61 protein-coding genes and 3 tRNA genes (2 of these 64 cut by a window edge) are annotated in these 57,671 nt (G+C 37.1%); 25 read left to right on the top strand and 39 right to left on the bottom strand.

Features of this window, described 5'->3' with window-relative positions; all coding sequences use genetic code 11:
* The 8 genes from METBO_RS02535 to METBO_RS02500 form a co-directional block, all read right to left on the bottom strand.
* Positions 1-584, bottom strand: the 5' portion of a protein-coding gene (locus tag METBO_RS02535; RefSeq protein ID WP_013644101.1) for an NAD(P)-dependent oxidoreductase. Its footprint begins 244 nt before the window's first position; the window shows 584 of its 828 coding nt (coding positions 1-584); its start codon is at positions 582-584; its stop codon lies off the left edge, out of view.
* Between the two features lie 54 nt (positions 585-638).
* Complete coding sequence (locus tag METBO_RS02530; RefSeq protein ID WP_013644100.1) at positions 639-1,247, bottom strand: cytochrome c biogenesis CcdA family protein; 609 nt, start codon at positions 1,245-1,247, stop codon at positions 639-641.
* 7 nt (positions 1,248-1,254) lie between these two features.
* The gene (locus METBO_RS02525; RefSeq protein WP_013644099.1) at positions 1,255-1,704 is read right to left on the bottom strand and encodes a thioredoxin family protein; all 450 of its coding nucleotides are present in this window, start codon (positions 1,702-1,704) and stop codon (positions 1,255-1,257) included.
* Positions 1,705-1,836: 132 nt separating this feature from the next.
* Entirely contained in the window at positions 1,837-2,709 is an 873-nt protein-coding gene (locus METBO_RS02520; RefSeq protein ID WP_013644098.1) for a damage-control phosphatase ARMT1 family protein, read from the bottom strand.
* 74 nt (positions 2,710-2,783) lie between these two features.
* Entirely contained in the window at positions 2,784-3,797 is a 1,014-nt protein-coding gene (locus METBO_RS02515; RefSeq protein WP_013644097.1) for a site-2 protease family protein, read from the bottom strand.
* A gap of 50 nt (positions 3,798-3,847) precedes the next feature.
* Positions 3,848-4,048 (bottom strand): sulfur carrier protein ThiS, encoded by a 201-nt coding sequence (gene thiS, locus METBO_RS02510; protein WP_013644096.1) that lies wholly within the window; start codon positions 4,046-4,048, stop codon positions 3,848-3,850.
* Between the two features lie 69 nt (positions 4,049-4,117).
* The gene (locus METBO_RS02505) at positions 4,118-5,053 is read right to left on the bottom strand and encodes a TIGR00269 family protein (RefSeq protein WP_013644095.1); all 936 of its coding nucleotides are present in this window, start codon (positions 5,051-5,053) and stop codon (positions 4,118-4,120) included.
* Between the two features lie 33 nt (positions 5,054-5,086).
* Positions 5,087-6,694 carry a dihydropteroate synthase-like protein gene (locus tag METBO_RS02500; RefSeq protein WP_013644094.1) on the bottom strand — a complete coding sequence of 536 codons (1,608 nt, stop codon included), beginning with the start codon at positions 6,692-6,694 and terminating at the stop codon, positions 5,087-5,089.
* Positions 6,695-6,806: 112 nt separating this feature from the next.
* Between METBO_RS02500 and porC the strand changes: the two genes are divergently transcribed.
* From porC to METBO_RS02465, 7 genes are all read left to right on the top strand, one after another.
* A complete protein-coding gene (porC, locus tag METBO_RS02495) occupies positions 6,807-7,340 on the top strand; it encodes a pyruvate synthase subunit PorC (protein WP_013644093.1) in 534 nt (177 codons plus the stop codon).
* Between the two features lie 26 nt (positions 7,341-7,366).
* Positions 7,367-7,609 carry a pyruvate synthase subunit PorD gene (gene porD / locus METBO_RS02490; RefSeq protein WP_013644092.1) on the top strand — a complete coding sequence of 81 codons (243 nt, stop codon included), beginning with the start codon at positions 7,367-7,369 and terminating at the stop codon, positions 7,607-7,609.
* Positions 7,610-7,611: 2 nt separating this feature from the next.
* Positions 7,612-8,760 (top strand): pyruvate synthase subunit PorA, encoded by a 1,149-nt coding sequence (gene porA / locus METBO_RS02485; protein ID WP_013644091.1) that lies wholly within the window; start codon positions 7,612-7,614, stop codon positions 8,758-8,760.
* Between the two features lies 1 nt (position 8,761).
* A complete protein-coding gene (gene porB, locus METBO_RS02480) occupies positions 8,762-9,628 on the top strand; it encodes a pyruvate synthase subunit PorB (protein WP_013644090.1) in 867 nt (288 codons plus the stop codon).
* An 11-nt stretch (positions 9,629-9,639) separates the two neighbouring features.
* Positions 9,640-10,140 carry a 4Fe-4S dicluster domain-containing protein gene (locus tag METBO_RS02475; protein WP_013644089.1) on the top strand — a complete coding sequence of 167 codons (501 nt, stop codon included), beginning with the start codon at positions 9,640-9,642 and terminating at the stop codon, positions 10,138-10,140.
* A gap of 1 nt (position 10,141) precedes the next feature.
* Positions 10,142-10,573, top strand: coding sequence for a 4Fe-4S dicluster domain-containing protein (locus METBO_RS02470; protein ID WP_013644088.1), 432 nt, complete (start codon positions 10,142-10,144; stop codon positions 10,571-10,573).
* Positions 10,574-10,867: 294 nt separating this feature from the next.
* Entirely contained in the window at positions 10,868-11,716 is an 849-nt protein-coding gene (locus METBO_RS02465) for a fumarate hydratase (RefSeq protein ID WP_013644087.1), read from the top strand.
* A 122-nt stretch (positions 11,717-11,838) separates the two neighbouring features.
* Here METBO_RS02465 and phoU read toward each other — a convergent pair whose 3' ends face one another.
* The 7 genes from phoU to METBO_RS02430 all read right to left on the bottom strand — a co-directional run bounded on the left by phoU (position 11,839) and on the right by METBO_RS02430 (position 17,332).
* Positions 11,839-12,543 carry a phosphate signaling complex protein PhoU gene (gene phoU, locus METBO_RS02460; protein WP_013644086.1) on the bottom strand — a complete coding sequence of 235 codons (705 nt, stop codon included), beginning with the start codon at positions 12,541-12,543 and terminating at the stop codon, positions 11,839-11,841.
* 16 nt (positions 12,544-12,559) lie between these two features.
* Entirely contained in the window at positions 12,560-13,000 is a 441-nt protein-coding gene (locus METBO_RS02455) for a DUF2226 domain-containing protein (protein WP_013644085.1), read from the bottom strand.
* Positions 13,001-13,005: 5 nt separating this feature from the next.
* The gene (locus METBO_RS02450) at positions 13,006-13,674 is read right to left on the bottom strand and encodes a phosphate signaling complex PhoU family protein (RefSeq protein WP_013644084.1); all 669 of its coding nucleotides are present in this window, start codon (positions 13,672-13,674) and stop codon (positions 13,006-13,008) included.
* Between the two features lie 17 nt (positions 13,675-13,691).
* Positions 13,692-14,447, bottom strand: coding sequence for a phosphate ABC transporter ATP-binding protein PstB (gene pstB, locus METBO_RS02445; protein ID WP_013644083.1), 756 nt, complete (start codon positions 14,445-14,447; stop codon positions 13,692-13,694).
* Between the two features lie 2 nt (positions 14,448-14,449).
* Positions 14,450-15,298: a phosphate ABC transporter permease PstA gene (gene pstA / locus METBO_RS02440; RefSeq protein WP_013644082.1), complete on the bottom strand. Its 849-nt coding sequence runs from the start codon at positions 15,296-15,298 to the stop codon at positions 14,450-14,452.
* Between the two features lie 55 nt (positions 15,299-15,353).
* Positions 15,354-16,229 carry a phosphate ABC transporter permease subunit PstC gene (pstC, locus tag METBO_RS02435; protein ID WP_013644081.1) on the bottom strand — a complete coding sequence of 292 codons (876 nt, stop codon included), beginning with the start codon at positions 16,227-16,229 and terminating at the stop codon, positions 15,354-15,356.
* A gap of 257 nt (positions 16,230-16,486) precedes the next feature.
* The gene (locus METBO_RS02430; RefSeq protein WP_013644080.1) at positions 16,487-17,332 is read right to left on the bottom strand and encodes a phosphate ABC transporter substrate-binding protein; all 846 of its coding nucleotides are present in this window, start codon (positions 17,330-17,332) and stop codon (positions 16,487-16,489) included.
* 263 nt (positions 17,333-17,595) lie between these two features.
* On the opposite strand from METBO_RS02430, the gene METBO_RS02425 reads away from it, so the two are divergent.
* Positions 17,596-18,375: a citryl-CoA lyase gene (locus METBO_RS02425; RefSeq protein ID WP_013644079.1), complete on the top strand. Its 780-nt coding sequence runs from the start codon at positions 17,596-17,598 to the stop codon at positions 18,373-18,375.
* Positions 18,376-18,520: 145 nt separating this feature from the next.
* Here the strand turns inward: METBO_RS02425 and METBO_RS02420 are convergent, their stop codons facing one another.
* From METBO_RS02420 to METBO_RS02400, 5 genes are all read right to left on the bottom strand, one after another.
* The gene (locus METBO_RS02420; protein WP_013644078.1) at positions 18,521-19,420 is read right to left on the bottom strand and encodes a PhoU domain-containing protein; all 900 of its coding nucleotides are present in this window, start codon (positions 19,418-19,420) and stop codon (positions 18,521-18,523) included.
* Positions 19,421-20,125, bottom strand: coding sequence for a hypothetical protein (locus METBO_RS02415; RefSeq protein WP_048186321.1), 705 nt, complete (start codon positions 20,123-20,125; stop codon positions 19,421-19,423). It lies immediately after the preceding gene.
* Positions 20,126-20,327: 202 nt separating this feature from the next.
* Positions 20,328-21,134, bottom strand: a complete 807-nt coding sequence (locus METBO_RS02410) for a metallophosphoesterase family protein (RefSeq protein ID WP_048186320.1) — start codon at positions 21,132-21,134, stop codon at positions 20,328-20,330.
* Positions 21,135-21,214: 80 nt separating this feature from the next.
* Positions 21,215-21,286, bottom strand: a tRNA-Thr gene (locus METBO_RS02405).
* Between the two features lie 69 nt (positions 21,287-21,355).
* Positions 21,356-21,439, bottom strand: a tRNA-Leu gene (locus METBO_RS02400).
* A 219-nt stretch (positions 21,440-21,658) separates the two neighbouring features.
* Between METBO_RS02400 and METBO_RS02395 the strand changes: the two genes are divergently transcribed.
* From METBO_RS02395 to METBO_RS02380, 4 genes are all read left to right on the top strand, one after another.
* Positions 21,659-21,835: a 4Fe-4S dicluster domain-containing protein gene (locus METBO_RS02395; protein WP_013644075.1), complete on the top strand. Its 177-nt coding sequence runs from the start codon at positions 21,659-21,661 to the stop codon at positions 21,833-21,835.
* Positions 21,825-22,985 carry an NAD(P)/FAD-dependent oxidoreductase gene (locus METBO_RS02390; RefSeq protein WP_227717235.1) on the top strand — a complete coding sequence of 387 codons (1,161 nt, stop codon included), beginning with the start codon at positions 21,825-21,827 and terminating at the stop codon, positions 22,983-22,985. The genes METBO_RS02395 and METBO_RS02390 overlap by 11 nt, the downstream gene beginning before the upstream one ends.
* Before the next feature lie 147 nt (positions 22,986-23,132).
* Entirely contained in the window at positions 23,133-24,503 is a 1,371-nt protein-coding gene (locus tag METBO_RS02385) for a HEAT repeat domain-containing protein (RefSeq protein WP_013644073.1), read from the top strand.
* Positions 24,504-24,578: 75 nt separating this feature from the next.
* Entirely contained in the window at positions 24,579-25,154 is a 576-nt protein-coding gene (locus METBO_RS02380; protein ID WP_013644072.1) for a methylated-DNA--[protein]-cysteine S-methyltransferase, read from the top strand.
* 62 nt (positions 25,155-25,216) lie between these two features.
* Here the strand turns inward: METBO_RS02380 and METBO_RS02375 are convergent, their stop codons facing one another.
* The 9 genes from METBO_RS02375 to METBO_RS02335 all read right to left on the bottom strand — a co-directional run bounded on the left by METBO_RS02375 (position 25,217) and on the right by METBO_RS02335 (position 36,417).
* Positions 25,217-25,687 (bottom strand): 4Fe-4S dicluster domain-containing protein, encoded by a 471-nt coding sequence (locus tag METBO_RS02375; RefSeq protein WP_013644071.1) that lies wholly within the window; start codon positions 25,685-25,687, stop codon positions 25,217-25,219.
* A gap of 38 nt (positions 25,688-25,725) precedes the next feature.
* Positions 25,726-27,114, bottom strand: coding sequence for an acetyl-CoA decarbonylase/synthase complex subunit gamma (gene acsC / locus METBO_RS02370; protein WP_013644070.1), 1,389 nt, complete (start codon positions 27,112-27,114; stop codon positions 25,726-25,728).
* Positions 27,115-27,127: 13 nt separating this feature from the next.
* Positions 27,128-28,288 carry a CO dehydrogenase/acetyl-CoA synthase subunit delta gene (cdhD, locus tag METBO_RS02365; RefSeq protein WP_013644069.1) on the bottom strand — a complete coding sequence of 387 codons (1,161 nt, stop codon included), beginning with the start codon at positions 28,286-28,288 and terminating at the stop codon, positions 27,128-27,130.
* A gap of 17 nt (positions 28,289-28,305) precedes the next feature.
* Complete coding sequence (locus METBO_RS02360) at positions 28,306-29,058, bottom strand: ATP-binding protein (RefSeq protein WP_013644068.1); 753 nt, start codon at positions 29,056-29,058, stop codon at positions 28,306-28,308.
* Between the two features lie 29 nt (positions 29,059-29,087).
* A complete protein-coding gene (cdhC, locus tag METBO_RS02355) occupies positions 29,088-30,494 on the bottom strand; it encodes a CO dehydrogenase/CO-methylating acetyl-CoA synthase complex subunit beta (RefSeq protein WP_013644067.1) in 1,407 nt (468 codons plus the stop codon).
* Positions 30,495-30,546: 52 nt separating this feature from the next.
* Positions 30,547-31,059 carry a CO dehydrogenase/acetyl-CoA synthase complex subunit epsilon gene (gene cdhB, locus METBO_RS02350; RefSeq protein WP_013644066.1) on the bottom strand — a complete coding sequence of 171 codons (513 nt, stop codon included), beginning with the start codon at positions 31,057-31,059 and terminating at the stop codon, positions 30,547-30,549.
* A gap of 1 nt (position 31,060) precedes the next feature.
* Positions 31,061-33,406 carry a CO dehydrogenase/acetyl-CoA synthase complex subunit alpha gene (cdhA, locus tag METBO_RS02345; RefSeq protein WP_013644065.1) on the bottom strand — a complete coding sequence of 782 codons (2,346 nt, stop codon included), beginning with the start codon at positions 33,404-33,406 and terminating at the stop codon, positions 31,061-31,063.
* Between the two features lie 211 nt (positions 33,407-33,617).
* Positions 33,618-34,733: a type II secretion system F family protein gene (locus METBO_RS02340; RefSeq protein WP_013644064.1), complete on the bottom strand. Its 1,116-nt coding sequence runs from the start codon at positions 34,731-34,733 to the stop codon at positions 33,618-33,620.
* 58 nt (positions 34,734-34,791) lie between these two features.
* Positions 34,792-36,417: a CpaF family protein gene (locus tag METBO_RS02335; RefSeq protein ID WP_013644063.1), complete on the bottom strand. Its 1,626-nt coding sequence runs from the start codon at positions 36,415-36,417 to the stop codon at positions 34,792-34,794.
* Between the two features lie 65 nt (positions 36,418-36,482).
* Between METBO_RS02335 and METBO_RS02330 the strand changes: the two genes are divergently transcribed.
* The gene (locus METBO_RS02330) at positions 36,483-37,439 is read left to right on the top strand and encodes a 50S ribosomal protein L11 methyltransferase (RefSeq protein ID WP_227717234.1); all 957 of its coding nucleotides are present in this window, start codon (positions 36,483-36,485) and stop codon (positions 37,437-37,439) included.
* 5 nt (positions 37,440-37,444) lie between these two features.
* Here the strand turns inward: METBO_RS02330 and METBO_RS02325 are convergent, their stop codons facing one another.
* On the bottom strand, positions 37,445-38,725 hold the full coding sequence (locus METBO_RS02325; RefSeq protein ID WP_227717233.1) for a tripartite tricarboxylate transporter permease: 1,281 nt from the start codon (positions 38,723-38,725) through the stop codon (positions 37,445-37,447).
* Positions 38,726-38,983: 258 nt separating this feature from the next.
* Between METBO_RS02325 and METBO_RS13870 the strand changes: the two genes are divergently transcribed.
* Positions 38,984-40,762, top strand: a complete 1,779-nt coding sequence (locus METBO_RS13870; RefSeq protein WP_013644060.1) for a hypothetical protein — start codon at positions 38,984-38,986, stop codon at positions 40,760-40,762.
* Positions 40,763-40,900: 138 nt separating this feature from the next.
* The gene (locus METBO_RS02315) at positions 40,901-41,578 is read left to right on the top strand and encodes a DNA alkylation repair protein (RefSeq protein WP_013644059.1); all 678 of its coding nucleotides are present in this window, start codon (positions 40,901-40,903) and stop codon (positions 41,576-41,578) included.
* A 2-nt stretch (positions 41,579-41,580) separates the two neighbouring features.
* On the opposite strand, the gene METBO_RS02310 is transcribed toward METBO_RS02315, so the two are convergent.
* Together METBO_RS02310 and METBO_RS02305 are read right to left on the bottom strand one after the other, a co-directional pair.
* The gene (locus tag METBO_RS02310; protein ID WP_013644058.1) at positions 41,581-42,069 is read right to left on the bottom strand and encodes a TspO/MBR family protein; all 489 of its coding nucleotides are present in this window, start codon (positions 42,067-42,069) and stop codon (positions 41,581-41,583) included.
* A 231-nt stretch (positions 42,070-42,300) separates the two neighbouring features.
* The gene (locus METBO_RS02305) at positions 42,301-43,668 is read right to left on the bottom strand and encodes an MBL fold metallo-hydrolase (protein WP_013644057.1); all 1,368 of its coding nucleotides are present in this window, start codon (positions 43,666-43,668) and stop codon (positions 42,301-42,303) included.
* Positions 43,669-43,861: 193 nt separating this feature from the next.
* On the opposite strand from METBO_RS02305, the gene METBO_RS02300 reads away from it, so the two are divergent.
* The 3 genes from METBO_RS02300 (at position 43,862) to METBO_RS02290 (ending at position 47,083) form a co-directional block, all read left to right on the top strand.
* Positions 43,862-44,803 (top strand): ATP-binding cassette domain-containing protein, encoded by a 942-nt coding sequence (locus tag METBO_RS02300; protein ID WP_013644056.1) that lies wholly within the window; start codon positions 43,862-43,864, stop codon positions 44,801-44,803.
* Positions 44,804-44,805: 2 nt separating this feature from the next.
* Positions 44,806-45,570 (top strand): ABC transporter permease, encoded by a 765-nt coding sequence (locus tag METBO_RS02295; protein ID WP_013644055.1) that lies wholly within the window; start codon positions 44,806-44,808, stop codon positions 45,568-45,570.
* A gap of 139 nt (positions 45,571-45,709) precedes the next feature.
* Positions 45,710-47,083, top strand: a complete 1,374-nt coding sequence (locus tag METBO_RS02290) for a DASS family sodium-coupled anion symporter (protein WP_013644054.1) — start codon at positions 45,710-45,712, stop codon at positions 47,081-47,083.
* A 156-nt stretch (positions 47,084-47,239) separates the two neighbouring features.
* Here METBO_RS02290 and METBO_RS02285 read toward each other — a convergent pair whose 3' ends face one another.
* Positions 47,240-48,691 carry a PAS domain-containing protein gene (locus METBO_RS02285; protein ID WP_013644053.1) on the bottom strand — a complete coding sequence of 484 codons (1,452 nt, stop codon included), beginning with the start codon at positions 48,689-48,691 and terminating at the stop codon, positions 47,240-47,242.
* 130 nt (positions 48,692-48,821) lie between these two features.
* Between METBO_RS02285 and METBO_RS02280 the strand changes: the two genes are divergently transcribed.
* A complete protein-coding gene (locus tag METBO_RS02280; protein WP_013644052.1) occupies positions 48,822-49,541 on the top strand; it encodes a YkgJ family cysteine cluster protein in 720 nt (239 codons plus the stop codon).
* A 113-nt stretch (positions 49,542-49,654) separates the two neighbouring features.
* On the opposite strand, the gene METBO_RS12565 is transcribed toward METBO_RS02280, so the two are convergent.
* Complete coding sequence (locus tag METBO_RS12565; RefSeq protein WP_013644051.1) at positions 49,655-51,358, bottom strand: sensor histidine kinase; 1,704 nt, start codon at positions 51,356-51,358, stop codon at positions 49,655-49,657.
* Positions 51,359-51,565: 207 nt separating this feature from the next.
* Between METBO_RS12565 and METBO_RS02270 the strand changes: the two genes are divergently transcribed.
* From METBO_RS02270 to METBO_RS02250, 5 genes are all read left to right on the top strand, one after another.
* Positions 51,566-52,462, top strand: coding sequence for a UbiA family prenyltransferase (locus tag METBO_RS02270; protein ID WP_013644050.1), 897 nt, complete (start codon positions 51,566-51,568; stop codon positions 52,460-52,462).
* Between the two features lie 165 nt (positions 52,463-52,627).
* A complete protein-coding gene (locus METBO_RS02265) occupies positions 52,628-53,194 on the top strand; it encodes a hypothetical protein (protein WP_013644049.1) in 567 nt (188 codons plus the stop codon).
* A gap of 2 nt (positions 53,195-53,196) precedes the next feature.
* On the top strand, positions 53,197-53,862 hold the full coding sequence (locus METBO_RS02260; protein ID WP_013644048.1) for a CRISPR-associated protein Cas4: 666 nt from the start codon (positions 53,197-53,199) through the stop codon (positions 53,860-53,862).
* Between the two features lie 78 nt (positions 53,863-53,940).
* Positions 53,941-54,012 (top strand) — tRNA-Gln (locus METBO_RS02255).
* A 24-nt stretch (positions 54,013-54,036) separates the two neighbouring features.
* On the top strand, positions 54,037-55,203 hold the full coding sequence (locus METBO_RS02250) for an ATP-grasp domain-containing protein (RefSeq protein ID WP_013644047.1): 1,167 nt from the start codon (positions 54,037-54,039) through the stop codon (positions 55,201-55,203).
* A 26-nt stretch (positions 55,204-55,229) separates the two neighbouring features.
* Here METBO_RS02250 and METBO_RS13810 read toward each other — a convergent pair whose 3' ends face one another.
* On the bottom strand, positions 55,230-55,388 hold the full coding sequence (locus METBO_RS13810; protein WP_013644046.1) for a hypothetical protein: 159 nt from the start codon (positions 55,386-55,388) through the stop codon (positions 55,230-55,232).
* Between the two features lie 6 nt (positions 55,389-55,394).
* Positions 55,395-55,802, bottom strand: a complete 408-nt coding sequence (locus tag METBO_RS02245) for a DUF61 family protein (RefSeq protein ID WP_013644045.1) — start codon at positions 55,800-55,802, stop codon at positions 55,395-55,397.
* A gap of 352 nt (positions 55,803-56,154) precedes the next feature.
* Between METBO_RS02245 and METBO_RS02240 the strand changes: the two genes are divergently transcribed.
* Positions 56,155-56,568: a hypothetical protein gene (locus METBO_RS02240; RefSeq protein ID WP_013644044.1), complete on the top strand. Its 414-nt coding sequence runs from the start codon at positions 56,155-56,157 to the stop codon at positions 56,566-56,568.
* A gap of 38 nt (positions 56,569-56,606) precedes the next feature.
* On the opposite strand, the gene METBO_RS02235 is transcribed toward METBO_RS02240, so the two are convergent.
* The 3 genes in view from METBO_RS02235 to METBO_RS02225 are tightly spaced (at most 35 nt apart) and all read right to left on the bottom strand, a layout consistent with a single transcriptional unit that may run on beyond the window.
* A complete protein-coding gene (locus METBO_RS02235; RefSeq protein ID WP_013644043.1) occupies positions 56,607-56,987 on the bottom strand; it encodes a DUF22 domain-containing protein in 381 nt (126 codons plus the stop codon).
* A complete protein-coding gene (locus METBO_RS02230; RefSeq protein WP_013644042.1) occupies positions 56,988-57,629 on the bottom strand; it encodes a V-type ATP synthase subunit D in 642 nt (213 codons plus the stop codon).
* A gap of 35 nt (positions 57,630-57,664) precedes the next feature.
* Positions 57,665-57,671 carry the 3' portion of an ATP synthase subunit B gene (locus METBO_RS02225; protein ID WP_013644041.1) on the bottom strand. The gene runs 1,385 nt beyond the window's last position, so 7 of the gene's 1,392 nt are visible here — the last part of the coding sequence; the start codon falls outside the window, past its right edge — the gene reads right to left on this strand; the stop codon is at positions 57,665-57,667.

Here is a 57,671-nt window from a genome sequence, read left to right as displayed (position 1 = left end):
ATGCATTCTAAAACCTCTTCATTTATTCCTAACTTGTATGCATGGTACAAAGATTCATACAGGAGTGCTGAAACTCCCTTGGTATAAGCACTTCTTAGGAGTTTGATTGTTGAAGCATCACCAGCTTCTTGACCTACCGAAGTAATATTCATGCCATGCTGATTTAAATTTAGAATTTCCTCTGCTGATGTACCCGATGCAATAATTTTAACTTTCAATCCATTCCTTTTAACAGATCCGATTATTGCTGCATCAACTGTTCTTCCATTTTTTATTTTACTAAGAGCTGTTTTAACAGTGCTGGGAGATATATTGTTAATATCAACATATATACCATTAGAATGGTTACCTACCGTTTTTGCGACTTCAACTGCCATTGAAGGTACAACTGACGAGAATAGTATGTCTGATTTTTCTGCAAGTTCCCTGTGGGTGTTGCACAATTTCACACCGGAATTAACCGCATTTTCCACAGTTCTAGAACTTCTACCATTTAAGCAGGTGTACACATCCAAACCATTTTCTTTAAGTCCCGATGAAAAGGTTGTTGCCACCTCTCCAAATCCCAGAAATCCAATTTTCATAGTATCACCTTAGTATCCCTTCATCTAAGTTGGTCAAATTATTAATATTATTCTTTAAAGGTAACCAGTTAATAAGTAGATCCCTGCAATGATTATCATTGCGCCTGAAACCATTCTAATTGTATTGTAATGTTTCATCAGACCCTCAATATTTATCCTAGATATTAATAGGGCCAGGATAAAAATTGAAAAACTGAATCCTAATGAGTATATTATCATGTTTGAAACACTGTAAAACCAGTTACCGGTTGATGCGCTGTAGGCTGCAACAGCAACTATGTAGGGGCCATAACATGGAGACCATGCTACACATGTCAAAATACCTGCAATAAACGATTCAAATCGTTGGTTTTCATGTTTCAGTCTGTACGAAAAGTTGAATATGTTTTTGTTCAACATGAAAATTATTCCCATTAAAATAATCAAGATGGCAGCTGCCATCCTGAAATAAAGGAGGTAATGGGCTATTGCAAGGGTGAAAATCCCAGTTAAAAGAGTTAACACTGCAAATACTAGGAAGAATCCTGAAGTGAAAGTTAAGATTTCATTGTAATCCCTTTTTAAAAGTGAATGACCCACAACAATTGGAATAAGCGGAATTACACAGGGAGATATCACAGAAAGAATCCCTGCACTAAACGATGCTACATAACCAAGAACCATGATTCACCTAGAGTATGTTTAACAAATCAGAGGGTGTTTGATAACCTTCCACTCGTTTAATTTCATTACCATTTGAATCCATTATTACGAGGGTGGGCAGTCCATAGACACTGTACTTCGATGCTAGATCAGGATTTTGATCAACGTTCACCTTCACTGCCACGTACTTCTGTGCCATTACCGCCTCCACCTTCCCATTTGGGTAGGTTTTTTCATCAAGTTGTTTGCAGTATCCACACCAGTCAGCATAAAAATCCACGAATATGAGTTTGTTCGATTTCTGCGCCGTGTTAATTGCAGAGTCCAAATTATAATTCCATTGAATTGCTTGTGGATTATCTTGGTTGGAGTTCTGTGTTTTAGATGTTTTTTCCAGATTTGTTACTGCAAATATTATTAAAACTCCAACTACCACAATTGCCAGGATTATTAACATCTTCTGATTAAAAGTTGGCATGAAATACCTGCTCCTTTACTCAATTCTATCCCCATTTGTATTATTTTACAAGTGCGTGTTTTATTTAAGAATAGATGAAGTTTGAAATAAATTTAACTTTCAAGGTTTAAATTCAATTGAACATGTTATTTTTCATTTTTTGGGATTCAGTTTAAGTACGATGTTGTCCCCGACTTCCACACCTATATCCCTTGCTACAGGTTTACATTTAGCATTTAACAGGCAAAACACGGGTTTATCTTTGAGATCCATTTCACCTAAACCTTCGTAGTTTCCAAGTCCCTTTGCAACTATCAGGTCTGCTTCCATGAACTTTGCCATGAATTCAGGTGATACATCTCCACTAATGATACCAATAGAATCTGTTCCTGTTGTTGTGAGCTTTGAAACTTCATTTAAACCTATTTTGAGTGCATCTTCCATGCATGCATCGTTTAGTATTGGTTCTTCCTTGAGTGCTACCGTGATATCAACATCGTAGTCTGCCAATTTTTTTATTAACATCTTGTCCATTACAATTTCACCGATGTTGTCTGCTAGGTAGAGAACAGTTTTTGCAGTTTCAAGTTCAGTTTCAAGTTCAGTTGAATCGTCAACTGCAGGTTCTTTTTGCATGGTTGTGACTATCAAAGATTCCATGTCTGTATCCAATCCTAATGCCCCGAAATCAATCACGTTACCTGCAATTGCAACTTTAAGATAATTCTTTAGGCTAGAATCATCTTCAATTAGTTTTTCAACCATTGGTATATATTGACAAGCTATATCGTTAGATATTTCTCTTTCTTTTCTGTAGGGATCGTTGTTGCCTGTTTTGTCTTTGATGGTTCTATGAATTTGAGTTCCTATGACGTTGGAAACTCCTCCCCTTCTGAAGTTTTCTGAAACAATTTTTACCAATTCTTCGGTTATATCCATCTTCAATTCTTCATCATCAGTTGCAAGGTCTAAAGCTTCTCTTGACTGTCTTAAAAAACAGGCGGCACATTCGTAGTGTACTTTCATTATTATTCTCCATTGGGTAACTAATTCCCACAATTTTTGGTTTGAGGATTTGTATTATTTTATTCCTTTTTTCGTTAAACTTTTGTTGGTATGTGTGTGAGGCAGAGTATGAAAACCACCAGCATAACCACTGCCAGAACCTTTCTTCTGAAGGTCAGGTCATCTACATCATCCAGTGCTCCGGGATGTCTTCTGTTCACATAGAGTATGAGCATCATGAGTACTGCCATCGTGTACCAACCAAGAACGATGGTGATCAAAATTCCAACCATAGATATGATTCTGTGGATATTTTCGTTAAAAATTGATCTAACCATATGGCCGCCGTCTAAAAAGGCAACTGGCATCATGTTAAGCAGTGTTACTATTATTCCCACCCAAGCTGCAAAGAGTAGAGGATGTATTTGCAGTTCGTAACCTGCAGGAATAGGAGGGAGTAAAAAGTACATGAAAATGCTCATTAATGGTGATGGATAAAAAACTGTGGATCCCTGAGTTATTGGAACAACCTTTGACAGGGTTATCCCAACTATGAGTACTGGTATGGTTACCAAGATACCTGCCAGTGGCCCGCTGTATCCCAGATCAAAAAGTGCATTTTTGTTGGGTATTGGGGATTTAACATTGATTACAGCTCCAAAGGTACCGATCAATGTGGGTGCTGGTATGAAGTAGGGTAAAGTTGATTTAACTCCATGTTTTTTTGCTGCGAAGTAGTGTGCAGATTCATGCACCCCCAGTATTCCCAGTAAAGCTCCTGCAAATGCAACACCATCCCAAATACTTCCACCTGCAAACTGATACCCCGCATATATGGTTGTGGCTAGGGTAACTACGAAAAGTAAGATATTTATATAGGATTTTGACTCTCCCACTTCTTTCTTGTCGGCTATTCCTATTCTGTAGTTGTCAGCATATTTCTCTATGAACGGAACGTAGCCTAACTCATCAAGATCCTTGATAAGAGCCTCAAATTTGTTGTAATCGTAATCATGAACAACAAAAAAAGAACCCTCCGGAGTTTTATGGAACCCTCCTAAATCAAAATATTTTGATATATACGTTTCAATTAGTTCGTAGTCCCTCAATTACAATTCGCTCCCTTATTGAAAACTTTAAAAAATAACAAAGTAATATTTTATCCACCGTATATCACTTGGATCACTTCAATTGAATCCCCATCTTCGAGAATTTCCTCATCTATGACTATGTAATCATTTTTTTTAACGACAACAGTTTCTGCTGCAATTTCCATTGATTCCAAAAGATCTTTAATTGTTTTCTCGCCAGATATGGTTACTGTATCTTCGTTGTTTCCAACCTTTACATTGATCTTCATTTTAGTTGTTCTCCATTTCCCACTTTGGTTCTTTGATTCAATTTAAATTATGGGTTATGCAATTCATCTTTAACCCTGGTCTTCCCATTGTTTAAGGAAGCTGCATGCTTTACAGAGTCGTGATGCACTTGGTTCGCCGCATATTTCACACACTTCAAACACTGATTCTGTTGCAAACTCTTTTTTAAGGACTGGCTTTATTTTATCGAAGCCCCTGAGTGTTGAGTACATTATGGTTGGATGGTTTGCTGTAAGTTGTTTTAGGATGGTTCCAATCTCTGCCCTGAAGGATTCTCCGGCATATGGACAGCCCGCAAAATGAACATCAAGTTCCTTTGCAATCACATAAAGACCTATCTCCTTTTCAGGGATTTCTCGGAGGGGTTTGATTTTTACTGTGAATTTATCACTCTTTGACTGTGATTTTGGACCTATTCTTGTCAGGTTTTGTATGTTACCTTCCAGGTAGCTCATTACAATTGATTGGGTTTCATCATCCAGGTTGTGACCCGTTGCTATCTTAGTTGCACCCACTTCCTTCGAAACTCTGTTGAATATCCATCTTCTGAAAACTCCACAGTACGTACATGCATTTCTCCTTACATCCAGAGAATTATTTTGGATTATTTTGTCGAGGGTGGTTCCGAAGTACTGTTTAAAACTGACAACCCTGTGTTCAACTCCATATTTTTCTGCATTTTTTATTGCAAGTTCAACCCCTTCTTCTCTGTAACCTTCTATTCCTTCATCTATGGTTACTGCCACAAGATCTATTATCCCCCGATTTTTAAGTGTACTCAGTATGTCCAGAAGCATCACACTATCTTTACCGCCAGAAAGACCTAATAATACTTTATCTCCCTTTTCTATGAGATTTTGGCGTCTGATGTCCTTGAGTACCTTTTTCTTAGTGGATTCTATGAAACATTTACTGCAGAGTTTTTGACCAGATTGTTTCTTCTTTATAATAATTTCCGGACTTCCACATTTATCACATTCATTCATTTTTGTTCTCCTGATTTGTCCTACAACCTCAATTCATATCCTTTTAAAAAGTGGAAAATCCTGTAAATATTTCTTGTTAAGTTTAGCTGCAATTTCTGCCTTTTCAAGCTCCGAACCAAGATATGTGGCATGTTCTATCCTAGTTACAAGTTTTCTTTTTATTATTTCATCGTAAACTGCCTTGGATGTTTTACCTTTAATTATTAGTTGGGGCTTCATTTTTATGTAGTGCACTGCAACTACCTCCCCATTTTCTGCTATGATCTTGAAGCTTCCAGAGGGGTCCTGTTTGAATGTGTAGTCCTCGCTACCCTCCACCACAGGAACATCTAGCTCCAACTCTTCGATGCAACTGTCAAGTTTTCCCTTGTCCTTGTACTGCACAAGGTTTATTCCAAGATCCTTGGGAATTGATTTTCTGTTTTTAGCCAAGAACATCATCTTGGATGAAATTGCAAGTTCTTTCACACTCCCAAAAGTTTTTCCACTTTCTTCGGGTGTGAAAAGTACACTTACCCCTAACTCCATACCAATACCTGCTAGAAGTGAATTTACACCCACAGAGTCTGTGTCCAATAGTTCTGTTACATTTCCAACTCCAAAGAATACTGGCTCCCTGTTGTTTTGTTTGAATTTGTGACATGCCATGAAGGAGTCAACAATGCTGTGGCTGTTTATTGGATCCAGAATAAGGTCTGCTATCACATCAATAGATGTACATTTCTTTCTGATGTCTACTATTGAATTCACACGTTCATCCACTGTTTTTGGAACCCAGTTTTTGCTGTAGTCTGTCGGCAGTATGACTGCTGGAATATTTTTAGCTTCAAGGTAGGGTAACACTTCTTCACAGTTTCCATGATCCAAGCTCAAAACCAAATCCACATCACTTTCCACTGCCGCTTTGATTTCCCTTGGATTCAATGTATCAATACTCACCGCAACATCAAGGTTGTCCTTGATGATTTCAACCATCCTTGGGATGCGTTCTATGTGGGTTTCCCCGGCTATCATTCCAATATCCACCATGTGGGCACCGGATTCAACGAAGTACTTTGCCTTTTTTAAAAGTTCAAAATCACTTAATAACGGAGCATTCGCTATTTCTGCCAGCACCCTCATTGGAAAATCTTCTCCAACCGCTAGATTTCCCACCAGTATGTTTTCAGGTTTTTTTAACAGTTTTTTAGTTTTTGTTTCATCAGCTTCAAAGTCTTCGATGAATTTTAATGCTTTTTTACGCTGTTCTTCCTCAATAAATTTATCTGCAGATATCTTTGTGGAAAGATCTAATTTTTCGATTATATCCAGTACAGTTGAAAGATCAGCTGCGTCTGTTGGTCCCTTGTAAGTTTTTATTCCGGTTTTTTTCCAGACATACTCAACATCTTTTCTTACCAAACCCGGTGTCAGGATGATGTCGAAATCGTTTAGATCAAATGTATTAATACGATCCTCCATACCATCATTTAGATCATGTTTTCTCCCATATTTTTCAAGCTCCTCTACTATCCGTTTTGGAGTTAGAAAAGCTGCAATTGGAGTATCTACAACGTGAACATGAATTTTATGTTTAGATTTGCTGGTTTCCTTTATTACAATCGGACTTGCCAGATTTGCTGTGATTATTAGGACTTTCATAAACGTGCCTCGTATCCAATTTTACAACGATCAATTACTATTTAGATCGTTACCAACATGTATATATATTACAATTTATAATGATTAACTATGAGGAATGGAGGTATTAGTGATGATTGAAGTTCGATTTCACGGACGAGGGGGACAAGGCGCTGTTACAGCAGCCGAAATTTTGGCCAAAGCGGCCTTTGAAGATGGTAAATACTGTCAGGCATTCCCATTTTTCGGTGTTGAAAGAAGAGGCGCTCCTGTAATGGCGTTTACCCGAATAGATGATAAGCCAATAAGAAGAAGATATCAAGTTTACAATCCAGATTATGTTGTTGTTTTGGATGATGGACTCCTTGAAGTCGTGGATGTATTTTCCGGGATTAAAGAAGGAGGAAATGTAATTATAAATACCAATAATGGTGTTGAAAATTCAAACGGTGTGAAGATCAATAAGATCGACGCTACAGGAATAGCATTAGATATTTTAGGCGTTCCTATAGTTAACACCATACTTTTAGGAGCATTTGCAGGAGTTACTGGACAAGTTTCAATTGAATCCCTTATTAAAATAATAAACGAAACTTTCAGTGGATCCGTTGCAGAGAAAAATGTGAAAGCTGCTAAAATGGCATACGATGCTGCAAAAAAGGGATAAAATAAATAAATGTTAAAGGTGATTTCATGGTAGCAATAGGAGCAGCTGTTAAGGAACCGGGAAGTACCCGTAAAAATAAAACAGGTAGCTGGAGAACATTCAAACCTATTCTCGATAAGGAAACGTGTATTGACTGCGAGAATTGTGTTATGTTCTGTCCTGAAGGATGTATTGATAAAAACTACGATATAGACTACGATTACTGTAAAGGATGCGGAATATGCGCAGAAGAGTGTCCAGTTAAGGCAATAAAAATGGAGAGGGAATAAAAATGGTTCTTAAAGTTATGTCATCAAACCAAGCGATTGCAGAAGCAGTTAAGCTTGCGAAACCAAAAGTAATTCCTGTTTATCCAATAACGCCCCAAACAACCATATCAGAGTACTTAGCAAAATATGTTGCAGATGGCGACATTAAAGCAGAGTACATCAGAGTAGAATCTGAACACAGTGCAATAAGTGCTTGTTTAGGTGCCTCAGGTACAGGTGTAAGGGTATTTACTGCGACATCATCCCAAGGACTGGCACTCATGCACGAAATAATATTTGCTGCAGCCGGTTTAAGGGCACCAATAGTCATGGCTGATGCTAACAGAGCATTGTCCGCACCATTGAGTATATGGAACGATCAACAAGATTCCATATCCGAAAGGGATTCTGGTTGGATGCAAATATATGCTGAAAATGGTCAGGAAGCGCTTGACTCTGTTTTAATGTCATACAAAATATCTGAAAATAAGGAAGTACTGTTACCAACCATGGTGTGTGTTGATGGTTTCATATTAACTCATACAGTTGATCCAGTAGACGTTCCTGAAGAGGAAGAAGTGGATAAATTTTTACCTGATTACAACCCGGATCATGCCTACCTAGATCCTGAGAGGCCAATGTCCATAGGTACATTCACAGATCCAGATTATTACATGGAAGCACGTCATGATATGGAAGTGGCCATGGAAAAAGCAAAAACTGTAATTTCAGATGTGAGTCAAGAATTTGCAGAAACCTTCGGAAGAAAGTACGACTTTATTGAGAAGTACAGATCAGAAGATGCTGACACCATACTCATAGCCATGGGATCCATATGCAGTACAATTAAGGATGTTATAGATGAACTTCGAGAAGAAGGGGAAAAGGTAGGACTCGTACGTGTAAGGGTGTTTAGACCATTCCCAGTAGAAGAAATCTACGATGCAATTAAAGGAGCTTCCAACGTGGGAGTGATTGACAAAAACTTTTCATTCAGTATTGGAGGAGTGCTCCACAACAACATCAAATCAATGATGGATGTAAATGCAGCAGGATTTATTATAGGCCTTGGTGGAAGGGATATAAAACCTTCACATATTAGAGAAGTTGTTGAAAAGACCAAAAATCCTAGTAACAAACCCCTGTGGATAGGACTGAAGGAGGAACAGTAAAATGGAATTACCTGAAAAAGAATTTCTTGCACCGGGACACAGAGCATGTGCAGGATGCGGAGCAACCATTGGTGTTAGATTAGCACTAAAAATGCTTGGTGAAAACACCGTAGCAGTGTCTGCAACAGGATGTTTAGAGGTTATTACCACTCCTTATCCAGAAACTGCTTGGGAGATTCCTTGGATGCATGTTGCATTTGAAAACGCAGCTGCAGTAGCATCTGGTGTTGAATCTGCCCTTAAAGCTCAAGGAAAGACTGATACAAACGTTGTTGTCTTTGGTGGAGATGGTGGAACTGCAGACATAGGTTTACAAGCATTGTCTGGAGCGATGGAAAGGGGACATAACTTAATTTACATTTGTTATGATAACGAAGCCTACATGAACACAGGTATCCAGAGAAGTGGAGCAACACCCTACGGTGCATCAACAACCACATCACCACATGGTAAAGAAAGTTTTGGTGAGGATAAACCAAAAAAGAACATGCCAATGATCATGGCAGCTCATGGAATACCATACGTTGCAACAGCTTCAATATCGTATCCTGAAGATTTCATGAAGAAGGTTAAAAAGGCCGCAGAAGTTGATGGCCCTGCATACATACACCTGCAGCAACCATGCACAACTGGATGGGGATACAGCCCAGCAAAAACCATTGACCTTGGAAGACTAGCAGTTGAAACAGGATCATGGATACTCTATGAAATTGAAGATGGTGAATTTAAGGTTACTTACAGACCAATTCAAAGGAAGAAGGTTTCTGAATATTTGAATGCTCAGAAAAGATTCAAACATCTGTCTGATTTAGAGAAGGAAACAATTCAAAGCCATGTTGATGCAATCTGCGTTGAGCTAAAAATTTAGGGGGACACAAATTGGATAAGATACTGATTCAACCAGACCTCTGTGATGGCTGCAAAGATTGTGAACAAGCATGCGGTAAACTATATGGTACACCAAGAATCTCTGTAAGGGAGATCGAAGGATCTTTTTATCCAATAATTTGCCAGCAGTGTGAAGATGCTCCATGCAAGATGATCTGTCCCACAGAAGCCATGGGATTAGAAGTTTTAGAAGCTAAGTGTATTGGATGTGGACTGTGCATGATGGTGTGTCCATTTGGATCAATTAACATTGAAAACAGAAAGGCACACAAGTGTAACCAGTGCCCGGATAAAGATACACCAGCATGTATTGCAGCTTGTTCCAAACGGGCCATTGCTAAGGTAGACACCGAGAGAATGAAACTTGAAAAGCAGAAACAACACATTGAAAAGTTGGTAGGGCTTGGTAAAAAGAAAAAGAAAAGCACTGATATGATCAGTGTGCTCACTGCCAATGCAAGAACCAAGAAGGTTCTCCACAAGGAGGTTTGAAATGAGGGAATTAATTTCAAAACCAGAACTCTGCGATGAATGTTCAAGATGCGAACGTGAATGTCCTCAAAATGCAATAAGAGTCATAAGCGGCGTTCCTGTACATTGTTTGCACTGTGCTAAGGACAGAGCTCCATGTATGACTGTTTGTCCTGAAGATGCTATTGTTGAGATTGACGGTGCAATAGTTATCATGGAAGATAGTTGCATAGGCTGTGGACTTTGCAGGGATTCTTGCCCAATCGGTGCGATACATATGGATGAGTACGGTATTGCCAAAAAATGTAACCTGTGCATAGATAAAGAGACACCTGCATGTGTACTTACCTGCCCAAAAGATGCTCTTAAAGTGGATTCAGAAGACATTTTAGCCCAAAAACGGGATAAAATTGCTGAAGAATTAAGCAGAGTAAAACTCATAATGAAGTATTAAGGATAAATTATTTTTTTATTATCCTCAAATTTTTTTTTTTATTGGATAAAGATAAATTAGCTCTTTTTTCTAAAACCCTTTTGGTAACTCCAACAGGCGTTAAAATGGATAAAAAACCCTAAAAATTGTTTGTGGTTTTAATTTGCCACGGTTTTCAAACTTGTCCAAAAGCAAATTTTATATGAGAACCTATCAAATAGTTCTTTAGTAGATTTTAAACTATTTAAATTTGAATTTAAGAATTTTTGGACAATTACTTCATTTGATATATAAATAAACCCAGAAGCTGATTGTATGATTACACAAAAAACTGTTGAAGATACCATATGCAGACTGTACCGGGATTCTGTGATCCAACTTCCCGAAGATGTGAAGAATGCTTTGAGGGAAGCCCATGAAAATGAAACCAATGAAACTGCTAGGTTGAATCTTGGAGCCATCCTTGAAAATATTGATGCAGCACATGAAAATGATATACCCATGTGCCAAGACACCGGGCTGCCCATAGTGTTTGTCAAGCTTGGTGACGTGAAAGTGGAAAACCTCTACGAAGGAATTAAAAAGGGAGTGGAAAAAGCAACAACTAAAGTACCTTTACGTCCAAATGTTGTTGATCCCTTCACCAGAGTTAACACTGGAACAAATACTGGGAAAAATATCCCACTAGTAGATATTGAACTTGTTGAAGGCAACAATTTAGAATTAACGATATTCCCTAAGGGTTTTGGTTCTGAAAACAACAATGCACTCAAAATGGCCCTGCCTGGAGAGGGTATGGAAGGTGTTAAGGAATTTGTCATGGAAACTGTTCTTAAGGCCGGTGGAAAACCATGCCCCCCAACAAGAATAGGAGTTGGAATAGGAGGATCTTCAGACTACGCACTCAAACTAGCTAAAAAAGCCTTGTTAAGGGATGTTAAATCTGTGAATCCCGATGAACGCCTTGCAAAACTCGAAGAGGAACTTATAGAACAGATTAATTCGACTGGAATTGGACCCATGGGCCTTGGAGGAAAAACCACTGCCCTCGATGTTAAAGTAGAACTCGCAGATACTCATACAGCAGGTTTGCCCATAGGTGTCTGTGTCCAGTGTTGGGCAGCAAGACATGCCACTGCAGTATTAGAAGATCCTAAACACTAGCCAATGTTTTAAGTAGAAATAAATTAATTAATAATTTTTTTTTGTGTTAAATCTATTGCATTAAAAAATGAATATTGGCAAATTAAAATTTTTATTTAAAAAAAGAATTTATCATGAGGAAATTATTTCTTTTCCTCATCATTTATGAGTTGGTTGAGTTTATCCGCAACTCCTGGTTTTTCACATGTGATCATGTAAATGGTTCTGTCACCTATGTTCTCTGCCCTGTCAGCAATTCTCTCAAGGAACCTTGCTACAAATAATAGTGATATCATGTAGGAAATGGCTTCCTTTTCTTGGAACATACTGTTAGATATATCGTTGAGGGCTTGGTCGAATAAATCATCAACCTTATCATCATCACGTTTTAATTCCCGCACCAAGTTCATATCTTCGTTGAGAAATGCAGATAAACTCTTGCTGACCATTCCATCTACAATGTCACTCATATGGGTTATGTCGTTCATTGGTTTTTCAGGAATTTCTTCATCCTTGATATGTTCTGCTACATCAGCTATGTTAGATGCTAATCCACCCATACGTTTTAAATGACTTGCCACCTTAATAGATGTTTCAATAAATCTTAAATCCTTTGCAACAGGCTGTTCTGAAGCAATTATACTCATTGCCTCCTGTTCTAAATTGTAATTCATTTCTTGCAGCTTCTGATGATTACGAATTACTTTATTGACGAGTTCAGAATCATAATTTTTAAATGCATCTATAGCATTTTTATATGAATCCAAACTAGTTTGCCCCATCTCCTCAACATCATTCCTTAACTGGTCCAGTCTTTTTTGAAACTGAATTCTTGGATATTTTTTCATTTTACACCATCCCCTTTTAAGATTTATAAGTACTTACTAAATTTTTTATGTGCTCTTCCGAAGGTTCTTTAATTCTATACTTCGCTAATAATGTCTCACGAGAAACGTTTGTATTAAAACCAATTTTATCCCAGAACATATCTATTCGAATAGGTAATGACAACTTACATTCTTCATTTAAATCTAAAATTGTCTTAAACAATCTAGGATTAATTTCAAATAGTTCTATCCTTGAGTCTGGCAGAATTTTAATCACTTCCATTGCTTCATTTTGGAAAAGTTCAGATAAAGACTTTATATCTAAACACCACGCACCCACTATCAGATTATCATTCAAGAATAATATAAACTCATAATTCTCATTTAATATTCTTAAATAACCTAAAGAAGGAATTGATAATTTGTCCAAGTTATTTCCTCTTAAAATTTCTTTAGGTTCATCTGAAGGAAACCACATATAGCTCATCTCATTAATACATTGTAAAAGACTTTATGATGCATGATACGCTTTCCAATAATTGAATATGCTATCCTATCATCCATCCCCATAATATGGTGTCCCATGCTCAATAAACCTCGGGCCACCAAAATTGAGTGCATTGATGAATTAGAGGTTTTATCTTCCCCATATTCCATGAACATTTGATTATAAAATTCTTGCAATGAAACAAAATTTTTTGTAGATCTTTTGAGAAGCTGAATATCCTCACTGATCAGGGATCCAACACCATCCTTCAGCATGTTTTGAACAGTATGCGACATAAGATTAATGTGGATTGGTTTGAAGAAATTGGAATTTTTCTTCAATGAATCTATAGAATATCGCGCCACATATGCAGCAAGGAGATTTATCCTCTCAAGTTCTGTTGAAGTCCTCAGAATAGCTGCCCCTAACCTTAAATCTTTAGCAACAGGCTGTTGTAGTCCAAGTATTTTTAGGCATCCATATTCGATCTCTTCACTTTTTTTGTTGATCTTATTAGTTTCCTCAATTATTTCCTTAGATCGATACACATCTTCATTGATAAAACCCTCAACTGATTTAGTAATTCTTTCTGAAGTTTCATTACTGTAGTCCAACAGAGTATCCTTAATTTTTTCCAGTTGGTTCTCCAAAATCGTTACATACATTTCGACACCCAAACAGGTTAACCAAATCTGCCTGTAATATAATCTTCTGTTCGTTTATCCTCGGGTTCTATGAATAGTTTATCTGTTAATCCACTTTCAACAATTTCTCCATTCAAGAAGAAAGCAGTGTACTTTGAAACCCTTGTTGCTTGTTGCATGTTGTGAGTAACAATTATTATTGTGTAATCGTCTTTGAGTTTGTGGATTAAATCTTCAATCTTGGTTGTTGATATTGGATCAAGTGCAGAACATGGTTCATCCATGAGAATTACTTCTGGTTCAACAGCTATTGTTCTTGCTATGCATAAACGCTGCTGTTGACCTCCTGAAAGACCTAATGCTGACATTTCTAGTTTGTCTTTAACTTCATCCCAAAGAGCAGCTGCTCGAAGACTTTCTTCCACTTTATTTGCTAAGACGTCCTTATCACTCTCACCATGGATCCTTAAACCATAAGCCACATTATCAAAAATTGATTTTGGGAATGGGTTCGGTTTCTGGAATACCATCCCAACCTTCTTCCTTAGATCAACAACATCCACCTTGGATTCATAAATATCTTTTCCATCGAGTAAAACTGAACCATCCTTCTTGAAAGTAGAGATACTATCGTTCATCCTGTTTAATGTCCTAATAAATGTAGATTTACCACATCCTGATGGTCCTATCAAGGCCGTGACCATGTTATTGTTAATATTAATGTTAATATCCTTTAATATGTGGGATTCTCCAAAATATACGTTTAAATCTTTTACTTCTATTCTGTATGGCATTTCTAACGCCCCATCATCTTTTTTATGTATCTATCAACCAATGCATTGGTGACTATTGTGATCACCAATATTAAAATTACCAGAACTGCTGCAGTACCATATGCATTAGGCATTGAAATACCTTCTGTAGCAAGAGTGTACAGGTGCAGTGGTAACGGCCTAGCAGGGTCAAATATTGAAACAGGCACTGCCAGTGATGCACCGACAGTATATAGTATTGCAGCTGTTTCTTCAATGGCTCGTGCCATACCTAAAATTATTCCAGTAATAATTCCTGGAATAGCTGCTGGAAGAACTACCTCATAAATTGTCTGCCATTTATTTGCACCCAGTGCTAAACTTCCTTCAGTGTAAGATCTGGGCACTGATTCAATGGACACTTCTGCTGTCCGAAGTATTGTTGGTAAAGCCATGAGCGCCAATGTCAGACCACCAGACAGTACACAAAATCCTAATCCCAGATAAATTACAAAAAATGCATACCCAAATAGACCAAACACTATTGAGGGAATTGATGCAAGTGTTTCTGAACCAAACCTTATTGCTTTTACAATGTTGCTTTCTCCAGCATATTCTGCCAGATAAACAGCCCCTCCAATACCCAATGGAATAGCTACAACCAATGCCACGAATGTAACATAAATCGTGGAAACTATCATTGGAAATATTCCGCCAGCACGCCCAGAATCTATGGGATCACTGAAAAGAAATTCGAAGTTAATAACTGGAAGTCCGTTTATTAGGACGTATCCAATGATCATTACAAGTAGGAGTATGGTTAAAATTCCAGAACCCCAAAAAACGCCCTTCATTATTTTTTGGGATATTTTAGGTGAAAGAATTCTGTTCATCTAAAACACCTCTTTTGTGTGGGAATATCCATTGATTCTTGGTTCTGTCCAAAGATCATAGGTAACCGCCCCCAATTGTAACTCTTTTCTTGTAATTGAAGTAGTTAGCAATTAGAAGTAAAATAATTATTACTCCAATTAATATGATTCCTGTTGCAAATAGTGCATTGTAATGCAGACCAGTAGCGTATCCCATTTCAAGGGCTATATTTGATGTCAATGCCCTTACTGGATCAAATATGGATCCTGGTATCTGAACTACGTTTCCTGCCACCATTATAACAGCCATTGTTTCTCCGATAGCCCTTCCCATACCAAGGATAATTGCGGTTATCACTCCCGGAACGGCTGCAGGTAGCAATACATTTTTTATTGTCTGCCATTGGGTTGCGCCAAGTGCAAATGAAGCTTCTTTATATTCCATTGGTATGGATCTTAACGCATCTTCTGATATACTTGTTATTGTTGGTAATATCATGATGGTCAAAATCAAGGATGCAGCCAACAAACTGAATCCTGTACCGCCGTAGTGCACCCTCATAAATGGAACAAGAACAACTAAACCAAAAAATCCATAGATAACTGATGGAATTCCTGCCAAGCCTTGTATAGTTGGTTTCAATATTTTTCTCATTGTTGGTGGGGCAATTTCTGATAAGAATACAGCACAGCATATGGATAATGGAACTGCTAATAAAAGAGCCAAAGCAGTTATTCCAAGTGTACCGATTACCATTGGAAATACACCGTACTGTCCATTAGATGGAGCCCAAGTCATTCCAAATACAAAGTTGAAAAATCCTATATTGGTTATTGCAGGAATTCCTTCGTTGAAAATGAATAATATTATGAGTAGTATTATCGCTATAGAGGACAATCCGGTTGCAAATAGCACCCATTTAACGAATTTTTCCTCTGTTTTTTCAGTCATTATGACACCTCAAAAATTTGTAGTTATGTTGCTTTAGATTTTTATGATATAAATTTTGTGTAAATTTAAATATGAAACCAATTTTTTTTGTTTTCACATATATACCCATAATACAATTAACACATGGATAATCCTGGACTAACTATTTATTTTAAAATTGAATAAATGATCTGTTTAGTTTATACTATAATTTGGTATTATTTAAAAAAAATTGGGCAAATATGGTTTTAAACCATATTCGACAACTTATCTCTAATTTATTTTGTTGAGTTGGTGGAGTTAGTTGATTTAATAATTTTCTGGCTGGTTAATATTGCCTGTCCTTCTGGTCCCATAACCCAGTCTATGAAATTTTTAACTTCACCCTTTGCATCGCCTTTGACTAAGAATAAGAAAGGTCTCTGTATTGTGTATGTTCCATCTGCAATTGTGGATGCTGAAGCGGAAATTCCATTTATGGATAATGCCTTTGTGTCATTACCTAAATCTGCAAATGAGCAAAATCCTATTGCATTTGGGTCCTGACTTACAGCTTGTTGAACAGCCTGGGTAGAACTCTGTACGATTGCTGAAGATACAAATGATACTTTTGTTCCGTTAGATAATTTACCTAAAACTATGTCCTGGAATGCATCTCTTGTACCTGAACCTTCTTCCCTAACAATAACGTTAATCTTTGCATCTGGTCCTCCAACCTGATTCCAGTTGGTTATATTTCCAGAGAAGATTCCCTTTAGCTGATCTTTAGTTAAGCCAGTTAAGTTGTTATTTGGACTTACTATTGCAACTACTCCGTCTTGTCCAAGAGTGTATTGAGTCAAGCCTTGAGAATCGTTTGTTGAAAGAGCTTTAGATGCTGTACCGATATTTGCTGTACCATCTTGAGCGCTTTTAATTCCAACAGCTGTTCCCCCACCTTGAACCGTTATCTTAACATTTGGGTGTTCTTTCATGTACGCTGTAGCCAATTTTTCTGCTACAGGTTGTACTGAAGTTGATCCTACAACTGTTACTTTACTTCCTGAACCTGGTGCAACAACCATGTATGCACCTACTATCACTACTAGTGCTATAATTATTCCGATAATGTATTTTTTATCCACTTAGTTCACCTCATCCTAAACTAACCATAACCAATGTTATGACATTTCAATTATTTACAAGAGTTGTTTAACACGCCTCAACCATAGCTTATTCTAAAAACATATAAAGGTTACTATTTGTGTTTTAATAAACACTAAATGTGTCCAATATGATACTAAAACCCAATTTTTTATGGCCAAAATTTGAATATTACACAATATGTGAACAATAGAAGGCCAAAGGGTTAAATTTAAATATTATTCCTGTATTATTAATCCTTATCATGATTACAGAAGAACTTTTGAAAGGAATGATGAAATCCCAAAATCCGGGATGGAAAACAGCAATAACCAAGGTGGAACACAACCATCTATCTACTAGAGGTTATTCACAAGAAGATCTGATAGAAAATTACAGTTTTCCAGAAATGGTTTACTTGTTACTCCAGGGTAAAATTCCATCAGAAAAGCAGAAAAAAATGTTTGAAGCCGTTCTTGTATCATTCTGTGATCATGGAGTAACACCACCAAGCACACAATCCGCAAGATTAATGGCATCTGCAGGATCTAGTGTCAATGCATGTATTGCTGGAGGAATTTTAGCTTTTGGAAAAAATCATGCAGGGGCCATAGAAATTTCCATGAAAATGCTGCAACGTGGGATCCAATTACAGAAGAACTACGGCAAATCCACAGATGAAATCAAAGATGAAGTTCTGACCTACTTCGAAAATGGAAACATGAAGGTTCCAGGGTTTGGACACAGGTACCATAAAAAAGATCCAAGGGCTGCGAAGTTAATTGAAGTAGCTAAAAAATTAGATTGCTTCAATGAACACTGTGAACTTGCCATGAACATAGAAAACAGCCTTTACAATGAAAAAGGAATAAAAATGAATATTGACGGGGCAAATTCAGCTATTTTATCCGACATGGGTTTTGACTGGAAAATGGGTTGTGGCATCTTCATAATAGGAAGAGTTCCAGGACTTCTTGCACACGTGAATGAGGAAATGGCCTTGGAAAAACCATTCAGAAAAGTTTTTGATATGAATGGTTTATGAAAAAAACAGATCTAAAAAATCAAGTCAACTAACAAAAGAAGTAAAACTGTTCCTCCGCATAAACATGCTCAGAACTAATTTTTCATTTTTCATACATCTCATAAATAGAGTCCTTAATTTTTGAACTGTACCTAAAAGCAATTTTTTAGTCGGATGATCTTCTTCTGAAACGTTCCGGTGTTGTTGAACGAGGAATGTTCCTGTAGAATTCACCTGCAGCATCAATTATTTCCACTGAAATATCTCCAATTCTTTCAAAAGCCTTTACAACACGGGACAATGTCAAATAATAGGTGGATCTATCTTTATCCAGCACATCATCCTCAGCCATTTGTATTGCAATTTGATTCAGGGCCTTCTTTTGGAGGGCGTGTATCTTTTCCTCATAATCCATTACTTTATCCTTAAGATCTAATTCTTCATTTAAAAAACCTTCCATCGAATATTTAACCATTTTTCTCGATGTTAAATACATAGAATTTAAAATTTCTAACATTTCAGCATCAACTTCGTAACAACCATTTAAAACAAAGTTAGCAATATGGCAAGTGTGGTCAGCTATTCTTTCTAGATCGTAGGCCACCTCACTGAACACCATTGTTTTACTGAATTCTGAGTAAGGATTGATTGATATGACTGTATCAACACTGGATCTGATTTTTTCATGCATATTGTTACTAATGTAATCCATTTCTAAGGCCTTGTTAGCCATTTCATCATTGTAATTAACAAATGATTCAAAGGACATGTCAAACTGTTTGAAAACATGACCCACCATGTTTTTAAGCATATCTTTGATGAGATATGCTCCAGCATACTCTCGGGATGTTTTTTCCTCATCGAACATCTCAGAAAATTCATCAAATTTTTTTAGGTCAAGTATGTAAGCTCTTCTTACCACTCCACGTTTAACCATGGGTTGTAAGAGTTTGGTGACGTATCTTCGGGTTAAACCCAATTTTTCAGCAATTTCGTCTTGGGTTGCAGGATTATCATGCAGGATAACATCTAATATTGCCTTTAATGTACTGTCGGATCTTTTCATTTAAGGCCCTCCATCATCATTTTTATCATGTTTTTTGGTTGATTTAGCCTTTGGATGGTTTCCATCCAACCAATCATCTATTCGTTCTCCATACTTAACATTCTGTTTTTCAACATTAAAATTTTTCTTTTCCTTGAATATCTTCACAGCTTCCGATGTTATTGCGATCGCAACGAAACTAATTGCAGCTATCACCATTAAAGAAATAATTATTCCCATTTCTGCATATATAACTGAGTAAAAATCTGTTAGGGGTGTGTTGAAATCAGCAAACCCTCCAAGAAGAACTATCAATCCAACAACTAATATAATGTAACCATAGGATTTTTTGATGTACTCCGACTGAATTATGGGATAGAGTCCCATGATTATGAGTCCAGCCCCAATGGATCTGAACAGGTTGTGATTGGTTGCTGCTTCAAGCTGGTAAAATACTGATCCTGGTTTAAGATATAGTATTGCAAAAATATACAATATCTCTACTATCACGATCAAAATCAAGGGAAGTACGTAGACTATTCTAGCTTCGAAATTTTGGGTTTCCATTTTTTCGAGTGGTTCCTTAAAGAGGTGGGACATGACTTGATAAAGAATTGCCCCTAAAACTGCTCCAATAACAGTTCCTCCAATTCCAAGTATGGCTGTTGCATATGCAACAATACCTGCAATAATCCCTGCGGTGACCACATCAAGTGCCTTTGACATTTTTATCACTGTTATTTCTAATATTTCTTTAAATTTAATTCTAGTCAACTATTTTAAAAAATTCTATAAATGTAAACATCAATTCTAAACAGAATGGACATCTAGTAACATTTAGTGTTAATTCATTACTAAATGAATCTAATTTTTTTGTTTTTTAAAGTTTTTTTAAAAAACTGGATCTCTAAAAAAAATTTATGACCTGCTACACACCATTATCTGAATTGTAGTTGTATGAACAGATACTGTATTCATTTTCATTCAATTCCACTGCATAGTTGGCTACTTCTCGCTTGTATCCTGTGAAGGTGTTTATTAGATTAACAAATATGCCTCCATCATCAATGAGAAGCTCGTTGTATGAAGGGTACGTATTTCCCCTTAGTTTTCTTGTTGTGGCAGTACCTGAATTTAGGGTAACCATCTTCTCAATCATCCACACATTAGGGACGTGTTTGTGGCCATTTAATACAAAATCAACTCCGGAGTCTATGAATAACCTTAAAAGATCGCCTGAATCTAGTAATATATTTCTTTCCCTGCCTGTTTGTGGAATGGGCAGTAGGTGGTGGTGGAAGGTGACTATTTTGCACATGTCCTTTGGAACTTTTTCAAGCTCAGATTTTAGCCATGCCAATTGATCATATCCTATTTGTCCATCATTAATATCAGGTTCGGAGGAGTCTAAACCTGCAATCACAAATCCTCCAGATTTGTCAATATGGATAAATTTACGTTCCCCAATTTGTTTTTCAAAATGTATGAGTCCCACATTTCTTGCATCGTGATTTCCTGGAACAACATGTACCTCAGATATTGAGTTTAATTCATCGACAAATTCTGCTGCATCATCATATTCATGAGAATATCCTTCAGTGGTAAGGTCTCCAGATACTATGATCAAATCCGGATTTTCATCAGTAACTTGTCTTAATAAATTGTTTTTGAGTTCCATAGAAAAGGTTTTCTCACCAAAATGGATATCAGATATTTGAATAATCTTTTTTTGCACATTAAACACCAAAGAGTTATTTTAATTTAGCATGTTTAGTAAGGAGGATAATGTTATGGGAAAAAAATATTAAAAATATAAGCCTCAGGGGGGATTTGAACCCCCGGCCTATGCCTTACCAAGGCATCGCTCTACCCCTGAGCCACTGAGGCATTTTACAGGTATTAATAGTTGTAACTTAAAATTTTTACCTGTTCAACAAGATTAAAATTGAATAAAAGTGCAGGGGATGGGATTCGAACCCACGTAGGCCTACGCCAGAGGATCTTAAGTCCACCCCCTTTGGCCAGCTCGGGCACCCCTGCATACAATCGAAATTAGTTTACATCCTATATTAAGTTAACGGTTTTTTGTGGTTGTCATGTTCCTTTATCCTACAAATCTTAATAAACAAGGATGGAAAATCCCCTGTTGTTTAACAGATAATCATCCCACACTATTTGTTTCATTATTTACTCGACACAAATCTATATATGAAATTTGTTTAATATAATACATCAAAAATTGTAGGGTGGTATACAACGATGGAAGTCCAGTCAGAAAATTGTGGATACTGTGGATCTTGTGTAACTGTGTGTCCAGAAGGAATAATTGAACTCGCTGAAAACGGGTTGAATGTTGAGATAGGATGCACAGACTGTGGTAACTGCGTTTATGTATGTCCACTAGGAGCATTGATGGTGGGGAAGGATGATGACTAAGCTCAAGTACGATGTTGTTGTGGTTGGTGCGAGGGTAGGTGGATCAACTTCTGCACTCTTTGCATCAAAATCTGATGTTGATGTATTAATGCTTGAAAAGCGGCAGGAAATAGGGAGTCCAGTACAGTGTGCCGAGGGAGTCACTTACAACACATTTGAAACCCTCAAAATAAAACCAAACGAGAAGTACATAAGATCCAAAATTAAAGGTGCTAACATTCACGCACCCGACGGCAGATGCATCAACTATGAAGGAGGAGTTGCAGAAGGTCTTGTTTTGGATCGTAAGGTATTTGACAAAGAATTAGCATCCGAAGCAGCGAAATCAGGTTCTGATATCATGGTTAAGACTGCTGTTAAAGATCTAATAATTAAAGATCATAAAGTTTGTGGAGTGATTGCTAAACATCTGGGTGAAACCATTGAGGTAAAAGCAGACGTTGTGATCGCTGCAGACGGCATTGAATCAAACATGGCCAGAATGGCTGGTTTAAAAACCATCCAATCCCCACAGCAGATCTGTTCCTGTGCACAGTACGAAATGGTTGGGGTGGACGTAGATCCTAACTACCTGGAATTCTACTTTGGAGAAAATGTTGCACCCAAGGGGTACGTATGGATATTCCCTAAGGGAGACGGTGTAGCCAATGTAGGGGTGGGTATAAGGAGTCCTGGCAAAACACCACTCTACTACTTGGATAAATTTGTATCAAAATTAGATGCAACACCAGTTGAACTTAACATTGGCGGTGTGCCAGTGTCAGGTCCGATAGAAAAAACTTATACCGATGGTTTATTAGTTGTTGGAGATGCAGCAGGGCACGTTGATCCAATTACTGGAGGTGGAATACACCCCACAATAACTTGTGCAAGAATTGCGGGAGAAGTGGCTGCAGAGTCTGTAAAAAATGAGGATTGTTCCTCAAACTACCTCAAAAACTATGAAAAACTTTGGAAAAAAGAAGTTGGAAAGGGTTTATCCCAATCTGCTAAGTACCGTAAAATGGCAGATAAACTCAGTGACAAAGATATGAATTCTCTTGCTGAGTTTATTGAAAACCAGGACATTGAATCCATATCCAAGATAGCTGCATTGAAATTTGTGGGAAAAAATCCAAATTTAATGAAGTTATTAACGGAAATTCTGTAGATTAAATTGTTAAATACTAAAAAAAAGGTTAAATAGTTTTCAATATTAATTGGTAAGATTAAACGCCAAATTATTTATTTGAAAACTCCCATATTTTAATTATTAACATTATTATGAACTTTCGTGTTAAAGGATGTGAATTCATAGATGGATTCAATTGAACAAGAATTCAACCCAGATATTGAATTGATGGAAGAATCAAAAGATGTTGATGGGCTGATCAGAGCTTTAAAAAATGAAGATTATTTAATAAGGAAAGATGCTGCAATTTCACTCAAAAGACTTGGTGATGAAAGAACAGTTGGAGCATTGATTGAATCCTTGAAATATGAAAGCTGGCAGGACGAATTTACTGTTCTTATTGCTGTTAGAGAAAATTCAGCAGAAGCCCTGGGAATAATTGGGGATAAAATAGCAGTACCTGCATTAATAGAAACCCTTCTTGTGGATTCTGATGAAGAAGTTCGTTGGAAGGCAGCTGCAGCACTTGGTAGGTTGAAGGATGACAGAGGAGTAGATGCCCTAATAACTGCCCTCAACGATGTTAGTTGGGCTGTAAGAAGGAATGCTACCATAGCACTGGGAGATATTGGAAATGAAAAAGGTTATGAACCTCTTTTAAATTCTCTCACAGATTCTGATTGGCATGTGAGGAAGTATGCAGCCATCGCACTTGGAAAAATTGGGGACGAACGGGCGATCAAACCTCTCGTGAACACCCTCAAGGATACTGACAGTGATGTTAGATGGAAATCTGTTATGGCCCTCGGAAAAATTGGTAAACCCGCGGTTGGAGAACTGTTAAAATCATTTGACACTGATGATTGGCAACTCCGATCCCAGATCGCTGTGGTTCTGGGAAAAATTAAAGATGAAAGGGCTGTGGAACCACTGATCGATTCTCTTTATAACTCAAGATATAAAAACCAGAACAAATACGTTCGAGGCCGTATTATCGAAGCTTTAGGAAATATTGGTGATGAAAGAGCCGTAGATGCCCTAATAAATGCCCTTGATGACCAGTACATATACGTGAGAATTAAAGCTGAGGAAGCCCTAAAAAAAATTCAGGCCCTTGGAAAAGGTTCATGGATCGTTAATTTTGAAAACGGTGAAATTTCATTCGAATATCCTAATAAATGGGAGATAATTGAAACTACTGATGATAAAAAAGTTATTATTGGTGGTGTTGCCAACAACTCAATACATTTCTCCATTAACAGGAATGAAGAGGCTGAAGACATAAGTGCAGAGGAATTTGCAGAAATTCTTAAGAATGTGTTCATGATGCAAAATAGTAGTATCACATCTGAGATGGGTTTTATTTCCAGAGGCATGGAAACCTATATACTGGTGGGTGAAAACCCCCATGGATCATCAGTGACCAAGATAATGATAGTTGCCTATAAAAAGAAGGACATGTTGTACTACTTGTGGTTTGCTGGTGAACCCGACAACTTCGAAATATTTAACGACGATGTAGATCTCATAGTAGATAGTTTTAAGATTCTTACCTAAAAAAATAACTTTTGGAGATGTTATTCATTCTAAGTTTATGAAAATAGATTGAAGACTTTGGGTTGGTTGATAACTATGAATAAAAGAAAGGATCTAGTGATAATTTCAATTCATAAAACTAACAAACTATACTTCGCAGCAGCATTTTCCCAAAAGGGAAAGATCGTAAGGATAGCACTCCCCCAAACCAACCTTGAAGATTTGGTAACTGAAATATCAAATTACCATCCTAAATTCATAATAAATAATATGTACGATGAGATCGTTGGGATTATTGCCGAAATATACCATGGAAACACGTCAAACTTCGACATTGAACTCCTTGAACTGAATATTTCCAATGAATCCTCCCATGAAACTGCTACACTGAACACTACCTTTGAAAGGGATGTTATTTTAGAAGTTGCTTCAATACCACACGGTCAGGTAAAAACCTACAAAGAAATTGCCACAGCTGTGAAAACCCAAGGTTACAGAGCAGTAGGAACAGCTATAGGCAAAAATCCATTCCCAATTGTTGTTCCCTGCCATAGAGTTGTTAGGTCTGATGGTAAGATTGGAGGTTTTAGGGGAGGAAAACAAATGAAAATTGAAATGCTCATTAATGAAGGATTCAAAATAAAATCAGATAAAATATTGCTCGAAAAATAAAAAAAATTGGGATTCAAAATTCTATTTTAATTTTAGGTTAAGAAGAAAAATGGAAGATTTAATCATATCTTCTCTTGGTATATCTTCATTGCCTCTTCAATTATGTCAGCAAATGTTGTGTCGTCCTTGAGATCTTCTAGATCCTCCACAGAGAAAACCTTTAAAACATTGTCTTTACATGCTTCAACACAAGCTGGAAGAATTCTGTCCTCCTTTTCAAAACACAATGTACATTTCTGCGTGGATTTCTTTTCGAGATCCATAACCATCATCCCGACTGGACATGAGATCATGCATAGTCTGCAGAGTATGCAAGCATCCTCATCAACCATCAACACTCCATCTTCTTCCTTTATTGCATTGGTTGGACATATTCTTGCACATGGAGCCTTATCAGGATGACAGTGCATACAGAAGAGAGGTACGGTGGATGTTTTTTTCACCCTTGAAACTCCGTGTTCTTCCTTGCACGCTGTGACACAGTCCTTGCACTCGGTGCACATTCTTGGATCTACTACCATCAATGTCTTCATTGAATCATTCCCATGAAATTTTTAGTTTGTTCATCTTTTTACTTGGCTTCCTGTTTTTCTTCTAGTTTGTGGAAGAAATCAGGCATACCTGAAGAGTCCCTTGGACCTACCAGAACTTCCCATCCTGAATCATCCTCTATTTCACCGCTAATTGGTGCTGCTAGACCTGGTATGATCAGAGTTCTTGTTTTAACTTTATCTTCTATACCAGAATCTTTAATCAATTCTGCTACAGATGCTCCAGTTAACTGTCCCCCTGCAAGAGAAACATCAACTGCACGTCCTTCTGTATCTAATACAAGTAAGTAACAGTTAGATTTTCCAGATTTAAGATCTCCTTCTACCGTGTAGTAGGTGAGTGCGAAGTTGGTTGTGAGTGCCACTGGTGAGTCTTCATTTAATTCACCAAACTCGTACAGCCCTGCATCAACTGCCTGCGGCTTCCTCGGATCTGTGAAAACACTTTGACGTAATGTTAAAACTGGTATAAGTTCCCATATGTTGGTTCCATGAATTATTAACATATCCGCATATTTATTCATCAAAGTGGCTGCTACTGTTGCCTCTTTTATACCACCCTGTATTTCATCCTTCTCATACAACCATGTTAAAGCTGGAATTCCCATAATTGGGAATCTGAAATCCTCATCCCTCTCTTCGATGGCCAGTCTTCTGATCATGACGAAGTTATCAAGTGTATCACCGATTCCATCGTTGACATAGGTACCTGGATCAAGAACTAGTTCATGAACACCCTTGGATCGAAGAATATTTGAGATCTCCTTCATCTTCTCCAGATCGTTGGGAACAAAAATTGCCAGTGGACAATCATATTCCAGTGCCAGTTCAGCCATTTCATCGAAGTTGTTTTCGGTTGCAGCATAAATCAGTGGCCTTTCATCACCCACATTTTCTAGGGCAGCTTTCATTGCAACAGGATCCAATGAACACAGTACCAATGGTAATTTTGATGATTTTAGTTTTGAAGCAGTTTCAGCAAATTTATCAGCATTTCCCGAAGAATTTCTCAAAGCTATACCATCTAAAACTAATGTTTCACCGGTACGCTCAAATTCAGATTCTTCGATGATTTTTACTCGCTGTGCAAGTGCTTCTTCATCCATGTCATCGTTAACATCAATTATGATTGGTGTTTGATTGTAGTAGGTGAGTTCATATCTGTAAAGTACTTCGTCCCCACCAACTACGAAGGTTTTATCCCTTTTTCCTATGGTGATTTCCCTTACAGCAGGTGCAAGTAGATTTTCGAGTTCTTCCATTTCATTGGCAGCCAACTGTGTACACAGTTCAAGGTCAGTTTCCTTGTCGGACAGTTTGGTTGCGAAGGCCATGCATGAAGCCTCTCCACACTTTGCACAGTTTGTTTTAGGGAGTAACCTGTAAATTTCCATTGCAGTAACTTGCAATTTTATTACCTCCTTATTCTAATTCAGTGATCCAGTTTGTGATATCAGGGACATCTGTAGACAGGTAATCCCTGGTGAATGTGTTTCCTATTTCTTTAAGCATTTTTACTGATGATGGATGCAACATCATGAATATGTCAACTCCACACAGCATCATGGTTAATCCGGTTATTATTTCCCAAATTGGGCCACGATATGCTGTTGGACCCCATTCATCCTTCTTCATCCATGCTTCACGTGAACCCCATGCATTGGTTGTTCCTGAAGACATTGGCATCTGCAGGTCGGTGTCTCCCTTGAGGGCTGCCAACCTTGTTCTGGTTATCACATCGATGGAAAATTCTATTCCGTAACCCAATGCACAGGTGGTTGGATCCATCACAATATCGTTTTGTGTCAGCCCCTCTTTCATGAGGTACTTGTTCAGTGTTTTTTGCATGTTCACATCAGTTATTGCCCATGAAAGAACTGCATGATTGTAATCCACAGCAGCCTTTGCAACCCTTTTGTAATCAAGATCAAGATTTGCCGAAGCAAGCAAACATCTTTCGCCCTCTGCAGCCTGAGCAGCTGCTTCAAGCACTATTGGGTCCTTAACAGGATCTCCAGAAGCACCTATAACAAGGGGAACCTTAACTGCCTGAAGAACTTCTTCAATATCTTGAGCTGCCTGACGCGGTGTCTTGTCCATTACCTTCGGACCAGTTCCAATGAGGTGTATGGTGATCATGTTGGCACCGTAGTCTTTAACAGCTTTTTTAGCCCATTCCCCAGGATGTTCCATAACATCACCAAAATGTTCCCTTATTGGCTTTGGAAGTCCCGGCATTGGAATATCAAATACATCGAAGGTTACAACAGGAGGGTTTGGTTGAGGTTCTTCAAATCTGTAAAGAGCTTTCTGCCCACCTAAGAAGACCGATTTCCGTGAACCTGCCCCAAGTTGAACTTCTGCAACCTCTCCAGGCCAGTTGTGAACTGGAGGTGCAAATGGGTCCATGGTTGGCAGTACCTCCCTTGCAACTTCAGCTTGCTTTTGAGCCACTTGCTGCACCATTCTTTGGACGGCCGGCATTATTTGAATCTCCAGCTCATCAAAGTCCATTCTAAAATCATTTATTTCTATGGTGTCTGTATTTTCCAGTAGTTTAAGAAGTTGTGTCATTTTATCCATTGATACACATCCTTAATTCATTTTAAAATCCTAGATACTATGTTTGAAACAGTTTGAACAGATTCAGAATCATTTGAAAGATTTATCAACGGAATCCCTTCAACATCATATTCTGCTACTTGACTATCTTCGTATATGGTTCCAATTATTTCAATACCTGTATCTTCGGCTTTTTTAAGTATTAAATCTTCATTTTTCGGAGTAATTCTATTTACAACTAAGAATATATTTTTAAAGTTGATATCAAGTTCATTTGCCAGTTCACCAATTCTTTGAGCAGTTAACATTCCTCTTTTAGATTTATCGGTTACAACAAGCATTGTATCTACATTTTGTGTAGTTCTTCTGCTTAAATGTTCAAGCCCGGCTTCTGTATCAATAACAATGTAATCGTAGTTCTTTGACAATGTTTCAATGATCTTCCTCAGTATGTTGTTGACTGCACAGTAACAACCACTTCCCTCAGGTCTTCCCATTACAAGCAAGTCAAATTTAGGTGTTTCGATAACGGCTTCCATGATCTTGTAGTCCAAAATATCCCATTTATTCATTTCTTTGGGGATATTTCCCTGGGCCGTGTCGATCTTGAGTTCTTCCCGTACATCCCCCACAGTTTTAAGCACTTCCACACCCAATGCCTCCGGAAGGTTGGAGTCAGGGTCTGCATCAATTGCTAGCACATCCTTACCCTTTTCCGATAGTTCCTTGATTAAAAGGGATGAAAGAAGGGTCTTACCTGTTCCGCCCTTACCACTTACAGCTATTATCACTAGATAGTCTCCATTTTCGTGTTAAGAATTTATTTCTTTTTTATTATAACTTTCTCAGCGTAGATTTTTGCATTTTTAAAGATAATTTTCATTCCACCGGAGGAAGGTACTGTGAGTTCTGGTACGTATCCTACTTGTTGCATTGGAGCTTCGTCCACCATGAATTCAGATCCAGTGGCGGTTTCTTCAACAACTTCTTCTGTTTCAACATCTTGAGCTGCTGATTTTTTAGACTCTTTTAACCTTTCAACAACAGGATGTTCGTGCTCCCTTAAGAATTTTCTTATTTCTTTGATGCTGTTGGCTTCTTCCTCTGTAGGAATTTTATCAGCCAGATCTTCAGGTATGAACTCAATTAAAGAATCTTTTATCGCCTTTGGCAACCATATTATACGCTCGTATCCACCATCAGCTTGTAAAAACTTGGGGGAACGCATATATTCCAAACTTAAACCTGCAAATCCTTCCACCTGTTTACCTCCAGAACACTGCCCTGCCATTGCGGAAAATGGAATTCCTAGGGGTGTTTCTCCTTTATAATCCCTATCAACAATTCCAATTCCATCTAATTCAGGGATGTAAAATGCTACAGCTTCAAAACATCCGCAGGATGTGTGTGGATAACCGAAAACACTGTGAAGATATACTCGGTCTACAGTACCCTGGGATTTGTCTGCCATAACTGTATTCACATTTACATATTCACCTTTAACATCATCCAATACTTCTCCCTTTTCAATTTCAAATATTGGGCCATCAGGATCCATTTTTGCAGCAGCTCTGCAGTCAAACCAGTTTATAGCCCCACATAAAGCTGTTCTGTCTGGTGTTACCACGCAGGTATGGGTTGGTGCAAAGGACTGGCACATGACACACCCATAAAACACATCCACATCCTCATCAGAAAGTTCACGTGCCTTGGCGTCCCTTTCTTCGTACTGTTTGGATGCATTGTCAAGGAATGTTTCAACCTCTTCTCGGTCAGTTAAAACTTTGATGGAAATTGCTTCAATAATTGGAAATTCTTCCTTAAATAATATTGAAATTGCTTTTCCAAGGTGTTCAAATCCAAAACCTGATTCTACGGCTTCCTTGCTCACACGACACCATATTTGGTCTCGTTGATTGAGGTGCATGAATCCTTTGATGTAGTTACAGAGTTCGTGAGTTCGACGTTCTATAACACCTTCAAGTTCTTTTTCCAATTTTTCGCCCTTGATCTGAATTAAAAGACCGAAAGGGTAGATTTCACCCTCAGTCATCCCATTTAGATCAGGTCCGATAACTTCTATCTTCCCATCTTCTACATCTTCTTCTACTTGAACAAGTTCTGCCCCAATGGACTTGGGACCAGCAAGTTCAACGAACATGTTCGCTGCCCTTATCCTTTCTCCCTCATACATGGGGCTGACATCCACAGGTATATCTTCAAACATTGAATTCCTCCAAATCAGTGTTTTCTGCTATAAGATTCAACAGATGTTTAATTTAATTTAATTTCATTTTTTCTAAGTATTTCGACCATTCTTCATCATTCATGTTAGGAAATGAAGCATCTGCATTGGAATGGAAATATTTGCACAGGGTCAGTGTTTTCAAGTGTGGTGCGAAGTGTTTCAGCGTTGAAAGACCCTGAGAAGCCATATAATAAATGCCCCCTACAAAAATGACAAGGTCGTGCTGTCCTTCACCCCTAATACCTTTCCACTCGGGATCCTTAAGAAGGTTCAATATTTCCACTGTACCATATGATTTTGTTTCAACATTTCTCTCAGAAAATATTTTGAATGTATCTGCAGTAGTTACAACAGGCAGATCCCATTTCTCAGCTATTTCAATTGAATGTGTTAGAAGGGGTTCTTCCTTGGCCAGTGGTCCAATAACAAGCAAAGGCCGTTTAGCCTTTTTCATCATCATTTTTGCTGTTTCAGGCGTTACTAGTAGGGCCTGTTTAGGTCCGGCAATTACCGTTGGCTGCCATGGAATTACTCTTTCGTTCATCTTAATCACCTTTCATATCCATTAAAGATGGTTCTTGAGGAATTTCACGCGGTTTCCAGTTATTTTCCTCTAAGATCTGCATTACATCCCTTTTGTAGGTTATTGGAATGTCCTTTTCCACTCTTACGAATTTGTAAATATCGTGGGGTAACGTTCCAAAGTACTTTTTATTGAGATCTATGTAATGATTTAATTTCAGTTGCCTGCCTTTAGAGGTATCATTGGGCCTTATGCATAACTTTGCAGTCATCACAGTTGCTTCTCCAATGGTCTCTGCAGCGTACAAGAGATGTTCTGGAGCAGGTTCACCAGCAACCTCAGTGTGCTTTCTAAGGTCATTTATTCTCCAGGAATCTTCCTTATCAGTTCTTCCTAGGAATAAACGCCTATATTTAGATGCTTGTGGGCCCACAACAACAGGTATGCCCCACCGATTTACTCCCGTAGCAATTGCAGCTGCTTTTTGTGAATATGCTCCCCATGCAACTCCACAAGCTCCAACCCTGTTTAGGATGTAATCAGCAATTTCTTCGAAGTTTCCTTCGAGTGGTTTTTTGGCAAATATATTGGCTATTTTGATGGCAACTCCAGGAATATGAGCGTTTGATACACATGACCCCATATTTACCAGGCCTTTAGCATCAAATGATCCACTGTACCTTTCATATAGAGTATTGCCTTCTTCATCCCTGTATTCTCCCAGGGTCATTGCTCCACATCCAGTTGTTACCACTATGTAGTTTCTCTCCAAGAATTCCTCTGCCATTTTTGCAACTTCTTCCCCACCATCAGGATAGTTAGTGCAACCTACAAATGCTATGACTCCTGGAATGTCTCCAAGTACGATTGGTGCACCTACCCTTCTGACTTCCACATCTTGAACTGGTCCTCTTCCTGCTCGAACATTGTATTTTTGGTTCTCAAGATCTTTTTCTCCTACCTTTGCCATCATAGATATGATAGGTATGTCCCTAGGACATTCCTGCTCACACCTGCCACAGGAGTAACATACATCGTTTTTGTAAAGTTCTTCCATCTTTGAGATGTCACCCTCACCTGCGGCAACCACAGCATCCATCATTGGTAGGCTGTTTGGGCACACACGAACACACCATTCACATTCTGTGCATTTTTTTGCAAATTCCACAACTTCGTCCATGTCAGGCAGTACCTGAACTTTGGATCTTTCTCCAGATGTTTTCATTGCAACTTTGGTAGCTACTTCACCAACCTTATCTGGGTTGAGTATTAATGCACCATCTATCTGGTTGTTTATGAGTTCTGAAACGATTTTATCTGCATCTTCATTGGTTTTATCAGGAAGACCCAAACACATTTTGTCAGTTGTTGCTATGACTACTGCGTTGTTTTTCTTAGCTTCTTCAAGAACATCTGTTCTTATGCACTGTTCATCAACAACTATAACATCAGCAACCCCACTTCTTATGAATTTAAGCTGTTTTGATATGGGACCTACAATTTTCGCATTGTGGTTGTAACGCGTGATATCTATGGCGGCACAACAAATTCCACAAACCTCAAGGTCATCCTCCAACTCTTGATCCTCAAGATAATCCATTATTCCAGCTCCAGGAGCCACGTTGTGTCCTATGCAGAGAATAACTGGTTTTTCCCTGTCAATGGTTCCCACTCCGAGTTCAACTAGAGGTGCTTCGGGATCACCCTTAGGAAGATCTAGCGCCACAATCTGTGCAATATCACCAACTTCCTTTCCTAGGTTATCCATTAAACCTGCATGAAGAGCTTTAGATTCAAAATCCTTACTGTTTCCTTCTTGACCAGTGTGACATGCGGATAAAAGATGTACCATCTGTTCTTCAAGATAATCCAATGCCTCCTTGAGATCTCCAAGTACTTTGGGTTTTTTACCAATTAAAGTCCTCATTATAGGTGCTTCAATATCTATATCCATTCCCAAATCTATTGGAAAATCATCCCCTTTTTTCTCTATCAGATACTCTACAAGATGTCTTGCATGACCAGAATGGGCCGCTGATCCTATGCAACATGCAAGAAGAATAGTCCTTGCTTGTTGAGTTTCAGCATCAATTCCACATGCTCCCCTCTTATTTAGAAGATCACACTTTCCATATGTACATAAACAGCACATATCACAGAAAGGTGAATAAAATGGGGGATATCTTTCAAGCAGCTTCATGTCCCACGATCTAAGATCTGTTACATTCGGCTTTTGAGTGGGACCCATGACCACAGATGATTCATCTGTAGATTCAATCCCCTCTTTCGATATAATATCTCCTATTGATATCTTGAAATCCTTTGTTTTCCAAAAATCGGCTTTAAATTCCTTAGGTTTAGGTGCCATGACTATCACCAAATTATTAATGATTTATAATGATGTTTTTTCTTTTGTATGTATCAAATATATAAATATGTGGTATTACGAATCAATGAAACTGCTATGTTATAATAGCTTAAAAGAGCTTTGAACGCTTGATCGGCAATAACCATCAATGATTTTGAATCTGTATAAATGAAAAAAAGTATGACAACTTTTTGTGTTGTACCGAACAAATTCAAACTTGTGGTTCAAGTCTTTTAATCATAAATGCCATAAATGCAACTATCATAGGAAACAAAAATAGATACAGGATTAATAGAAGCATTGGAGGTAAAACTGAACCCATAACAGTTGAAGCTGCTATCAACATAATCATGGTGATAACTGGGCCCAAAATGGCTACGAACATGTAAATCATGGTAAATGAGTTAAGTTTTTGGGAATAATCCTTGAGTTTCATTCTCATTTCATAGGCCGTATCATCAGCTATCACATTTAATGTCTTTGCAAGATCCCCACCACTCGAAAGGGTTCTTGTGATCTGATATATGGCCCTTTTTAAACCTTCAGAGTTAACCCTTTCACTCATATCAGTAAGAGCCTTCTCTGTGGTTTCCCCATATTTAATTTCTTCAAGAGCCCTTGCAAATTCTTCTGAAAGTGCACCATAACCCGAAAGAGCAACAGAACGCATACTATCATGCATACCTATTCCTGCCCTTAATTCTGTTGCCATTTGTCTAAGAGCAAATGGAAGTTCCCTAGATGCCTCATTGGATCGTGACCCCTTTTTGATATTGGGAAGGAACACAAAAATAATCGAGATCATCAAGATGATGAGTCCAAAAACTGCCCCAACAAGCACTCCAAATCCCAACACGATCATCAACATGAAAACGACTACGAAGGATATTCCTCCAATAACCATGATCAACTTGGGCTCTAAATCTGCCTTTTCATCTTCTTTAAGAAGTTCTTCGAGTGATGCCTTTTTATAAGCTTCTTTTTGAGCATCCTCAGGTTTGGGAGTGGTATCTCCACGGTCATATTTCTTGTCAATGAGATCCTTGAAGATTTCTATCTCATCTTTATCCATCCGCATTTTCTCGATAACACGAGGAGATCTTCTTTTTACTGTACTCTGAGTTTTAGAAGTAAAACTAAATCCCTTAGATGATTCTTTAGCCTTTGATGAAGATCTTTTAATGCCTGATCTGACTTTTCCAGCCCTGTTACCTATACCATTCAACTTTTCAACTGGAACAGATACTCCTTCACCAACTTTTTTAGTTGAATCAACAGTGATCCCTCCCAATCTATTGAAAAAATGTTTGAGCCCCTCAAAAACCATTGTAACCACCAGAGTATAATATTAAATCTGCACACCCACTTAAATATACTAATTAAAGTTAGAGAATCTGTTCAAGTATTTCATCAGGATCCTTGTAGTAGTTGTGGATGAATGTTCCCACTTCCGATATCGAACGGATGTTGTTATCAGCCAAATACTCTAAAAGTAGCCTTCTTTTCTCTATTTCTTCCTCAATTTCTGTTATACCTATTCCTCTAAGGTCTGCTATTTCCCTAAGGGTTTGACTGGCAATTCCCACATATTCAACTTTATCAGTGACATTATTCCATTCAAAAACTCTGTTTAATTGAACATTGCCCTCTTCCATACCCACAACTTCTGCAACTTCTGTTACTCTCCTAATTGAACCGCCTTCAGGCCGATACATCCTATTTTGCATTATTATGAAGTCCAATGCAGGAATCATTATTGTTGGAACTTGCATAGGAGGATTAACCAATCTTGTAACGGTTTCTCTTGCTGTGTTTGAGTGAACAGTACCCATTCCAGAGTGTCCTGTGTTTAAAGCTGTGAACAAAGTCACAGCTTCTCCACCCCTTACTTCTCCAACGATCACTCTGTCTGGTCTTTGCCTTAAAGAGTTTTTCACCAGGATGTCCATGGTTAGTTCACCCTTTCCCTCAATGTTTGGTGGACGAGTTTCCATCCTCAAAACATGGGTGTGGGGAAGTTGAAGTTCTAATGTATCTTCAATGGTAATTATCCTTTCACGAGGAGGAGTAAATGCAGTTATAGCATTTAAAGTGGTTGTTTTACCAGAACCCGTACCTCCAGCTATGATTGCGTTGCATGGTTTAACTCCAAGTCCGTCTGTGCAGACCCATAAAAAACCAGCTAAATGAGATGATAATGTTTTAAAATTAATTAAATCAACAATCGTCAGTGGATCTTTTCTAAATTTCCTGATGGTCAATGTAGCACCATCTGCAGATACTGGGGGAATTGTAGCATTCACCCTTGAACCATCTGGCAATCTAGCATCCAATATTGGTGTTTGCTGATCAATTCTTCTGTTCACCTGCCTGGCAATAACATCAATTATGGCCTTGATCTCTGCATCGTCATCAAAAATAACGTTGGTGATCATCATTCCAATTTTTCGATGGTAAACAAAAACATTCTTGTTGATTCCAATGACCATAATTTCCTCTAGATCATCGTCTTTGATCATTGGATCTAGCTGCCCATAACCCAACATCTCTTGGGAAATCTGGGTGGCAAGTCTGTCCACATCCCTAACACCCTTGCTCCTTAAAAATTCCTTGACCTCTCCAATAAAGCTACCCTCATCAATCCTGAAATCTTCACCCTGAGCAACAGCAACTTCAACCAGTTTTTCCCTTACCTCGTTGAAGATCTGTCTTTCGTTGTCTGAAAATTTAGGAAGGTTTACATTGTAGTTGGGTATGAGACCATCCTCAACAATCTCAGCTTTAAGCACGTTAGAAACTTTCTTAACAGTTTTAGGGCGCCTAGTAGGTCGTTTCATGACCTTATCAAGATTAAACTCAGGTTCTTCAGAGTCTTCAGAAGATTCTTCAATTACTTCTTCTTTATCCTCTGATTTGCTCCTAAAAATGTCATTAGATTCTTCAGCAACATCGTCGTCTGAAGCAAATTCCCCTAAAAGATCCCTTAGGATTTCTTTTCGTTTATCTTTCATAACTCTCAACTATTTATATTAATTATCCAATATTTAAGCATATGGAAATCCAGTGTGGGTGTGGGTTGGGTTGTGTCGAGAAGGCAGATACCATTTTAAATGGAATTACAGAGATTAACCGTCCCTGTGAAAACTGCTTAAGACCCAATCTTAAAAAGTTCAAACCATTAATGGAACAGATGGACCTTGAAGAACTCGATGCAAATTATGGAAGATGCAACTGCAAAAAAAGACACCTTGATTTGGTGATGGGACACGTACTAAAAATACTCATTGAAACTGGTGACAGAGATAAAAAATCCACTCTCAGAAACTGCTGCACACCACTAATAACACCAGCATACCCCTCAAATACTGCACCTTACCTTTCAGAAAATTCAGTGGTAATATTAACCGATAAAGTAACGAAAGAATCTGCGGTAAAAATCGTCAAAGAGGTTCCAGAAATAAAGGGAGTAATCAGAGGAGACATTAAAAGGGTTGTGGGTATAAAGGATGCCAATTCCAAACCCAATGTGTATGAACTTCTTTCTGGTTGTGATATGCGTTGTGATATAGTTTCCACTCAACATGGCCCTATATGCATCTACAGGAAACAATCCCAGATCCACTTGGAATTCTCAAAACCAGTGCCCCCCAAGGTACAGATGCTCGAAAAATATCTGGATAAATATGAAAATCCTCGGGTGATGGATTGTACTTGTGGGCCCGGAACCTTGGGAATAGCTTCCCTTAAGCATGGTGCCAAACATGTGGTTTTTAACGATTTGTGGCATCCTTCCATCGAAATGACTGTTTTAAATCTTGAAGTAAATGGTTTTGAAGTTGAATCTTTACATTCAAAGGGTAGTTTGGTTGCAGAAGGTAAAAATTTCAAGGTTTACTGTGCCGATATCATGGAACTTAAGGACGATATTGATGAAAAATTTGATCTGTGCATAGTGGACACCTTCCCAGGTGTGGACAACGATGAATTTGTTGAAGCTGTGAGCAAAATTTGTTCAGAAGTGGTTGTTATCTAACGGGTTTAAACCAAACCAGTGTAAATGACTATGGCCGGAACAATCAGAACTCCCATCAAGTTGGATTTATTCACTCCAACGTAGTGTGGAATTAATCCTAGCGAAATAGAAGTTATATAAAGAATAATAACATAAAATAGGTTTGAACCTTCTTTTAATGTGAAAATAATTACCAATGCAGACATTAAAATTATTATTCCCCTTGAGAGTTTGTTGTAATTCAATTTATGAATATTTTTTATCATGAAATCTCCCAAGGATATGCAGAAAAAAACCGATATTGAAACGGCAGTTACAGAAACAAAGACGAACATAACTAGAATTTGAAGATCGAAGTTTTGGATGAGCTTATCTATGAACACAGCAACTCCACTTCGGGGATTACCAATAATATATATGGTGATGAGAGAAAATAATGCATCTGAAACATTCACTCCACTCATTGCCACTAGAAAACTCTCCCTGCCTTCTGTCATGTTTCCTCCCCCACTCATCTCTTGTGCTAATATGCTCCCCTGTGCCGGGCCCATTCCAGGTAAAAATCCCAGGATGGTTCCAGCAATTCCTCCAGCAAATATACCCCTGATAATTTTACCATCGACCCTTAAGTTGTGATTTTCATGCTGGTAGGGCAGATAGGAATTCTGTGATAAACTGTAGATCAATGTGCTAACCCCGAAAAAGCCCGAAAAAATTGTTAATAGTAGTACATTTGGAGAAACAGTGCTGTTTAAACTTGCCCAGCCTATTATACCTGAAAATATGAAGATTACCGATGACCAGAAAATCTCGTAAATTCCCTTGTTTAACCTTAATACCATGTAAATAGCTGTAAATGTGAGAATTAAAGCTATATATGGTTTAATTATGGAATAAAATCCTGGTAAAAGCATTATAAAAATTGGAAGTAGTGTAACTGTAACCATGAGTGATCCAAAACCTCCCAAAGTTACCAACCGTATTGCTTCTTTGCCCCTTCCTTGAAGCATGAGATAATGTCCGGGCAAAACAGAAAGGGCTGTTCCTTCATCAGGCACTCCCAAGAACATTGTGGGAATGAAATCTATCAACGAGTGGGATATTGAGAGGGATATTAAAAATACTGCAAGGTACTCTGGAGAAAAATAGTTCATTAAATATACCGATGATGAGAATACAAAGGCTGCAACTGTATTAACATGTATGCCCGGGACCATACCCGTGAATACTCCAACCAGAACTCCAAATACACATGCCAAGAGCAGATCAAGAATTTTATCACCACACGTATATTTTATGGATCTCACTGTTATTATGATTAATTGATATATTAGTATTACTACCTTAAAAATAGTGAACCTGATCCCTGTGTACATTTACAAATTGGATGTTGTGGATATTTTAACCCAATTTATAATTGGCCCCTTAATGATCATTTCAGGAGTTAGAATGTTAGGTTAGCTTGATCAGAAGCTTTGATATCTATTAAATAATTAGTTAAAAAAAATTTCAGATAAAATATTAATGATCAAGTATAAAACAAAAATAAAGAGGTGATACAGATTTTGGAAAGAAAATATGTGTTGATTTTATCGGTTTTTATGATCATATTCTTGATGGGCAGTGCTTCGGCTGCCAACACAACTAATGTTAAGCATTCTAATAGTCAAAATATATCCAATCAACATTTTAAGCTGATTTCAAATCACTATAATTCTACAACCAACACCGTAAGGAAAGTAAATAGTACAAAAAATCAAATAGTGCCGGGATACGGTTGTTGCTCTGTTTTAGTCCATGTAAAAAAGGGATACGATGTATATTCATTCAGAAGAGACTCAGTTTATACAGCTAACCTGTACATTAAAAAAACAAATTGGTACGGGAAAGATGCATTGGAAGAATACAAGACAACCAACGGATACTTTTTCCATACCATAATAACCAAAAATGGATGGATATTCGGGGCAGGAGGTCCTGATATTCCGAGTCTAAACAGACAGTTGATGGAACTTGCAGGAAGAACATCTGCATCAGGCCACATAACATCCAGCACCATAACAAGTGCCACATCCCTCCTAAGACAAATGGGAATGGGACATTTCTTAATAAAAGCTCCAAATGATTATGTGGGGGCTGTAACGTACAATGGGGGAAGCTTAAAAACGGCATTATTTAAAATGTCAGAAGGACAGTACGTAAGCGTTCCCAACAGCCCATCATGTTACAGAACAGGCTACATTTCAACTGTGAATCCTGTTGCTTCTTCAATCAGCCTTGCGATGACTGATCGTTGGGGAGTGAACCGACGTAATATAATGACTTATCAAGTCCAAAATGTGAAGGATCTGGTGAATTACTCCACCAATGTAAAGATCTGGGCATCAGACAGTAGAGGAACACCAGACAACATAGTCTATAATGGAAATCTAATTTCTAAATATTCAATTCCAAGGGCTCCACACAAAAAATTAATTGGACAGATGGTTTTCAAGGACAACCTAAGTATTCCTAATAAAATCGATGGAGAAGTTTTAAACGGCTTGAATTTCGGATACAAATCCACATTTTCAGCTGATGGTAAAAATATATCAGTAAACTTCAACTCTTTCAAAGCTGATCTTCACTACCAGATTTCAAGCACCAAAGCCAATGGTATTAATGGTTACGGTAAGTACACAACTGTACTGGTCACAGGAAAGAATGATCAAGGCAGTATGATTCACAGGATTGTATACTACTTTAATAACTTGTTTGTTAACAGCAGATTCACATTAAGCAACTCCCAAGGAACTGTATTTTACAAATCCGAATCGAAAAAGGTTGGATCACAAATCTTCGAAACATTTAGTGGCAAAATAAGTAAAACATTAAGTTTCATAGGAAGTGTTCAAACAGCCCTTGATTATAAAAATGGACAGCAGCTTTACAAAAATTCTACAGTGAAAATAAACTATCAAACTAATGGAACCACCTTTAGCAGTACCAGTGCCAAATTGAAGTTTGTATATCAGAGTTATAATGGAAATTACTCCCTGATACAAAAAGTGTCAAATTCAACAACCAGCTACAACAAATCCACCTACACAAAAACAACCATCATGAATTTCAACTACAAACGCAGCACCCAAGGAAAACTAGTTGGTTTACAGATAACAGGAAATGCAAATGGTGTTGATGCAAGTTTAACTAAGTTTAAAAGCACTATTCAAGTCCAAACAAGACAAGATGCAACTGATCTCTACAGTGAAGGTTATCATTCAGGAAATTATTCAGAGAAGGCCACGAGTTTAAGCAGCAACTTGAACAAAATTGCACCATTTTATGAATCACTGATCCTATAAATTTGATTGAGAAGTTTGCAACTTCCAATCTGCCCCTATTTTTATTTTAAATTTAAACCTTGTATCCTCAATTAAAAATTAAAATCTGATAGATAATATGGATAATTATTTGGATAACAATTAAATGGAGGAAATTAAATGGAACTCCAAGAGATAGTGATGAGGCTTGAATTACTTTCCACACCCGAGAACATAGAAGGAATGGAAAAGTTTGGCATAACTCCAGAAAAAACATACGCAGTAAGAATACCTGAACTCCGGAAAATTGCTAGGGAATCTGGCAAAAACCATGACCTGGCATTGGAACTTTGGGAATTAGATTTTAGAGAAACTAAAATATTGGCATGTATGATCGATGACCCTAAAATGGTTTCATCTGACCAGTTAAATGCCTGGGTGTTGGAGTTCGATTACTGGGAAATTTGTGATCAGTGCTGTATGAACTTGTTTAGGAAAACAAGTTTTGCATACGATAAAATTTTTGAATGGGGAGAACATGAAGCGGAATTTGTTAAAAGAGCAGCTTTTTCATTGTTAGCTGTAATGGCTGTTCATGATAAAAAACAACCCAACCAACAGTTTGAACAGTACTATCCACTCTTGATCTCCGCATCAACAGACAATCGAAATTTCGTTAAAAAGGCAGTGAACTGGGCTTTAAGGAGTATTGGGAAGAAAAATTCCAGTTTAAACAAAAGTGCCATATATCTTGCAGAAGAAATTTTAGCACTCAATACAAAATCTTCCAAGTGGATAGCTAGTAACGCTTTAAAAGAATTAAAAAGTGAAAAAATAAGAAAAAAATTAGGGATGTGAGTTCAGTGGTTCAACAAGTAGACTGTGTAGTTTAAGTAACTGGCTATGCTCACCCAAATAATGTAGGGTATTAAAAGCAATCCTGCATTTCTTGATAGTACACCGAAGGCTATGATGTTTGCAAATATTGCTATCCACAGGAACATTATAACAATAAATCCTCCAAAGAGGGAATGAGCTCCAAAAAATACAATAGACCATATTAGATTTAATGCAAGCTGAATACCAAATATTAATACTGCAAACTTAACATCCTGCCTATATAATCCCTTACGTAGAATTAAAAACAATGCAATTCCCATTAAAAAGTACAGTACGGTCCAAACAGGCCCAAATATCCAGTTAGGGGGTGCCCAAAATGGTTTTGCTAGTACAGCGTACCAAGTGGTGATATTTGAGAAAGTGAAATATGACCCAAGGGATGCCACTAAAAATGGTATCATTAGCGAACCTATGAGAAGTGGTAATTCTTTAATATTGAATTTTTCCATTTTTATCTAACTCCATTATAAAAATTGTATATAGTAATCAACAAGATTTAAATTTTTTTAACAACAATATTTCTTATTTTGCAAGTTTATATCCAAAATTCATTGTTAACAAGATGTTTTAATAAAATTTTTCCAGAATTTAAATGGAACCTCGTTGTTAACTAATTTGTGAGGGAATTAATTAGTTTTAGGGTTCATGGTTCTAAAATATCAAAAAGCCCAATGCTGAAATCATCTCTTTACAACTGGATAACCTGCTTTTTTCCACGCTGTCATGCTTCCCATTACATTAGTTACGTTTTTATAGCCGTTCATTTTAAGTATTGATGTTCCGATACTTGCCTTGTAACCAGTATCACATAGTACAGCCACATGTTTATTTCTTGGAACTTTGTCCAAATTTTCCTTGAGTTCTCCTATGTATATGTTGTGAGAGCCTTCTATTCGTTCCTTTTCCCAGTCATTTTCCTTCCTAACATCCAGTATAAATAAAGATTTTTTTCCCATGTTCGGAAGCAAATCATGAACTGACCATGTGTGAACAGTTTCAAAATCTCCAGATCCCTTGAACCATACAGGAAATCCTCCAGAAAGATAACCATAGACATTATCGTAACCCAATCTAATCAGATATCTCTTAAGATCTTCTATATTACTATTATTTTCGTCCACCACAATTATTGGTTGTTCGTAATTTAAGAACCACCCAGAATATGAAGGTAGGCCATCTTTCCAAATATTCAAAGTGTTTGGAATATGTCCACCTGCAAATGCTGCAGGATCCCTCACATCCACAACCTGCCCTCCTTTGGACATCAATTCTTTCAATTCATGGATTCCGAGTGGTTTTAAGTAGGGTAGTTTACAGATTAGGGATGGGCCAATTAAATTATTCTTCTCCATTTCTTTGAAGTAGGGAGGAGTGTAAAGTTTTTCATGTAGTTTAAATTCTAGGAATTCTTTTTCAGATTTTTTAAGCGCAGGATTAGTCTTTTTTTCATAACCCACAGTTGTAAATTCCTGTTCACGAATAACAGCCCCACAAACAGAACCCGAACCATGTGCAGGCAGGATTATTACATTATCATCTAATTTGAGAAGTTTGTTAAAGACGCTGTTGTACATTGCTTTGGCCATTTTCAAAGTCTCATTGTTTCCATACAAGTCACATCTACCAACTTCTCCTGCAAAAATAGTATCACCAGTGAATACCATGTATGGATATTCAGATACTTCTCTGTCCTTTAACAACAAAGATATGCTTTCGTTGGTGTGTCCTGGGGTTTCAATAATTTCAAGAACAACATTTCCTATTTGAAATTTATCCCCTTCAACTACAGAATTGCCATATGCAAAATCTAGCCCTTTTCCATGGAATATATCTGCCCCAACAACTTCACGGAGTTCTAAAGAGCCTGCTGTATAATCTTCGTTCCTATGAGTTTCAAAGATGTAGTTGATCCTCATGTTATTTTTCTCTGCAATATCTATGTAGATATCACAATCCCTTCGCGGATCAACCACAGCTGCTATTCCATTGGAACCTATGAAGTAAGATTTATGGGCTATTCCTTCAGATTTCACAGTTTCTAATATCATGAGTTATCACCAACTATTTGTTAAATTTCTTTTTGTATGACGAAAGTAACTAAATGTTCAATGATTCAACCTTGCATCTTGATTAGCTTGCTGTCTTTTTTAGTACTTTGTTATTACTATGACTTTCAAAACAAAAATAATTTATCACTTCCCCATCATAATTTAATTGTAAAATTTTATTAAGGTGTTATTTATGGAGTATATAATTGAAACTCATGATATCAGCAAGGTTTATGATGATTTTACTGCTGTAAATTCAATAAACCTAAAAGTACCAAAAAACAGTGTTTATGGAGTTCTGGGGCCAAATGGCGCCGGTAAAACCACTCTAATTTCAATGCTGTGCACCATATTACATCCAACTTCTGGAACTGCAACAGTCAACGGATACGATGTAATGAAAAATTCTAAAGAGGTAAGACAATCTATAGGAGTAGTATTTCAATCCAGAGCACTGGATGATATTTTAACAGGACGAGAACATTTAGAAATGCATGCCGCATTGTATGGAGTTCCAATGGATCTGCGTAAGCAGAGGATTGAGGAAGTGCTTGATCTAATTGCACTTGGGGACAAGGCAGATGAGTACACAAAAACCTACTCTGGAGGAATGAAAAGAAGGCTGGAAATTGGAAGAGGATTGATACATCACCCCAAGGTTCTCTTCCTTGATGAACCCACCCTTGGATTGGACCCTCAAACCAGAGAAAATATTTGGGAATATATCCAGGAACTAAATAAAACTGAAGATATTACAGTTTTAATGTCAACACACTACATGGAAGAGGCTGACAAGCTCTGTGATGAAATAGCAATCATCAACCATGGGCAAATCATCACTGCCGATTCTCCTAAAAACTTAAAAAGAGATCTTAGGGCAGATGTTATCACGGTAAAAGTTGACGACGAAGAAAAATTCATAAATTCAGCCGAAAAATTGGACTTCATAAAGGATATTATTGTTGCTGACTCAGAAATCAAACTGATGGTGGAACGTGGGGAAAATTTAGTTGCCACCGTTGTTAACTTTGCAAACAAAAACGATATAATTGTAAAATCAATTGAACTAGAACATCCTAACCTTGAAGATGTCTTCATAAATCTCACAGGTAAAAGAATTGTTGATGAGGGTTAAAAATGGCCGAATGGGAAGGAATATACACAATATGGTTTAGAGAAGCTAAAAGATACGTAAGATATCGTTCAAGAATCATTTCTTCGGTAGTTACACCCCTTTTATGGCTTTTAATCTTTGGAACAGGTTTGGGATCCGCCATCAGGTTCAGTGGTATGACTGGAGCCTATCAGGCATTCATATACCCTGGTATTATTGGTCAGACCATACTTTTCACCGCGATATTTTCTGGTGTTTCAGTAATCATGGATCGGCAGTACGGTTTTCTAAAGGAAATAATGGTGGCCCCAGTTAGCAGACCATCCATTGTTTTTGGTAAAGCCCTTGGTATCGCAACAGCTTCAATAATACAAGGAGTGATACTTCTCCTGCTTTCATTCGTTGTTGGTGTTCAGATGACTCCATTCATATTCGTTGCATCATTCCTCTTGATGATACCAATATCTGTGGGACTTGCAGGAGTGGGGCTTTTAATAGCAACTTTCACAGACAGTATGGAAGGTTTCAACCTGATAATGAGTTTTATTGTTCTGCCAATGTTCCTTTTAAGCGGAGCCTTATTCCCTGTTACAGGATTACCAACATTTCTACAGTTTGCAGTGTATTTAGATCCATTGACCTATGGTGTGGATGCTTTAAGACAAGTAATCATCGGCCATGGAGCTTTACCACTGTATTTAAGTACAGCTGTGGTTGTGGGTTTTGCACTCTTGACAGTAATTTTATCAGCCATATTATTTAGCAAAAAGGAACAAAACCTCATGTAGTTCCTTTTTATATTTATTTAAGCTTTTTAAACAAATTTAATCCCAGACTAAATATAATAATTAATCATTATAAAATATATTTATATGTTCTTGCATCAAATTTTTATTTTTATAGTGTAAGGAGGGATATAAGACGAATTTGAGTTTTAAGACTTTAGGAATGCCTATAGCCATTGTTGCCTTTATTGTGGTTATGTTAATTCCTTTAGGTAATGGTTTAAGTTATTCTGGCCACGCAGCTATTGGTCTTTTGGTTTTCGCTGTAATAATGTGGGCTAGTGAAGCTCAGCATTTGGCTGTTACTTCTTTGATATTGCTGTTTTTACAGCCAATTTTAGGTATTGAGAGTTTTAATAATGCTGTTATTGGTTTTGCCAACCCTATCATCTTCTTGATGATTGGAGGGTTCATACTTGCAGAGGCCATTCGTAAGAGTGGACTTGCTAAAAGATTTACTTATTTCCTGCTTAAAAAGGTGGGTACCACTCCGAGTATGAGTATTTTCGCTGCTGTATTTTCCACAGGTATACTATCTGCTTGGATCGAAAATGTGGTTGCTTTTGCAATGTTGCTTCCTATTATTAAGGAAATTGTTCCATTGTTCGGTGTTAATGACGCTGAAAAGGGCAACAGTAACTTTGCCAAAGCTATGGTCTTGGGTGCTTCATATGGTTCCCTTGCAGGTGGATTCGGTACAGAAATTGGTACTGCTCCCAACCTGATGGCAGCAGCATACACCCATTTGCCTTTTGCTAACTGGATGGTATTTGGTTTTCCTTTAGCCATTTTTATGCTCTTTGTAACTTGGAAATTGTTGAGTTGGATATTCCCACCAGAAGTCAAAGGAATTGTTGGTGGACATGAAACACTGAACAAGACTTTGAGTGCTATGGGTTCCATTAGCAGGACTGAGAAGATCACAGCAGTTATTCTGTTCTTCACCATTGGTCTCTGGATCACAACAGGTATCACAGGTTTAGACAGTTACTCTGTTGCTTTGATAGGTGCTGCACTGTACTTCATAACAGGTGTTGTTGATTGGAAGGATGCCCAAGAAAATGTGGATTGGGGATTAATCATCTTCTTTGGAGGTGCACTTTCCCTTGGAGCAGCACTACTAAATACCGGAGCAGCAGCTTGGCTCATTAACGACATCATATCATTGATGGGTAGCAACGTTTCAACAGTGTCTATCATGCTGATTCTCATGATCATAGGTGTAATTTTCACCCAGGTCATGTCGAACATAGCACTCGCAGCTATTTTAGTACCACTTTCTGTTACTTTAGCAGCTGCTCAGGGCCAGCCTGTTGGTATTTACGCAGTTCCTGTTGCTATTGCATGTTCACTTTCATTCATGTTCCCGATGGCAGACCCTACAGTTGCAATGGCATATGGTACTGGATACGTGAAAATCAAGGAAATACTAAAAGCTGGAATACCAATGGTTGTAATAGGTATTATAGCAACTGTAATAGTAATGTTAACCATTGCAAAACCATTCCTAGGCTAAAAATAGTTTGAATTTGGTATTGATTTAAAAATCAATACATTAATTATTATTTTTTTTTAATTACAAAAAAAATTAGAAATCAGTCATTTTTTAAAATAGATTTCATTGATCCACTGCATTCAAACTACGTGGTTTGAAGAATGAAAAAAGAATTCTTTAATCTGATTTTTTTTCCGTTGGTTTAATCTCTCTCCAATAGGCTGATATTCCATCAGAAGAGGGATAAACACTGAAATCATACCATTTTTCAGAACCTTTTAATCCTCTGGATTCAAAATGCTGAATTTCATGGTTATCATTGGCTTTTTTAAATCCAGATTCAATTGCAGATCCAATTAACTCAGGGAAGGTTTCCCATAGATTTTGACCAATAAGATCATCATAATCAGCGTTAAAAAATTCTTCTGCACAATGATTAACATAAGTAAAATGCCAGTATTGACTTAATGCAACAAATCCATCTTGTATACTGTCTAATATTTCAGTCATCTGACTTTTACTTCTTTTAACCTCTTCTTCAGCCTTTTTTCTTTCAGTGTCATCAAACATGTACCCCTTTACTTGTATCATTTCATTTTCATCGTTAAAAATACCTACAAGATTGGCTACAACATGAATTCTCATACCATCAGATCTTCTCTGCCAACTTTGAAATCCCAATAATTTTCTTTCTCTTTTTAAACGGGTGATCATATATGGCCAGTCAAATGAGTTAAACTTAGAAATATTACTCTTAGCTGCTTTATCCCTATCGTAAAATCCATATATATCTGCAAAGGCAGGGTTACATTCCAATATTTTCCCATCAAGAGTAGCAATAAAATCCCCAGTTAAATCCTCATCAAACAATTTATGATACTTCTCTTTACTTTCCTTGAGGAACTGTTCAGCCTTTTTTCTTTCAGTATCATCGAAGACATAACCCTTGATCTCAACGAGCTTGTTTGAATCGTTAAAAATACCAACAATATTTGCTACTACATGGATTACAGTTCCATCAGATCGAATATGTATAGTTTGATGGCCCTTGATCTTATGATCCTCAGTAAGATCTTCGATTAAATTTATCCAATCTTCAGGGTTAAATCTTGACATATTCGATTTCAAGGCGATTTCACGATTTTTAAATCCATATATTTCGATGAAGGAATGATTACAATCTAAAATCGTTCCATCAGGTTTAGCTATGAAATCTCCTGTTAAATCATCTTCAAAAAAACTTTGATACTTCTTTTCATTGGCAAGTATTTTTTCTTTTTCTTCATTTTTTTCTGTTATATCTTGAATTTCAACCAAGTATCCAGATTCAATGGAGGAAATATAAAATTGGGCGTACAATGAAGAATTTTGGCATATTTGCTCTGCATCCTTAACATGTTCTTTTAATCTTCCTTGGAACTTGATCGGACCTGTTTTATCCAGGTCTGCTAGTTTTTCCTGAATTTTTGGGTAGTAAAACAGATCCATTCCTAAAAGAGTGTCCAGATTGCAACCAACAATTTTCAGTGCTGATCTATTTGCATCCTCCAACTTACCATCTGATCCATAAATTAAAATTCCAATTGGGGATTTATCAAATATTTCTTTAAATCGTTCTTTCTCTGGCATAAAGCTTCCCTAATTATTCTATTTATTATGATTTAATCAAATTTTTATCCATCTTAATTAGTTTTAGATCAAATCAACAGCGTTATATCATATAAACCACTAACTATATCAAGAATTTGTTGGTGAACCGATGTTATTAGAAGAGTTACATGATCGAGATTATATAGATTCATTGTTTAAACAGTACCAGGAACTTGCAGATGAACAACCTAATTTAAATTCAGAACTGTTTATTTTCGAAAAAATGGTATCAAAAAGGGTTAAAAAGTTTTTAAAGAAATCTAATCGTTTGAAAGATGTTGAAAAAAAGGATTTAAAGGAGATCGTTCATTTTTCTTCCATTGTCTTTACCGAAGGATCGTTAGTGGCAGCTTTGAGATTGGATCTCTGTAACAGATGTGGATGGTGTTGTGAAAATTGTTCTCCAATCTACATAACAGCAGAGGAATATGAATCTTACCAGAAATCAGAAAATATCATGGCAGGTGAGATGGTACCCCATGAAGATGGTTACAGGTTTGAACAAGACAGACCATGTGAACATTTCATAAGGTCTACAAAGAAGTGTGATATTTACAATGAAAGACCTGCAGTTTGTAAGGCCTATCCAATCATGATCAGGGATGAAAAATATGTATTTACACCAAACCACTTCTGCAAGTACGCAGTTGAATTTGTGGTGCAGAAGGCTATTACAGAAGTTACAACTTGCCTTAAAATCCGTGAAGACCCAGAATTCCTTGAAAAACTTAAAAAACAGATGGAAACCCAAATTCCTGATGATGCGGATAATTTGGATGAACGAGTTAAAAAATGGAATAAAATAGCAGAAGAACTCGATGATCTGTGATCGATTTCTCACGAAATTAAATTTAGTTCAGGTTTCAGTCCTTAGGATCTGGGGCCAACAATCCATTGGATACCCAGCTACTCCCCAAAGGATATTTCCTTTCCTATTTCTTTTTACTTAGATTTTATGAGTCTTTGTTTGTAAATTAATTCCCTGAATTTAATGGTGAATTTTGTACCATCTTTAGTATCAACGAATATTTTTCCATCAAGCTGATTGGTCAGCGAAACAACAAGTTGTAGACCAAGTTTCTGTGGATTGTTGAGATCCACATCGGGAGGTAGTCCTACACCATTATCAGCCACTTCCAAGACGTAGCATTCTGGAGTTTCATCATCCAAACTTAGTTTTATAGTTATTCTACCGTTGCTTCTTCCTTCAAATGCATGTTTTAAAGAATTTATAAATAATTCATTGATTATTAGACCACAAGGCACTGCTGTATCCATGTTTAGGACCAGATCTTCGTTGACATCCATTTCAATTTTTATCATTTCCTTGGAGTAGTAAGATACCAGGTAACTGACCAAACTTTGAATGTAGTCTCTGAAGTTAATATTTGAAAGATCGGTGGATTGGTAAAGCTTCTCATGAATAATTGCCATTGATTTAACTCTACTTTGGCTCTCCCTGAATATTTCAAGATCTTCTTTGTTTTTAATTCCCTGGGACTGGAGATTTATGAGGCTCGAAATAATTTGTAAATTATTTTTCACTCTATGATGGAGTTCCCTCAGTAACAATTCCTTTTCTTGTAGAGATGTCTTAATTTTATCCTCTGCATTCTTTATGTCTATAATGTTGTTACCTATGCAAACTATGCCCAGAACAGTTCCCATATCGCTCCTGATAACGGATTTTGAGATAATTACAGGCACGCTACTGCCATTCTTTGTTTTAATAACGGTCTCAATGTTGATTATTGAATCTGTTGAAGTGTCCAGTAGATCCTTAAGAGTCATAGTTTTTTCAGCAAACAAGCATTTAACTGGTTTTCCAATAATTTCGGATTTTCCATAACCAAACAACTCGGTTGTGGCTTTGTTTATGTTTACAACATTCATCTGAGGGTCTAACATGATAAGAAAACTAGACATGGTCGAAACTATTTCATCAGCTGCAATTGCAGCTGTTAAAGCTGGGAATCTATATTTCCAGACACCGTAACTTATGAAACTTAAACCCACCGTGGACATTACAATAGTTGTTTCGGGGATTCTTATGGACATGGAAGGTAGTACAAGATCACTAACCATGCTGATAATGAGGGGAAAATATAACCCTGCAATCAGATATTTGGCCTGTAACTTCTCAACATTTCTAGTTCGAACATAGTAGAATAAACAGAGCCCTCCAGCTATGAGAACACATGTCAAGGTCCATATACTCATAACATTAAATATGGCCGAATTTTGGGGAAAGATATAGGTCCAACCCCAGTACTCCTTAAGAATTCCTTGGAGTAACAGGTTGGTGGTTACAGCATAAATTGAGATTATTATCGCTGGAACATACATCAAAAGGTAGGTAAGTTTGTTTTTTAGTACTTCTGTTTTTCCAGTGAATATTAGGGAAATGTGAAGTATAACAGGGGGAACCAATGGCCATAACCCGCTCAATTTAAGCCACAAGTAAGCTGTTTGGAAATCTGTAGTCTGCCTGTACTGAAATTCAGTAAACGCAAGAAAACCTACTAAAAAACATAAAACAGCAATCATGATATTTAGTTGGCTTCTTGAATTTTTATGATAAATGAAATTGCCCAAGAAGAAACAAAGGAAAAAAGCTGACAAAGATACGTATGAGTATATGTTCATATTGAGTTTCTCCAGATGTGTTATCATAGTTTGTAAGCTAACAAATAAATCTTTTTCTCGTATAAATATTTTATAGGTCTTTCTTGGAAAATAACTAGTTATATTAATAAATTCTTCGAAATCATTGTCTAATCTAATAATCCCTCAGTATTTTTTACTGATTGGTTATTTAGTCTTTAAAAAAGAACTTTTTAGACGTGGGGGCGAATGATTTTAAGTATTGAATTAAAAAATCATTATTCGAATTTTCTTTCCAAGATCATTCAAGAACTGGTACATGGAGGCTATTTAACAGCTTTAGGAGCACCATCATTAGTTCTTACCACGATGATCATCACCAATTCTGAGGTAAATATTCCACTTCTGGTCATTTCTTATCTTCTTCCATTGATTGTTTACAGCTTTGACTACATGAGGGATCTAGAGAAGGATCTTGAAACCAATTCTGAAAGATCAAAACATCTACTGAAGAAAAAAAAGTTCTACCCTTTCCTACTGGCGTTCTATATTTCCATTTTAATCCTGCTTCTTTTAATGTTTTCAGGCATGAATTTAGTTATTTTCATTGGATTGATAACCATGGGCGGTTTGTTATACGCAACTGCTCTGAAAAGTCTTACAAAAAAAATTCCAGTGTTTAAAAATGTTTACACTGTGTTAACTTGGTCACTGGGAGGTACCATGTTTGTATCTCTTTTCTTCTCAATCCCCTTTTCAGTTCCCTTTCTTGTTGTATTCATATTTATAAATCTCAAGGGAATGATCAATGCCATATTTTTCGATCTGAAGGACTATATTTCGGATTCTAAGGAAGGGCTGAAAACATTGCCTGTAATGCTTGGTAGAAGAAATGCAATTAATTGTTTGCATATTTTAAATGTGCTGGCAGTTATACCACTTGTTTTAGGAGTTTATTATCGGATAATTCCGATCATAAGCCTTTCATTAATAATATTTTTCTTTTACAGCTTCTATTATCTTAGAACTGCACAAAATGCTGATAATGATAAAGTTTGGGTTAAATTGGGTTCAATTGCAGATTTTGAATTCATGTTTTGGCCACTAATTCTCATATCTTGTATGCTGGTTAGCAACATCATCTAAAATTGTTTGGCCTGTGAATGAAAATTATTTCAAAAAGGATAAAAGAAGGAATCAATAATATAATTCTGTTCTACATTAGAATATTTCAAATGAAGTGGAATCATTTCCCATTTAATTGGTGAAGGATCTGTCTTTATTTCTTGTCAATTCATTGGAGCAGTATTAATGGTAAAAGTAGTAAAATCGGCTGTTAAATGCTATAAAAAGAAAACTAAGAAGACTGTAGGCGGTAAAAGGAAAGTTTATGAATATAACCAGTACTTGGTGCCTTTAAAAAGATCTGATAACTTTCAGTGTAGTGAAGATGTTCTAATAATTCCCAGATCTGAGATGGAAGATTTAGCCCTTGCAAATAAAACTACAGTGGCTGAGTTTTTCGATAATGTGGGCTATGGTAAAAACAGCATAGCTGCCTACGAACGAGAGCTTGCAGAATTAGAATGGAAACATAACGAACTATCTAGATCCTATAAGGAATTGGTTAGTAAACATTCTAAAACAAATAAACGAATTAGATTAGATGGGGAGAAAATTACAACTCTTGAAAATGAGAACAATGCTGTTCAAAGGGAATTTGAAGCCTTAAAAAAGGATCATGACGAATTAAAATCCAGATTCCAGCTCGAATTCCAGAAGAAAAAGGCTGATGAGGAAGAAAATGCCCAAAAGGATGATATATGGTCCAGTTTAAAGAATAGGTTAGGTAGTAAAAAGGATGGAGAAGGCGATTAATAATGGTCAGTTCAAGATCAAAACCACATCCATCCATAAGTCAGGTTAAAATAATTGCTGATAAAAACAACTTCCCAATCAGCTGGCTCAACAAACAGGGATTTTGTGAGTATGGTATCTTCCTTGAAAATGTGAAGGGAATAGAAATTAAACCAACTAAAGCAATGGTTGAAGGTACTCAGGAACATCTGATCCTTGAAAACAACTTCAAAAAAGATGCTGAACCTGCAACATTTGATGAAATGTTGGAAACATCTAAAACTGGTGAGATACTATCGAGGGAACTGCCAGTAATCTCTGAAAAATTCGGGATCAGGGGTTTCATTGATGAAGTTTGGATGACTCCCGATGAATTCATAATAATTGATGATAAACCTGGAAGAGTTGCTTACTCATCAAGCATAAACCAAGTTTACGGGTACTGCCTGGCATTCAAGGACATGGTCCCTGAAAAAAGGAGAATTATTGCATCGTTAAGAGAAAGAGGTACCGATAATATTTTCTGGTCTTCTTACTTCGATAAAAAGGCAGAAATGGATGTTAAAAACTTGATTAATCGCGTCCACGGACTTTTAAATGGAAAAATTGATTTTATCCCCACAAAAAACCCTAATAAATGTAGGGGATGCAGATTCAATAACCTCTGTGACAAAAAATCCATATTTTAGTTTATCCTGAACTTCGATACATTTAAATATAAGCTAATCGTAAAAACTGATTACTGTATAAAACAGTCTATTCTATTTAGTCCTGTGGGGTAGTGGTAATCCTGCTGGTCTTTGGAACCGGCGACGGCGGTTCGACTCCGCTCAGGACTATTCTAATTTTTATGGGTTGTATCAATGGAAAATATTTTAGTTGTAGGTGCAAGTACCAGACCTGTGGCAGCTGCATTGAATAGTGCAGGATTCAATGTTTACTCCGCTGATTATTTCGGATGTGAAGATCTCCTCCCAATTGTAAAGGAGTACAGATCAATTTTAAAGTATGAGTCCCATGAATCAACAGGTTTTTTTTCTGAAAAGTTTACTCATAACAGTTTAAACAAAGTTGCAGCAGAATTTGTCGATGATGTTGATCATATTGTATGCTGTTCAGGTGCAGATCCAAGCCAATTTCCAAAAAATAAGATTTTAGGAAATCAAGAGATAAATGATGTAGAAAATAAATATAAATTATACAAAACTCTTAAAAAGAGATTTGAAGGATTAATAAACATTCCTTCTACTTTTTTTGTGGATAAGTTGGAGGATGCAAATTGCATTGTGCAGGACAATCCAGAGAAAAAATTTCTCATCAAACCCCTTGAAGGATCTGGTGGAGTTGGCATAACTAAATTTACACCTCCCCTTGAAACCATAGATAATAATGGTGCTATTTTACAGGAAATTGTTGATGGGCAGAATATTAGTACATCTGTAATTTCCAGTGTAGATGAAGCAAGAACAATTCTAGTAAATCAACAATTAATAGGAAATATGGGGTTGGGACAACTCGAAAAATATGGTTACTGTGGGAATATAACTCCGTTCACAGGCTTGGATCAAGAATCCATTCATAACTTGAAGGAAATTTCAGAAGAAATAATCTTGGATCTGGGACTCATTGGATCCAACGGCTTGGACATGGTTCTCAAAGATGATGGTACTCCCTACATAATCGAAGTAAATCCAAGACTTCAGGGTAGCTTTGAAGTTGCTGAATTATCGTTGGGAATAAACATGGCACAAACCCATATCAATGCCTGTGATGGTTCCTTAATTGAAAACGTAAAACCTCGATGTTTTGCAATTAAACAAATTGTTTTCGCAAAGGAAAGGTCCCTGGTAGGGAATATGAATCACGAGGGAATTTCCGATCTCCCTGCTAAAAATGTCATAATTGAGAAGGGAGAACCTGTAGTAACAGTTGTTAATTCAGGGATGATTTTAGAAAACACCATGAAAACTAGCCACGAACTGGTGGCTTCAGTGTATCAAAACCTGCAACCTGCGCCTGAAAAAAGATGAAATCTATTAAATTTTCTGTTTTTATGTTAAATAATGTGTAAAGCCCATAGTATGAATATAATAGTGCCCACAACAATAAGAATGGTTGAAATGATCATTGCGGCAGATACTAACAAAAAAAGTTTAGCACGTTTATCAGGGTCTTCAACATCTTTAAATAATTCGTTCAATGGATCTACGCTCATGGTGATTTACCTCACTAAAAATATGTATTGGGTGGTTGTTGGGAGTATACTTCGAAGTTTCTTTAAATCTGCCCTGTAAATATACATCTCAGTTTCACAGTTATCAATCTCAAGAATCTTACAAACTACTTCTGATTCATATTTTCCTGCTATTCTAGAACCCGAAGCATTAGAATCTATTTCAATATAAATTGGAAGTTTCAGCTTATTGAAGTTAGATTTCCCTAATATTCCGGAAATCCTCTCGAGTTCTTCCCTTTTAAACCTGTGTCTGGTCCCATCAGCACCAATAACATGTGGCTTATCTTCTTTTAAAAGTTCTTCGAGAAATTTTCTTTTACGGGGCAAATGCTTGTTCAGAATCAGGATCTGTTTTTTAACAAGTTTGTCTCCCCTGCTGAAATCAGTTGTCATATTCTAAAATATATCTTCATCGATCCTATATTAACTTTAATCGAATATGATTTCTTAGAGAAATTTTTAATATTAATACCTGATTTGTTTGATCCATTGAAATAGCATATAAACCATTGAAGTTACAGGTGATAATTCCAATGAGACAAAGTTTCAATAAATTGGATACATCGTTTAAACAGAAATATAAACTGCCCTGCCATTTATCAACGAACTCCAATTAAAACCATAACCAGTAATCATCTGAGAACAACCCCCCATACTTATAAGTTCTGATTCACTGAAAAGCTTATAAATGTTTAAAACTATCTACATATTACAGAGAATTTAGTTGGGACGGTGTAGGGGTTAAATGATTGATTATTATTACAAAACCATTGGAGAATTAGTTGAAATCAATGTTGAAGCGAATTCTATTGCAGAATCACGACGTTTAATTTCCGAGATCAACGAACGGGAAAACATCCTAATGAAACTTAGAGAAGAAGTTCGAAGGGATATTCGTTCTCTGGAATCTAATTTTCTCAAAGAAAAAGCTAGATTAAGAACCAAATATTCCATGAAACAAAACAGCGGATTGGCCAGTATTATAATGGGTTCTCCTAAGAAAAAGTTGATAAAAGAGCTTAAAAGTTTGGAATCAAAATCAAATAGGGACATAGAAGAATTGAAACATATTCGATGCGTGATCGATGATCTTCTGATACAGTTCAATGATCTAAGGGAGCCTCTTAACAGTTCCATGAGGGCTAGGTTTGGTAACTAAAAATTTCTTTAAAAAAAATTTGGAAAAAAAATAAAAATTTAATGGGTAAGATGCACTGGTAAGAGTATTAAAACCCCTAGAAGATCATCTTTTTTTATTTCACAATCCTTTGCTGCAGCAAACATTGCATGATCAGCTTTTCTTTCCATGCTTAAAGGTAGAGGAATTTCTTCATCAACTGCTAGGGTATGACCGTAGCTGTTTGATCCATAACCACTTAAGTAACTCAAATAATTAGCTGGAATTGGAATTTCCTTAATTTCAATGGATTTAATATTTCCTGATTGAAATTCCATATCCTCATTAGCAATTATTGCCCTTAGGTTACCTGAAATAGATCCTACCTGAAAGTCAAGCTTTTCAGCTTTTGCTTGTGCAAGCTCTTTCTTAACGGCATCTAACCGGGTTATAATCCTCAATTATTCCATCTCCATGGTCTTTTTGATCATTTTAAGCCTTACGAAGTTTTCTCTTTCCATTTCTTCGAGCCGCATCTCGATGTACTTAACTGTATTCTCGATTCTTGGAACGATGATATGTTCAAGTGCGTTAACCCTTCGTTTGGTGGATTCAATTTCTGCAGCTAAGAGAATGATGGTTTTCTCTATTTCTCCAAGTTCTATTATGAGTTTAATAGCCTTTTCAAATTTACTTGCAGCTTCATCAATTTTAGCCGAGGTTTCAAGGAATCCATATCCCCTTTCTACCATGCTACGTTCTTTAATTTCTGAATCAACCAATGGAACTACAACACCCATCACACTTCTAGAGTCGATGTCGATATTTATAGATTCGTTAACAGACAGGGCAGCTTTTTTAACAGCCAAATCACCCATTACAATCTGTGCTGCTGTCAAGTCTTCATAGGCTTCTTTCAATGTTCTTTCAACATCTTCCCTTGATCCCTTGACACGTTCGAGTATATTGAAAAACTCCATAATAAGGGCGTTTCTTTTCTCTTTAAGTAAACTGTGCCCTTTTACTGCGAGTTTTTCTCTATCTTTAAGTTTAAGAAGTTCCATCCTTGTTGGATTGATGCCTTCTATCATTTCTTGAGCCATTTTATCCCTCACATTCCCTTAAAAAATTTAAGGGATTATTTG

The organism is Methanobacterium lacus, assembly GCF_000191585.1.
In the GTDB taxonomy this organism is placed as follows: Archaea; Methanobacteriota; Methanobacteria; order Methanobacteriales; family Methanobacteriaceae; genus Methanobacterium_B; species Methanobacterium_B lacus.
Note: the sequence above shows the minus strand (reverse complement) of the source record. Positions and strands in the feature narration are given on the sequence as shown.

Coding starts and splice junctions, on each gene's coding strand:
- METBO_RS02250 (WP_013644047.1), top strand. CDS start 54,037: ATGGAAAATATTTTAGTTGTAGGTGCAAGTACCAGACCTGTGGCAGCT.
- METBO_RS02450 (WP_013644084.1), bottom strand. CDS start 13,674: ATGTATGTAACGATTTTGGAGAACCAACTGGAAAAAATTAAGGATACT.
- METBO_RS02270 (WP_013644050.1), top strand. CDS start 51,566: ATGATTTTAAGTATTGAATTAAAAAATCATTATTCGAATTTTCTTTCC.
- METBO_RS02470 (WP_013644088.1), top strand. CDS start 10,142: ATGAGGGAATTAATTTCAAAACCAGAACTCTGCGATGAATGTTCAAGA.
- METBO_RS02525 (WP_013644099.1), bottom strand. CDS start 1,704: ATGCCAACTTTTAATCAGAAGATGTTAATAATCCTGGCAATTGTGGTA.
- METBO_RS02425 (WP_013644079.1), top strand. CDS start 17,596: ATGATTACAGAAGAACTTTTGAAAGGAATGATGAAATCCCAAAATCCG.
- METBO_RS02415 (WP_048186321.1), bottom strand. CDS start 20,125: ATGTCAAAGGCACTTGATGTGGTCACCGCAGGGATTATTGCAGGTATT.
- pstC (WP_013644081.1), bottom strand. CDS start 16,229: ATGACTGAAAAAACAGAGGAAAAATTCGTTAAATGGGTGCTATTTGCA.
- METBO_RS02260 (WP_013644048.1), top strand. CDS start 53,197: ATGGTCAGTTCAAGATCAAAACCACATCCATCCATAAGTCAGGTTAAA.
- METBO_RS02420 (WP_013644078.1), bottom strand. CDS start 19,420: ATGAAAAGATCCGACAGTACATTAAAGGCAATATTAGATGTTATCCTG.
- METBO_RS02310 (WP_013644058.1), bottom strand. CDS start 42,069: ATGGAAAAATTCAATATTAAAGAATTACCACTTCTCATAGGTTCGCTA.
- METBO_RS02240 (WP_013644044.1), top strand. CDS start 56,155: ATGATTGATTATTATTACAAAACCATTGGAGAATTAGTTGAAATCAAT.
- porA (WP_013644091.1), top strand. CDS start 7,612: ATGGTTCTTAAAGTTATGTCATCAAACCAAGCGATTGCAGAAGCAGTT.
- cdhA (WP_013644065.1), bottom strand. CDS start 33,406: ATGGCACCTAAACCTAAGGAATTTAAAGCCGATTTTTGGAAAACAAAG.
- METBO_RS02315 (WP_013644059.1), top strand. CDS start 40,901: ATGGAACTCCAAGAGATAGTGATGAGGCTTGAATTACTTTCCACACCC.
- METBO_RS02280 (WP_013644052.1), top strand. CDS start 48,822: ATGTTATTAGAAGAGTTACATGATCGAGATTATATAGATTCATTGTTT.
- METBO_RS02230 (WP_013644042.1), bottom strand. CDS start 57,629: ATGGCTCAAGAAATGATAGAAGGCATCAATCCAACAAGGATGGAACTT.
- pstB (WP_013644083.1), bottom strand. CDS start 14,447: ATGCCATACAGAATAGAAGTAAAAGATTTAAACGTATATTTTGGAGAA.
- METBO_RS02530 (WP_013644100.1), bottom strand. CDS start 1,247: ATGGTTCTTGGTTATGTAGCATCGTTTAGTGCAGGGATTCTTTCTGTG.
- METBO_RS02380 (WP_013644072.1), top strand. CDS start 24,579: ATGAATAAAAGAAAGGATCTAGTGATAATTTCAATTCATAAAACTAAC.
- METBO_RS02340 (WP_013644064.1), bottom strand. CDS start 34,733: ATGGTTTTTGAGGGGCTCAAACATTTTTTCAATAGATTGGGAGGGATC.
- METBO_RS02500 (WP_013644094.1), bottom strand. CDS start 6,694: ATGAAAGTCCTAATAATCACAGCAAATCTGGCAAGTCCGATTGTAATA.
- porD (WP_013644092.1), top strand. CDS start 7,367: ATGGTAGCAATAGGAGCAGCTGTTAAGGAACCGGGAAGTACCCGTAAA.
- METBO_RS02395 (WP_013644075.1), top strand. CDS start 21,659: ATGGAAGTCCAGTCAGAAAATTGTGGATACTGTGGATCTTGTGTAACT.
- METBO_RS02300 (WP_013644056.1), top strand. CDS start 43,862: ATGGAGTATATAATTGAAACTCATGATATCAGCAAGGTTTATGATGAT.
- METBO_RS02245 (WP_013644045.1), bottom strand. CDS start 55,802: ATGACAACTGATTTCAGCAGGGGAGACAAACTTGTTAAAAAACAGATC.
- METBO_RS02505 (WP_013644095.1), bottom strand. CDS start 5,053: ATGAATGAATGTGATAAATGTGGAAGTCCGGAAATTATTATAAAGAAG.
- METBO_RS02455 (WP_013644085.1), bottom strand. CDS start 13,000: ATGTGGTTTCCTTCAGATGAACCTAAAGAAATTTTAAGAGGAAATAAC.
- METBO_RS13810 (WP_013644046.1), bottom strand. CDS start 55,388: ATGAGCGTAGATCCATTGAACGAATTATTTAAAGATGTTGAAGACCCT.
- phoU (WP_013644086.1), bottom strand. CDS start 12,543: ATGAAAAAATATCCAAGAATTCAGTTTCAAAAAAGACTGGACCAGTTA.
- METBO_RS02305 (WP_013644057.1), bottom strand. CDS start 43,668: ATGATATTAGAAACTGTGAAATCTGAAGGAATAGCCCATAAATCTTAC.
- METBO_RS02465 (WP_013644087.1), top strand. CDS start 10,868: ATGATTACACAAAAAACTGTTGAAGATACCATATGCAGACTGTACCGG.
- METBO_RS12565 (WP_013644051.1), bottom strand. CDS start 51,358: ATGAACATATACTCATACGTATCTTTGTCAGCTTTTTTCCTTTGTTTC.
- porC (WP_013644093.1), top strand. CDS start 6,807: ATGATTGAAGTTCGATTTCACGGACGAGGGGGACAAGGCGCTGTTACA.
- METBO_RS02335 (WP_013644063.1), bottom strand. CDS start 36,417: ATGAAAGATAAACGAAAAGAAATCCTAAGGGATCTTTTAGGGGAATTT.
- METBO_RS02390 (WP_227717235.1), top strand. CDS start 21,825: ATGATGACTAAGCTCAAGTACGATGTTGTTGTGGTTGGTGCGAGGGTA.
- pstA (WP_013644082.1), bottom strand. CDS start 15,298: ATGAACAGAATTCTTTCACCTAAAATATCCCAAAAAATAATGAAGGGC.
- cdhC (WP_013644067.1), bottom strand. CDS start 30,494: ATGTTTGAAGATATACCTGTGGATGTCAGCCCCATGTATGAGGGAGAA.
- METBO_RS02265 (WP_013644049.1), top strand. CDS start 52,628: ATGGTAAAAGTAGTAAAATCGGCTGTTAAATGCTATAAAAAGAAAACT.
- METBO_RS02385 (WP_013644073.1), top strand. CDS start 23,133: ATGGATTCAATTGAACAAGAATTCAACCCAGATATTGAATTGATGGAA.
- cdhD (WP_013644069.1), bottom strand. CDS start 28,288: ATGGATAAAATGACACAACTTCTTAAACTACTGGAAAATACAGACACC.
- thiS (WP_013644096.1), bottom strand. CDS start 4,048: ATGAAGATCAATGTAAAGGTTGGAAACAACGAAGATACAGTAACCATA.
- METBO_RS02520 (WP_013644098.1), bottom strand. CDS start 2,709: ATGAAAGTACACTACGAATGTGCCGCCTGTTTTTTAAGACAGTCAAGA.
- cdhB (WP_013644066.1), bottom strand. CDS start 31,059: ATGAACGAAAGAGTAATTCCATGGCAGCCAACGGTAATTGCCGGACCT.
- METBO_RS02285 (WP_013644053.1), bottom strand. CDS start 48,691: ATGCCAGAGAAAGAACGATTTAAAGAAATATTTGATAAATCCCCAATT.
- METBO_RS02295 (WP_013644055.1), top strand. CDS start 44,806: ATGGCCGAATGGGAAGGAATATACACAATATGGTTTAGAGAAGCTAAA.
- porB (WP_013644090.1), top strand. CDS start 8,762: ATGGAATTACCTGAAAAAGAATTTCTTGCACCGGGACACAGAGCATGT.
- METBO_RS02375 (WP_013644071.1), bottom strand. CDS start 25,687: ATGAAGACATTGATGGTAGTAGATCCAAGAATGTGCACCGAGTGCAAG.